Here is a 57671-nt window from a genome sequence, read left to right as displayed (position 1 = left end):
TACCTGCGATACGGCCCGAAACCTCTGCTCAATAAGGCTTTGCCTTGGTGCGCATATCGGTACGCACCTTTTCCCCTGCGTACCTCCCAGACCACGCGTAGCCCGTAGGCCCTGAGAAACAGGGCGGCACGCGCTCATTGGGGTGCGCACCTGCTGCGCGCCTTCCGCTTACTCAAACAACGAAAGGGGACCGGCTATGGCCGAACGTGAACCCGAAAACACATCGCAGGATTGGGCGCAGGAAACAGCGCTGGCATTCCTCGAGCGTACGACGAACGCGTGGTTGGCGCAGGGGCTCCCCCGGAGCGTCATCGCGAGATCGATGGTCGCTTGCGGGGCGGCGCTGATCGAGCTGGAAGACGGGCCCGGCTCCGCCGCTGAAACCCTGCAGTTCGTCGCCTCCGAGATGACCCAGGCGCGGGGCAACTGACCCCATTTGCCTCGGGAGCCGCTAAGCGGCATAATCAAGCAAGTTGGAATTCATGGGTACGCCGGGCGCTGCCGGTGAATTCCAAAGCATGAGGGTACGCCAGGCGCTGCCCTGAGACGCCGTTTCGCGATGCTCGCTATCGCCGGTCTGTCTCCCCTCGCACGCCAAAAGCGCGCGGACCTTCTTCAATTTCCGAATCCAAGGAGGGCTTATGCGCCCGGAAATTTCCACGCGCGGCTTGGCTGCGCTTTCTGCCCATCTCCACTCGCGCCCGGCTGCCGTTTGCATCCCGCCTCGTGCCGCTCCTGACCCGGTGAAAATGTCGGTCGAGCTTTTGGAAGCCTTCGAGGCGTTCAAGGGAACCGTCGATAAGCGGTTCGGCAACTTTCAAGCTTCCCTTGACGGCATGACCGAAAGAGCGGCAGCGTTCCATTTGGGTGGCGGCATCATGCCGGATACTGGCGCGCTCGGCCCCGCGCCTGACCCGGCATATACACAGTCGTTCATCGCCTATGCGCGATCCGGCATGGATCAGATGCAGTTGCAGGTGGCGAACCGCGAAGGCGAACGCCAGCGTATCAACGCTGCCATGTCGGCCGGTGTGAACGAGGCTGGCGGGTATCTCGCACCTTCGGAATGGGACCGGCAGGTGCGGAAGGCGCAGCGCGCGGCCAGCCCGTTCCGTCAGATCGCGAACGTGGTGGAAACCTCCGTCCGCGCCTACTCAACGATCTGGAATTCGGGCGCGTGGGGCTCGGGCTGGGTCGGGGAAACCGCCCCCCGCCCCGAAACGGCCACGGCGGCGCTCAAGCCCATTACCTTCCCGCATGGCGAAATCTATGCGTTCCCGATGGTGTCGCAGCAACTGGTGGACGACGCCGACTTCAAACTCGAAGAGTGGTTCACGACCGAACTGGGTTCCGAATTCGAGCGTCAGGAAGGTATCGCCTTCATTGCCGGCGACGGCTTGAACAAACCGCGTGGGTTCCTGACGTACGTTGTAGGCGGTGTCTCCGAAAACGAGCATCCGGGCGGCCCGATCGCCACGACGCCGAGCGGCAACGCCAGTGCCGTCACGCCCGATGCCTTGATCAAGATGGTCTATGCTCTGCGCTCCCCTTACCGGCAGGGCGCGACCTGGCTCATGAACTCCAACAGCGCATCGGCCATCTCGCAGTTCAAGGATGCGGGCGGCAACTACCTGTGGCGTCCGAGCATCATCGAAGGCCAGCCCCCTACGTTGCTGGGTTATCCGGTGACGATCGATGAAAACATGCCGAGTATCGCAGCGAACACACTGCCGATCGCCTTTGGCAACTTCCGGCTGGGCTATGTCATCAACGATCGGACGGGTATCCGCATCCTCCGCGATCCATTCACGGTCAAGCCGTACGTCGGCTTCTATACGACGAAGCGCGTCGGCGGCGGCGTGATGGACCCGAACGCGATCCTCGTCATGAAGGTGTCTGCCTCCTGATTTGAAGCCGCCCCGGTGGTCTCCCATCGGGGCGGCAGAAGGCGAGGCAGCCGGATCGGACTTCCGAGGAATCAGGCTCAGTGCCTAAACCCAAACGCCGCCTGTCCGGTGAAACGGGGTCCACCCCATGAACCGACGCGTTGCCACTTGATTATCTGATCCGCACTAGAGCCGGATCACTGCGTTCCTTCGAGAATGAATTCAACGCCACCAGAGGTTGCTAATTTACGATTGGAAATGCAAAAAGACAGTCTAAAGGCTTGCACTTGGTTTTGCCACTATGATGCAGCCAGCATGAGGGCAACGTGTCGAACATCGAAGCTGACGATCCCATACCTGATTCAATCTCGGGCACAGGTGAAAACCAAAAGTCGCCTGAAAGAGGTAGCTATACGGCTAGCCTGCTAAGTCAGGGAAGTCATCGTTTCTATACGCTGTCAATGCCAAGTGATGTCTTGGCAGAGTGCTGTATGGTGGAACCGCGTTATGCTGACCCCGACGAGGGATTCCAGCGAGCCTTGGACGAAAGACGAGCGCGCGATATAGCCGCATACATAGATAGTGGAACCGGAACAATACCTAGCTCGATTGTGCTTTCAGCACAGCCAGAGGCCGACCTACAATACAACCGCCCAAACCGTACGCTGAACTTTATAGTGGGGAGTAGGGCTTTTTTGATTCTTGATGGTCAGCATCGAGTTTACGGTTTTAAGCTCGCCACGTCGAAGCTTCGAGTACCTGTCGTAATCTATAACGGGCTTTCTCGAACTGAAGAAGCTCGTCTTTTTATGGATATCAATACGAAGCAACGGCCTGTTCCAAATGAGTTAATTCTAGACATCAAGCGCATGGCAGAAACTGAGTCAGACTCGGAAGCGCTGATGCGTGACGTTTTTGACCTCTTCAACGTCGAGCCTGATAGCCCGCTTTTCGGGCTGATGAGCCCTTACGAAAGAAAAAAAGGTAAGATATCTCGCGTTACGTTCAACGGAGCACTTAAGCCTATTCTAGAAACTTTCTCAGGCGCAAGTGCTGGGTATGTTTATCAAGTTATGTCGGCTTATTTGCATTCTTGCCTTGGTGGAATGAGGCAAAATGGCGTGGCGGACCTTATTGTGAACCCCGTTATGTTTAAAGCTCTCGTCATCCTGTTTCCTGCCGTCGCGGAACGAGTTGCCGATAGGCATGGTGCGGAGTTTTCTATTGATAATTTCAGTGAAATACTGCGGCCGATGTTCGAGCGTGTGCGAAAGGCTGACTTGGCAAACCCTGGTAAAAGCCCAACGTCACTAGTAGATATATTCAAAAAGGCTATGCGGTCGGGTTTTACGATTGGCATGGGCTCATAGGGCCATGTCTCTTATCGCAGACGCATTGCAACCCAATATTGCGCGTGGACTATTCGCACTAAGCGGTCGTCCGTCTGTTCGGCATATGTCTGACACGATCCTTATCGGCCCAAAGTCTGGCTATGATTTGGACATTGATGACGCTTCGGAAGAAGTTAGTATCGATTTCCGCGAAGGAGCCTTTATAGCGGAAGCATTTGGTGGTGACGCATCTCGACTTGCGTCAGCTTCTTTTACTACAATGTCAGGTTTGGTTGGAGCAATCGAAGACGCTAATTCACTGCCTTGGGCTTTGATTAGATTATACTATGCATCATTCTATAGTGGGCATGGTTTGATACGCCTTATGGGGCATAGCTGCACGTATTTCGAAAATAAGCATGTTCAACATATTAAATCATTGCTGAATGCTCGTGGAACTATGGTGAACTTTGCTTTGTCGGGTGGCCTCTACAGCTGCAAAATGAATACTAAGCAAACCGGCTTCACCATGATTCAGGCGCGAGGCCGTGTCGGAGGCGCCCATGAAGCTTTTTGGGAACTATTCGATGGAATACTCTCAGAATTTTCCGAAACGCTCGTCCTTAGTAATTTGGACAAAAATGATGCGCGGGATGTGCTTCGAAAGGTTGAGGCTGCGCGAAGGATTTTCAGGAAAGGTGGCGGAGCAAGTTGGTTGAGCTCCGTGAGGAACGAGATACAATATAGGCACGGAAAAGGCGTTTGGAGCCCACTGAATCTAAATCGCTCTAGGCGTGAAGCCCTTTCGAGACTCGCCGGTCAGTGGACTCGTGATCCGATGGATATAGAAATCGATACGCCTCCAGTTGATGAGCTGCCGAACTTTGTCTTGGCATGTGTGTTTACAATAGCGCTTTGCCGTTGTGCTCTGCAAAGACTAAAGGATCGCTCTCCTAGGGCAGCATCGTCGTTTGCACAAATCCCCCTTAGAATTTATGAGGGAGCGTAAAATAAAAGAACGTCTTTAATTTTGGTAATTCGACACTATCAAACCTTGTCTTAAATATTTTGTATTGTGTATATTTGGTTAGGATAATTCCAAACCACTCGCGTATCGTGCTGCACACCTGCGACAACCATTACCCGGCGTAAAGCGTAAGGCGAAATAGGAGGAGCAGTGCCAACTCCTCCTACCTGTTCGAGCATTAACCAACAGGCCGGCTTTGCGGTTTGTTGTCCTGCATGATTATCATAACCCTTGGGAAAACACAGCTACGCCGGTTCGTTTCGAAGCAATGTCACGGCATCGACCAAAGCGCGCTTGATTTTGATTGCGTTGATCGCAGAGACGGAGAAAAGTTTATCATGATGGACGGGCATTTGCCCTAAATCTTTACCGCGTCGTGTTTCAACATAAATAAAGTCATCGGGGCCTAGAAAGTATTTCTGGTTGTAGGGGGTCACGCTTTCGAAGTTTCGCCCAAAGCTAACAGCCGCTGTTCGTGGGCCATAAGCATTTTCATGGACTCTGATAAGTACCGTGCCGTGAAGTCGACTCACCACGTCTTCGACTACACGCTTCAATTCGGGTATGAAACCCGTAGACCATTGTCTTAGCAAGCCATCAATGCGATCCTTTTCAGCTTGGTCCCGTTCAGCCGCTTCCCGCTTCTTCCGATCATGCTCGTCCCTTTGTTGCATAAGAGATGAGGCGATGTTCGTGAGCTGTTCATCGAGATCACCGTTCATTTCGCAAATCCTACTGTATGAATTATAAGGCCGCGCAGCAGCTCTAGATTCGCTTGCTGTATACGTTTGACCTATTTCCGAGGTGCGTCGTTGGCTCGGATCTAACAACCCTTGCCCCTGAAGCGTAGCGCTGTCGCAATATTGGGGTCCAGGCGAAGCGTGACTTTCTCTTTATGGTTCTCGACAGGCGCCGACCCGTTGCCGCGGATCAGCACGCCGTTCTCGTGTAGATCGGCCCGGTCGAACCACTCGTCGGTCAATTCCGGGGCGTCATCGGGATCACGGTATTCGTTCGGCAAGCCCATTTCCGTGGAGTCCAAGCCTAGGGGCAATGTACGGTCTTCCTCTGCTGTCCCGTAAGGGAATATTAAGTTTAATCCTTTATTAAAGAGTGTGGCAACGAGGTGAGCGGGGGCGCAGACAGGAAGCCCTGAAAAGGGTAGGTCAGGTGTTCCCCGTCGAGCGGCTATGAACGGTTTGGATGAAACTTCTGGGTGCATTGCAAAGGTACGGCGATAAAGGTGCAGACGCCCGGCGGCTTGCGGCGACTTCGCTTGCTCCCCATTTGGGAGTGAAGTTTTCGGTATCCGAAATCTCGAATCGCGTGTTGGAACATATCGAAAAATGGCCCCCCGATCTGCGCAACGGGGAGGTGAATTTCGATTGGCGAGAAATCAAGCGTGCGCATCGCGAACCTAACCGCCTCGAAATTGCCATTTGGTGCGGCGAAAGGCTCTGCGGAGTCGCGCTGTGTCTTTTGAAATCCAATTACGTCGAAGTGCGTTTCGTGGAGGGTGATCCAAACAAGGATTGTCCATTGCGCGGCTATCGCGTTTTGATCGTGTTGGAATGTGCAGCGAATTATGCGCAAGGCTTGGGCCGTCGCGAAATTCGTATCCAACCGATCAATGACACGCTGGCGGAACTCTATATCGGTGTGTATGGTTTTGTTGAAGAACGACCGAAAAATCGTTCAGCATATTTTAGGAAGGAGGTTTGATGATGAGTGCAGTTCGTAAATTGGAACGTCTCATGCATCGCGTCCTGCCTTCTCCTGCACCAGAGCTGAAGGAACCGCAGCTCGCATGTGGGCCGGAGCGTCCGATGACTGGTTTTTTTGCTGGTCTCGGTCCGGAACAGAAGCGCCGCGCGCTCGAATATCGTGGTCCTGAAAATCACGGTGATCTTGAGTTCGCGAACTGACTGTTCGTTCAGTTGGAAACGAGAAAGCCCCGCTTCGGCGGGGTTTTTTTATGCTGTAAATTTCAAACCAAACCATTTTCACAGACGCGCCAAAGCGCCCCCGAAGGGAGGGGAGGTTGAACCGGCCGGGGATGTGAGGCATTCATGTCCGTGGAGCGTCGAAACTCCCGACAGGGGACCCGCCAAGGTCTGGCCTGTCAGCCACAGAGCGCAGAAGTGAACTCGCCAAAGTTCAACCTGCGAGACGAACGTGCCGGCCGCCAAGCCGGGCGCGAACGGCTAAGTTATGCCGGGAGTCCGGCCGCTATACAAGACCCTTTCGGGGGGAAGGCGGTCGGGCACGTTCTCTGTGACGTGTTTCGACACTCCCGGCGCCAGCCCGTTGTTGGCGTAGGTTTTTTCCACGGCGGAAAAAACCCCGGCCGTCGAAAGCCGGTTCTTACAGAGACCGAATCCCATGACGAAATCCCATCTCGCGCTGGTGCATGACGCCAGCGCGCCCATCACACCCGATCAACTGGACGATCGGACGGGTGAGCCGCGTGTCCGCGACCTCTTGCTCGGAGAAATGCTCGGCTTCTCGGAGGCGCGCGCAATCCGAAAGATCATCGGCCGTAACCTTCCCGAATTGGCCTCTCATGGAGAGGTTCGGGACGCTGTGTCCCAAACCTCCGAGGACGGTGGTCGACCCGGCAAGGAATACTGGCTGAACGAAGGCCAGGCGCTCGTCATCTGCGCTCTTTCGCGCACGCCGGCCGCCGCCGCCGTCCGAAAGCAGATGATCGACGTGTTCCTCGCCTACCGGCGCGGTCTGTTGCCGGTCGAGGACGAGGCGCGCCAGACGCTGGCGCATCTTGCCGCCGAAGTCGCGGAACTGCGCCAGCGCGTGGCGCTGATTGGCGCGGCTCCGCACATCCGCTCCATCTACAAGAGCGGTTATCTGCCGAGCACGGTGCAACTGATGGTCAGCGACATCAGCACGGAGTTCGGCGCAGAGGGGCGGATCTTCGACGCGCGCCTCAGCACGCAGCTGGGTCTTGTTCATGAAGGTGCCGTGCGCGCCCTCGTCCAGTCGCATCGGTCCTTGCTGTCCGGTCTCGGCCGGCTCCGTGGGGTGGACATTCCCGGTGCCAAATTGCAACTCGGCCGGCCGGCGCGGTCATACTGGCTCACAGAGCTTCAAGCCTTGGCCGTTTGCAACTGCATCTCCGGTAATGTCGCCAATCACGCGCGGACGCGTATCATTCGCGTCTTCGCGGAATTCCGCCGCCAACAGGAAGAGCGCGCGGCAGCGGGCGGCTTCATCAAGACCCAAAATCAGGCCGAGCTTATCAGCCAGATGGATGAACGGCTGGCCGCGCTGGAAGGGGAGGCGCAACGCAGTTCGCGGAAGGAGGTGAAACGGCAGATCGCGGTTCTAGAAGCCGAACACCGGGCCAAGACGCCTTCGGCCGGGCTTCTCTACGGGACGAAGCCGATCGCGAGCTACCTGAGCATGAAGCCGAGCCAGACGAGCCACAGGATCGCCACGGGGGAAATCCCGACGTTCCGGATCGGCGATACGGTGTGCGCTCGCATAGCCGACCTCGATCAATGGATCGAGGAAATGGCGGTGGGCGGGCGCTCCATCCCTGCCGGCGTTCGTGGGGGGAGGGCATAAGGATGACCCAACCCGAAATCCGTCAGACCTACTGCGAGCCCTCCGTCAGCCCGACCCCGGCAACGATGGTCGGCCTCGCATCGGGGCTCACCGAAGCGCGGGCCATGCTGGCCGCGCAGATGTGGGAAATCGACTTCCTGCGAGACGAGACGCACGCGATCCGGCAGAGGCTCAACCGCGCTTATGTGCTCGCCCTTGCGGCCGGCGCACTGACGGGCGCGGTGACGGCCGGCCTCCTGTCCCTCTGTCTTGGCGGGGTGGCGTCGTGAAGGCCGTTCCCTTCTCTCGCATCTCCGACCTCGAAGACGGCGTGACGTTCTTCCATCTGCGGTCGGAAATCCTGCTCATGGTTGTTCGGCATCTCTTCGAATCTAACTTGAAGCTCCGCACCGGCGTTTCCGAAAACGAAATCGCCGCGCTGTTGGAAGCCGCGCTCAATGCGACCGAAGCGGCTCGTCGGCATCGAGACGCCTTTTACGATGCGATTGTAGCAGAACACCAACTGGACGTAGGGCCGAAGCCCCCCGAGGCCGCGCGGCCGAGCTTCCGCGAAGTCGAAGACGCCGTGGTGAAATGCGGAACCCAAATCGAAATTGCCGCCTCCGTTGCCGAAGCCCATCTCACGGACGCGGGTGAGGTCGCGCTCGATGAGGTGAACAAGAGGGCGCTTCTCGAAACGGTTCTCCAGGCTCGGGATGCGGTCTGGAAAATGCAGGAAGAATTCGAAGGGGCGCTTCGAGCGGATAACGAAGCGCGGCGGAGGGCGGCGGCATGAAAGCCATATCCCGACGCCAGACACTTCGCTTCCTCACGGCCGGCGCGGTCATAGCGTCTCTGCCCGCACTCGCTCCTGTCGGCGCGCTCGATCCTCTGGCCGCGCCCGAATGGTGGCCCGCCGACTTGGCGCACCGTTGGGCCACCTACAGCGAAGAGACGCGGCATCGCTGCCGAACGATCAAATACTACGCCAGGATGATGGAACTGTTCGAGCGTGCATCGCCCGAAGAGCTTCGCCAGATGCTGGCTTACATGGAGGCTTACCTAGCCGAGCACGGAGGCGCAGCATGACCTCTCGTCTCGTCACGGTGAACTTCCGCGGAACGGACCTCTACAGCTTCGAAAACGACGATGGCGTGTTCGTGGCCGTGAAACCCATCGTGGATGCGATGGGCGTGGATTGGAATGCGCAGCGCCAGCGCATCCGCCGCGATCCCATCCTGTCCGAAGGGGCGTGTATCATACCCGCCCCTTTGGCGAAGGGAGGCATTCAAGAAACAACCTGCCTCAAGCTCGAGCTCGTCAACGGTTGGCTGTTCACGATCGACGCCAGCCGCATCAAGGACGAGGGGGTGCGGGAGCGCGTCATCCTCTACCAGCGCGAATGCTACCAGGTGCTCACCCGCCACTTCCATCGGCCGGCCGGCGCGCCTCCGGTGGAAATTCCTTCGGGCGACCAGCCGCACGAACCTGACGGGCCACGCGTCCGCCTCGTTTCGGAAGCGCGGCAGGTGTTCGGGACGCGCGCGGCTGGCGAGCTTTGGTTCAAGCTGGGCCTGCCCATCACACCATCGATGACGGAAGCTCGAAAGCAACTCGATCTTCTCGACTACTCGCGCATCCGCACCAACGAGGGGGAGGGCTCGCGATGACGCTCATCTTCATCGACACGGGGCGGTCGAGCCGGCGTCAGATCGTTGCGGCTATCCACGCCATGATTGACCGGCTGGATTCACTCGACGGCGACTGCGATCTAGAACCGGATGGCGACTGCGAACCCAGCCTCGGCTGGTCGAGCACCTATGCCATCGGCCGGCATGACGGCGACCCGCGCGCCGACGAACGCGAAGAGGCGCAACGCGAAGAAGTCTCGCACTTCTGAAACCCGACGATCGGCCGGCCTCGTGCCGGCCGGTCTCCCTTTCACGAAATTGGAGAGAGAGAATGGCGAGCGTTTCGAAGCGCGAATGGGACCATAACGGCGAGACGAAAACCGCCTGGGTGGTTCGCTATACCGACAACACCGGCAAACGCCGACTGAAGACCTTTGACAAGAAGAAGGACGCCGACCGCTTCAGGACGCAGGTCGAGACAGAAGTGGGAAACGGCGTCCATATCGCGGCCAGTGACACCGTGACGCTATCTGAGGCGTTGGACAACTGGCTGAAGAAGTGTGACGCCCGCGCTCATGTCGGGGATCGGATGCGTCACAACACGGCACGCAATTTCCGTTGTCTGGCGGACGTCCATCTTCGGCCGGCGTTTGGAACGACTCTCCTGACCGACCTGACCGCGCGGCGGGTCCAGAAGTTCCTTGACGACCTCGCCTATGATCCTGCCAAGCCGCGTTCCCATGCGCTTTTGAAGCACCTCGCGGCGATCCTCCGCATGTGCCTGAAACATGCCGTGACGATGGGGCATGTTGGCCGGAACATCATGGTCGAGGCGGATATTCGTATTCCCGGCACCCGGCCCAAACGAAAGGAAATCCCGACCAAGGACGAGCTTCGCGAGCTTCTGGCGCGATCCGGCGATGTGCTCGGCATGGGTGGGGTGGCGCGCTACCTTCGGCCGCTGGTCTACACAGCCGTTTTCACGGGCCTTCGCCAAGGCGAGCTTCGGGCCTTGCGATGGGACGACGTTGATTTTGCCGCGGGGATCATTCGGGTCAGACGATCGGCGGATCAATTCGGCAGGATCGGGGAAACCAAAAGCCATGCCGGCATTCGCGACGTTCCGATCGCGCCCGCCCTTGCGCCGGAACTCAAGCGGTGGAAGTTGGCGAGTGCCGCAAAGAGCGAAGAGGGTCTGGTGTTTGTCGGCAATCGGGGGCGGATGGTCCAGCCGGCCTGCATTCAGCAAAGCTGGGGCCGATTACAGCGCCGCGTTCTTGCGGACGCGAAAGAGAAGGGTGCGGAGACCCGCTATTTCGCGCGGGGGAAATATCACTTCCATCAGCTGCGGCACGTCGCGGCGTCCCTCTTCATCGAGACCGGGTTGCCGCCAAAGCGTATTCAGACGATCATGGGTCATTCCACCATATCGATGACCTTCGATCGGTATGGACACCTCTTCGATGACCCTGCGATTGTCGAGGAAGCCATGCGTAAGATCGGCCAGGATTTGGTCTCGACGGCGATATAAGGCCCCCAGAGCCGCGACAAGGACGCGACAAGGCGCTCTAAGCGACTGATTTAAAGCCTCTTTTTTCATATCTCCAAAAAGAACTCGAAATCGACGATAGCTGCCGGCATCATGCTGACGGCGCTCCTTCGCAACTGGCGCCCGTCGAATGAACTTCTGATCCTCGCGCCGACGATCGAGGTCGCACAGAACTCGTTCAAGCCCGCGGCCGACATGGTGCGAGCAAACCCAGAACTGACCAAGCTGTGCCATGTGCAGGATCACCTGCGCATGATCACGCACCGGCGGACCAAGGCGAACCTGAAGGTGGTCGCCGCCGACAACAACACGGTGTCGGGCAAGAAGGGCGCCTTCGTGCTGATCGACGAGCTATGGCTCTTCGGAAAGCGCCCGCATGCCGACGCGATGCTGCGCGAGGCGACCGGCGGTCTCGTGTCGAGGCCGGAGGGCTTCATCATCTCGCTCTCGACACAGAGCGACGCCCCGCCGGCCGGTGTGTTCAAGGCGAAGCTGGACTATTTCCGGGACGTCCGGGACGGGAAGATCGACGACCCTCGAAGCCTCGGGGTCATCTACGAGTTCCCGAAGGCGATGCTGGACCGGGACGAGCACCTCGACCCAAAGAACTTCTACATCACCAACCCGAACATGGGCCGGTCGGTGCGCGAAGACTGGCTCGAGGACGAACTGCGCAAGGAACTGGCGAAGACACCGGAAACCCGGAACACCTTCCTCGCCAAGCACCTGAACAAAGAGATCGGCATGAACCTGCGGTCGGACCGCTGGCCCGGCGCCGATTTCTGGGATGCCCGCGAAGACGAGGCCTTGGCCTTGGCGACGATCATGGACCGCTGCGAGGCGATTGTGGTCGGCATCGACGGTGGCGGCCTGGACGATCTGTTCGGGCTTGCGGTGATCGGCCGCGAGATCGGAACGCAGAACTGGCTCTGCTGGGCACACGCCTGGTGCCACGAGGGCGTGCTGGAGCGGCGCAAGAGCATCGCTTCGCAACTCCGGGACTTTGAAAGGCTCAAGGAACTGACCATCGTCAGCGACAAGCTCGACGACGTGTCGGAGATCATCGAGATTGTCGAGACCATCAAGACGCGCCGGCTTCTGGCGGCCGTGGCGGTCGATCCGGCCGGCCTTGGCGAACTGGCCGACGCGCTCTCGACGATCGGAGTGACAGCCGACGAGGGGCTGCTGATCGGCGCGCCCCAGGGCTACGGCATGATGAACGCGATCAAGACGGCCGAGCGCAAGCTCGCCAGCGGAACGCTGCTCCACGCCAAGAGCAGCCTGATGTCGTGGTGCGTGTCGAACCTGAAGATCGAGCCGACGGCCACCGCGATCCGCGCGACGAAACAGAATGCGGGCGATGCCAAGATCGACCCGGTGATGGCCTTCTTCGATGCCATCGTCGTCATGAGCAAGAATCCGCAGGTGGCGGCATCGTCTCCCTATGAGAGGCGTGGAATTCGGATGGTGTGATGGGCTTCTTTCAACGCTTATTCGGTGGGGCGGCGCCCGAGCCGGCGCGCTCCTCGCCGAGAGCGGAAGGGAGCGGCGTCGTCTTCCAGGACATCAATGACCCCGCATTCCTTGAATTCTTGCGGGGTGGGGCGGGGCTCTACGGTGACGGCCCGATCAGCTTGGCCCAGGCCCTCCGAAACCCGGCCGTCTTCCGATGCGTGACGCTGATCTCGTCGGCCATCGGCATGCTGCCGCTGCATCTGATCGACGACGCGACCAAGGAAACGGCCGGCGATCATCCGCTGGATCGGCTCCTGCACCGCCAACCGAACAGCTGGCAGTCGGCCTTCGACTTTCGGAGCCTCATGCAGCTGCGGGCCTTGGCGAAGGGGGACGCCTATGCCTTTGTGGTTCGCGCCCGTGATATCGCAGCCGGCCGAGAGAAAATCGTCCGTCTGGTACCGCTTGATCCCGACCGGATGACGCCGAAGTTCAACGAAGCGACCTGGGAGGTCTCATACGAGTACCAACCGAAGGCCGGTGGGGTTCGGGTGTTTTCGGCCCGCGACGTCTTCCATCTGCGTGGCCAATCGCTCGACGGGGTGCGGGGCATTTCCCTTGTGCAGCAGGCGGCAGATTCGATACGGCTCGCCCTCGACGCCGAATTGGCGATGCGCAACGTCTTCAAGAATGGCAGCTTCATCGGCGGCACGTTGGAGACGCCGAACGAACTGTCGTCAGAGGCCTATGACCGGCTGACCACATCCTGGCAGGCTCGCCATACTGGCGTCGCGACAGCCGGCTCGACGCCGCTCCTCGAAGGTGGCACGAAATACAATGCGGCCGGCCCTTCGGTGAAGGATTCGGAGGCGAACGCACTCCGGGGACGGCAGGTCGAGGAAATCGCCCGCGTCTTCGGCGTTCCTCGCCCGCTCCTGATGGTGGACGAGACGAGCTGGGGCTCGGGCATCGACGTACTCGGCCAGTTCTTCGTCCGTTTCGCGCTCAATCCCTGGTTCGAGGCTTGGCAGCAGGCGATCGAGCGGACGCTTCTCGAAGAAGACGAGAAGGATCTCTTCTCGGCCAAGTTCAACTATGGCGCCCTGATCCGCGGTTCGATGAAGGATCAGGGCGAGTTCTTCGCCAAAGCGCTTGGCGCCGGTGGCCATCAGGCCTTCATGACGCCGAACGAGGTGCGCGACCTCCTAGATATGCCGCGCCATGCCGACGGCGACGATCTTTCCAATCCGATGATGGGCCACAATGGCGGCCCGCAGTTCGACCCTTAAAGGAACCCGACATGCGCAAGCGCATCATGCCCCGCGTCATGGCACAGGCCCGACCGGGCGCGATGCCTTTGCCGATCCGCCAGGACGTTCACGCTTTCACCAAGCCGGAGGTGTTCGACCGCTGGGGGCAGAACGCGGCCGGCATCCGCGCCGTTGCCTACGACGACAATGTCATCACCATGTTCGACAGCATCGGTGAGGACTACTGGTCGGGCGGCGGGGTCACGGCCAAGAAGGTGACCTCGCAGCTGCGCGGGATCGGGGACCGTCCCGTCGAGGTCCATATCAATTCGCCGGGCGGCGACATGTTCGAAAGCATCGCGATCTTCAACGTGCTGCGCGAGCATCCCCAGCCGATCACCGTCAAGGTGATGGGCATGGCGGCGTCCGCCGCGTCCGTCATCGCCATGGCCGGCGACACGATCGAGATCGGCGCGTCGTCCTTTTTCATGATCCACAATTGCTGGGTCTACGCGATGGGCAACCGACACGACATGCGCGAGACCAGCGAATGGCTGGAGCCGTTCGATCAAGCGATGGTGGACCTCTACGCTGCCCGGACCGGCCAGAACGCCGAGGACATCGCGAAGTGGATGGATGCCGAGACCTACATGTCCGGCACGCAGGCGATCGAGCGCGGCTTTGCCAACGCTCTCCTTGCGGCCGATGCGATGAAGGTCGACGAGGACGCGAAGTCAAAGGACAAGGACGTCAACGACCTTCGCGCTCTGGAACTGCAGCTCGTGGCGGCCGGCGCGACCCGCGCCCAGGCCCGCGAGCGTATCAACAAGATCAAGGGCACGCCGGGCGCTGCCGTTGAAGCCACGCCCGGCGCTGGCGAAGAGGTGCCGGATTGGTCCGGCCGCCTCGCCTCTTTCGTGTCCAAGAACAGCTAACCCCAGGAGAACCCGATGCGTCGGATGTTCACGTTCGCGGCGATCCTCGTCGCGGCGCTCTTTTCCATGTCTCATGCCTACGCCATGGGAGACCTTGCGCAGGCGGTCGCCGCCGCGCCCTCCCTCGGCCCGGCCATTATTGGCGCCGCCGGCGTCTTCGCGATGTCTCGCCCCGAGCTTCGCATTCCCCGCGCCATCACCGGTATCGGCATTCGCGCCGACACCAAAGATCCTCGCGTCATGTGCGCCGAACTTCTCTCGGCGTTCGAAGCCTTCAAGGCCGCCAACGACGAAGCCCTGAAGGGCAAGGCGGACGTGGTCCTTTCCGAGAAGGTGGACCGCATCAACACCGCCGTCAGCAACTTCCAGGCTTCGCTCGACGACCTGACGGTGAAGCTGGCCGCCGCCGCCCTCGGTGGTGGCGTCGTGGGCGACCTGCCCGCGTCCGACCCCGAATATGTGGCTGCCTTCAAGGCTCACATGCGCAAGGGTCAGGTGTCAGCGGCCATGGACAAGGGCACCGACGCGAACGGTGGCTATCTGGCGCCGATCGAATGGGATCGCACCATCACCGCCAAGCTCAAGCGCATCTCCAAGCTGCGCGAGAACGCGCGCGTCATCTCCATCTCGGTGGCCGGCTTCAAGAAGCTCTTCTCCGACCGCAATGTTGGATCGGGCTGGGTCGGCGAAACGGCGTCCCGTCCTGCCACCAGCACGCCCGGCATCGGCACCCTCGACTTCACGCCGGGCGAACTCTACGCCAACCCGGCCATCTCGCAGCAGCTGCTGGACGATGCCGCCCTCAATCTCGAGCAGTGGCTGGCGGACGAGGTCGATACCGAGTTTGCCCGCCAAGAGGGGATCGCCTTCCTGGCCGGCGACGGCGCCAACAAGCCCTATGGCGTCCTGACCTATGTCACGGGCGGGGCGAACGCTTCGCGCCATCCCTGGGGCGCCATTCAGGTCCAGAATACCGGCAAGGCGGCCGAGTTGACGACTGACGGCATGATTGACCTCATGTACGGTCTGCCGTCCGAGTTCGCCGCCAACGCCAAGCTCTACATGAACCGCCTGTCGGTCGGTCAGGCGCGCAAGTTCAAGGATGCGGGCGGCAATTACATCTGGCAGCCGTCCTATAATCTGGGCGAGCCCCAGACCCTGAACGGCGCGCCCATCGTCGAACTGCCGGACATGCCGACGGTCGCGGCGGGCAACATCTGCGCGCTCTATGGTGACATGGAAGCGACCTACATGGTGATCGATCGCGTCGGCATCGCCGTGCTCCGCGACCCCTTCACCAACAAGCCCTACGTCCACTTCTACACCGTCAAGCGCGTCGGCGGCGGGGTCTACAATCCCGAGCCCATGCGCGCGCTCAAGGTCGCCGCCTAAGGGCGTCGGTCGGGTTCCCTGCAACAGGCCGGCGCCGATGCGCCGGCCTTTTTCGTGAAAGGCCCCAACCATGGGCAGCAAGAAGACGCAGACCGCGACGGAACCCGAAACGGGTGAGGCGGCCCCGCCGGCCGGTGAAGGCACCACCACGCCTGTGACGCAGTCGGACGCGCCAGCGGGTGACAGCGAGACGGTCGATACCGGCGAAACGGCGCATATCGCATCCGCGACTTCGGACAGTTCGGTTACCGAACTCGAGGCGCATGTCGTTGACGGCCATGTCGTCCTGAATGACCAGGGCGATAATGTGCTGGAAACGCCCGCAGCGGCCGATAACGGCATCGCTCCGGCCGAGACGTTCTCGCCGTCCGGCGCCCCAGTGCAGACCGTGCCGGACGTCGATCCATCGCATCCTGCCGTCGATGCCGATCCGCGCGCCAAGACGACGGCCGAACAGAACCGCATCGACTTCAACGATCCGACGATCAGCGGCGAGGAAGCCGTGGCTCGGAGCCTCGCGGCCCAGACGAAAGGCTGATCATGCGCCCGCCCGTCCGCATCGTTGCGCCGGCCGTCTTGCCCGTCACCATCGAAGAGGTGCGCGACGCGTGCCGGATCACGGGCAGCAGCGAGGATGCGCGCCTTCTGCGCATGGCGCAGGCGGCCGTGGAGCGCCTCGACGGCTACCGCGGGCGGCTCGGGCGGGCGTTGATCCACCAGACATGGCGGCAGGATTTCGGGATCGGCGAGTGCGCGCCTTTGCGCCTTCGCTTTCCTGATGTCGTGTCGGCCACCGGCCTCTGGCTCGACCTCGACGGGACCGAAACGGCTGCCGCGATCCGCCTCGACGAGGATGTCGTCAGCCCGTTCGTCGTCGCCAACCGGAACGGCGGTCCGGCCGGCCGGCTGTTGCGCGTCACCTATGTCGCCGGCTACGGCCCGACGGCCGCCGACGTCCCGGCCGCGATCCGCGAGGCCATCCTTCTCGACATCGGACACCGCTTCCATGCCACCAGCGAGGGCGGTCAGATTCGCAGTGAAACGACGGAAGACGTCGGCAGCATCGCCTTCAACAGCCCCGAACAGACGGCGCTCGCCACGAAGCGGATGATCGATGACCTCCTGCGCGATTTCCGGCGAGGGAACGTCTGATGAGCACGGCCGATCAGATGCTGCGCGCCTACCGCCGCATGATGGCACGCAGCGGTGAGCAGGTGATGATCCGGCGCGGCGAAGGAGCGGCCGGCCGGAACATCGGCGTTCGCGCGCGCGTGACGACCTTCGACGCGCACGAGGTCGTGGGCGACATCGTGCAGACCGACACGAAGCTGATCGTCATGGCTGAGGATGTGACTCTCGACCCGCCGTTCCAGAAAGGCGACCGTGTCATGATGCACGGCAGGACGCTCGCGATCGTCGGACCGCCAAACGACAAGACGCGTCGCGTCGGCGGCGTGCTGATCGCCTACGAGTTCGCGGTTCGAGGTTGATCATGGCGAAGCTGCAGAATGTGCGCACCGCGATCGATATCGCGCGGGCGGCGACGCTCGAGGCGACGCAGCGCGCCCTGGTCGAGACCGCCAAGCGCGAGCACGCCAAGATCATGGGCGCCGATCCGCGCCCTGGTGGCTTCCGGCGCTGGGTGGACGGGCGCGAGGGCGCGGCCGAGGAGACGGTGAAGGACTTCGGCGTCATCCAATACGAATATTCGCGCCTCGACACCGTGGCGCAGTTCGCCTTGGAAACGCTTTTTGACCTTTCGCCTGTGGACTCGGGTGCCTACCGCCAGTCGCACACGCTGTTCACAAACGGCCAGGCCGTGACGAACCTGAAGGCGTGGAAGCCAGGCGATACCGTCTACATCTCGAGCTTCCTCCCCTATTCCCGCGTCATCGAGAACGGCTCGATGCGGATGAAAACCCCCGGAACTGACCAAGTCTACGCTCAGGCGAGTTGGATCGTACATCGCCGCTTCGGGAATATCGCGAATGTCGGCTGGACGTGGATCGGCGTCGTGAACGGCCAGACGGGCTACAACGACGAATTCGACCGATCAGACGCCCGCTATCCAGCTCTCATGATCGCGGAGCACTGACCATGGCGAACATTGCCGGCGCGGAGGCCGCGATCCTCGCGCGCTTCCAGGCGAACTGGAGCCGCACGCCCATCGCCCTCCCGAACGGGCCCGAGATCGACAAGGCGAGCCCGGCCGGAGACTTTCAGCCGTGGTGCTACTTCGAGACGGCCGTGTCCACGAGCAACCTGCGCGGCGTCGGCCGGCCGGGCGATCAGCTGTGGGAATATCTCGGCCTCATCACCATCCACGTCTTCGTGCCAGTGGGCGTCGGAGCAGCGCCCGCCAAGGCGCTGGCGACCGAGGCTGGCGAGATCTTCCGCGCGGCCGAGTTCTACCGGGACACGCCCGGCTGCTGCGTGCGCTCCTGGGCGCCGCGCATCGACGGCGGCGGTCCCGCCACGGACGACAAGAACTGGTGGCGCGTCACCGCGACCATCCCATTCGAGTACCTGCATCGCGGATGACGGCGGACGGCAAGCCCGCCCGCCACGATCCTTGATGCAGGGCCTCTGACCCGGCGCATGGCGCCTTCCCAACATTGGAGACGAGCCGTGGGCTATCAGACCGGCCGAAATATCCTCGTGAACGTCAAGCCGGAAGCGAGCTATGGCGTGCTGCCCGACAACACGGGCGGCAAATCCTTCCGTGCCAACAGCGGCTCCGTGGCGCTCTCGAAGGAGCCGATCCGATCGGGCGAAAACCGCCGAGACGGCCAGCAGACGCGTGGTCGCCACGGCTCGAAGAGCGTTTCGGGCAGCTACACCGCCGATCTCAGCCTCGGTTCCTTCGACGACCTTTTCGCGGCCGTGTTCCGGGGGACGTGGGACACGCCGCTGGCGCTCTCCGGCCTGTCGGTCACGGCCGATGCCACCGCCAAGACGTTCACGCGCTCGGCTGGCTCGTGGATTAGCGACGGCCTGCGCGTCGGCGACTTGGTGCGCTTCTCCGGCTTCTCGACCACGGCCAACAACGCCCGCAATTTCCGCGTCGTCGGCCTGACGGCGACGGTCGTGACAGTGGCTGAAACGCCTGTGACGGTGGGCTCGGCGCAGACCGGCGTCGGGCTGGCTCGGCCGAAGAAGCTGCTGCAGGGCGTCACGCCCCGCTCGTTCGCGGTCGAGGAAGCCGAGATCGACATCGATGGCTCGGAGCTTTTCACCGGCGTGCGCGTCGGCCAAATGCAGTTGAACCTTCAGCCGAACGGCATGGCGACCGTCATGTTCTCGCTGGTCGGGCAGGACATGCAGGTGAAGGAGGGCGCGGAATCTCCCTATTTCGCCTCGGCGACCACGACCGTCTCGCTCGGTATGACGGCGGTGGAGGCGGTGATCCGGCTCGGCGACCGCGATGTTCTGGACATCAGCCAGGCGAGCCTTTCGATCAATCTGAACGCCGCCGGCTTCCCGGTGGTCGGATCGAACGTCACGCCCGATGTCTTCACCAACCTCGCCACCGTCGAGGGCTCGCTGACCGCGCTGCGCAACGACGTCAGCCGAGTGAAGAACTTCCTGAACGAAGATCAGCTGTCGCTGCATCTCCTGTTTACGGAGAACGAGAGCGAGCCGCGCGACTTCATCGCCTTCTACGTGCCAAATCTGACCCTTTCGAGCGCCACCAAGTCGGAACTCGGCTCGGACGGACCGCGCACGCAGCAGCTGGCGCTCATGATCGGCACCGACGATCGTGGCGGGGCCTTCGACCCCGTCATGGTCAAGATGCAGACGTCCGCCGCCTGACGCGGACGCCGAGCCAGACGACGCGCCTGCGTCTGCCATCTCCAACCCCATGAATGGAGGCCATCATGGCCGATAAGAAGACGGATGCCGAGCATCCGAAGGCGGCGGCTGTCCGCAAGGCGGCCGGCGCTCTCGCCGACGCCCTCGCGGCGGCCCGCGCGGTCGGGCTCGCGGTCACCTGGCCGAGCCGGCCGGAAGACCTGCCCGCCATCCTGATCAGCGAGACCGGTTCCGTGCGCGACGACGCCGAAGCCGACGATCTCACCGGTACCAAGGTCGAGATGCGGTCCGCGACGGCCGTCTGACCTTCACCAGATGCCCGCCGCACACCGGCAACTCGTAGCGCGCGCGACAGCGGGCGGCGTGTCGGCGCCGCCCGATCCATTTCCTTCCGACAAAGGACAGAACCATGAACGCCATCGTTGACCTTTCCGCCTTCGTTCCGACCGATACGGCACTCCTCGAGATCCTCGCCCCCGGGGGCGTGAACAGCACCGGCTGGACCATCACCTTCGCGGGCCCGAGCCATCCGAAGGCCGTTGCCTACGCCGAAGAGAATTCGCGCAAGAACCTGCGCCGCCAGCGTCAGATCGAAGCCGCTCAGATCAATAACCGCAAGTTCAAGCCGGAAGAGCGCGAAGTCGATGAAGTGCGCCGCGAGAACGTCGCCTGGATCGTTGCCCGCATCCTCGACTGGACGCCGGTCAAGCTTGGTTCCGGCGGTCCGGTCGCGTTCAGCGAAGAAGCTGCGTTCCAGATGCTGCTGGACCCCAACTATGGTTGGGTGTTCGCTCAGGTCGTCGAGTTCATGACGGATGAGCGGTCTTTTACGAAGGGCTCCGCGAAGACGTCCGACGCTTCGCCGAGCGCCACTTCGAACTCGGACTGATCGACCCGGAAACAGGTGTTAGCCACCGGGAGACCATCGAGGGCCTGTTGAAGCGGGCCCGCACACCCGAAAAGCGGGAGGAATTGGAAGCCGAACTCCATTCCGACCCGCTTCCGCTGGCGGCAAAGTATCTCTGGGACATTTTCACCCGGCTCCATAACCGTCGGTCCTCCGGTGGCTTCGGCGTCAGTCCCATCACATGGCCCGACATTGACGCCTTCGTGCGGCTGACCCGCTGCGCGCTCTCCCCTTGGGAAATCGAGGTCATTGAGGACTGCGACGCGGCTTTTCTGGCCGCTGTTTCGAAACGCGATGCCGAATCTGAGACGCGGACCTCCGGCGAGGCGCCGGGGGACTGACCCCTTGCGCCTGTTGGAGCCCCTATGAGCAACGTCATCGTCACCGAACTGGTCGTTGACGCGCGCGGCGCTGAAAAGGGGACAGCTACTTGGGATCGCGCCATGAAGGTGGCGCAGGCGGCTGTTGATCGTCTCCTCGATCGCGACAACGCCCTACGCAACGCGATGGACCAGACGTCCACCACGATGACGACGGCTGCCGGCACGGTGACGGGCGCGGCCAAGGCGTGGGAAAAGCTTCGAGCGGTCGCCGATCCGACCGTGTCGATCATGAACAAGATCCAGAAGGCCACGCTGGACGCGGACGCGGCCGTCCGCCGGGGCATCACTACGCAGGCCGAGGCCGATCGCGTCCTCGAGCAATATGTCCGGACGATGCAGGCGTCGTCGGTGGCCGGCCGCGAGGCGGCGCGCGAGGCGCAGTCGCTGGCCGCCGCTCAGGAGCGCGCCGCGCAGGCCGCAGCACGCAGCGCGGCCGCACTGGACGATCTGCGGGCATCCCATGATGGCGTTTATGACGCGACGCGCCGAATGGCGCGCGAGGTGGATGAACTGGCGCGTCTGGAAAGCGCCGGCATCAAGATTGCTGGCGGCTACGCGGCCGCGCTCGACCGCATCATCCTAAAATACGACGAGACGGCTCAGGCGGCGGCCAAGGCCAAAGCCGCCCAGGCCGAGATGATCCGGCAGGCGCGCGAGGATCAGAACGCCGCCAATTCCAAGGCGTCGGCCGGCGCCAACCATGACAAGTTCAGCTCTTTCATGGGGGTCGGGTCCGGGGCCTCGTCCTCCGCGCGCGACAGCGCGCAGGTGTTCGAGGAGGAGGCTCGCGCGGCCGAGAAGCTGCGCGAGGAATTGAACCCTCTCGGCGCGGCCTACGCCAAGATGCTGCAGCAGATCGGCGCCTATGAGACCATGGCGCGTCGAGGCACGATCTCGACCGACGAAATGTCGGCCGCCGTGCGCAAGGCGATCAACGGGTTCCACCAGCTGGCCGACAGCGAGGCCGCGCGCGAAACGCAGGCCTTGGCCGCCGAGCAGGATAGGGCGGCACAGGCCGCGTCCCGCCATGCGGCGATGCTGGACAATCTACGGGCCTCGTTCGACCCCGCCTATGCCTCCGCGCGCAACATGGCGCGTGAACTCAGCGAACTCACGATGCTGGAGAATGCCGGCATCAGGGTTGCGGGCGGCTACGCGGCGGCGCGCGAGAAGATTGCACGGAAATACGATGCGGGCGCGCAGGCCGCCGATAAGGAGGCGCGTGCCGTCGCGCAGTTGCGCGAGGAACTGAACCCCCTTGCGGCAGCCCACGCCCGGCTGAATGAAAAGCTCGAGTCCTACCAGGCGATGGCACGCCGTGGAGCGATCACGAGCGACGAACTGGCGCTTGCGACCAGCAAGGCGCGCCGCGAGTTCGACCACTCGGCACGCAACCTGCGCGGCGTCGGCGATGAGGCTCGGCTGTCGAGCCATCAGGTCCAAAATCTCGGGTACCAGCTGAACGATGCCGCGACGATGCTCCTGTCGGGCTCGTCGCCGTTCCAAGTCCTCGCCACTCAGGGCGGCCAAGTCGTGCAAGCGCTTGGCGACGGGCCCGGAGGCGTAAAGGGGGCTCTGAAAGCGATCGGGGACTCGGTCCTCGCCTTTGGCGCGCGGCTCGGCCCAGTTGGCGTTGCGATCGGTGTGCTCGGCGCGGCTGGCGCAGTCGCCCTCGCCATGTGGCCCACTGTTCAGGATCGCATCGAGCGCGTGAACGCGTCGGCGGAGAAGTTCGCCAACACCCTCCGGGACATTCGGCGCGGTAGCGCCGGCTTGGCAGATTCGATCGAGCAGGGCGTCAATCGGAAGCTGATGCTGGGGCCTGAGGAACTCCAGGATCGTCTTGCGGCGGAGCAGCAGCGTCAGTCCGAGAGCATTGAACAGGCTCGCAAGGGCATTGGACGGTCCGCCTTTTACTCGGTTGGCTGGAACCCGATCACTTGGGGCAGGGATGCCTTTCAGACGGTCACCGGTGGCATCGACTCGATCAGCCTGCAGAAGCTCGTAGCCGAGTTCACCGACGGCACGAAATCTGCATCCGAACTTCGTCAGGAACTGGATCGCCTTCAGGCAACCGGTCAGGTTCCGCGCTACCTCTACGGTCCGATTGAAGAAATCACCAAGCTGACGGATGCTTCGGTTGAAGCGGAAGCCAAAGTTAAGGTGCTCCAGGACGCGCTCGCCAACTTCCGCATCGCGAAGCAGGCGGCGGACGACGCGGAGAAGGCCGGCACGGCCTACGAGAAGTTCCGTGGCCTCGGCTTCGATCTGGAGACGCTCAAGACCGAACGTCAGCGCATTAACGAGGCGTTCGAGAAGTTCAAGTCGACATCCATGGGGCCGCTCAACCCCAAGGATGTGCAGCGCTACAACGAGGCGCTCTCTCAGCTTGATGCGCAGGACGAGCGCGTCCGAAAGGGACGCGAACTCGACCTTCAACAGGTCGGCGCGCGCACCGTTGCCGAGCGCGCCCGGATTGCGGCCGAGCGCGAGCGGCTGAACCTCACCATTCCGGGGATCAATCAGGAAAAGGTAGCAGCGGACGCAGCGGCTGCCTCGCAGATGGTCTATGCCGAGGCGGCGGAATCTGCTGCCGAGGCTCTCCGATCCTCAAAGGATGCCTATGCGCAGGCCGGTCTGGACGGTTATGCCGGCCAGGTCGCGGCGATCAACGCGCAATATGCTCGCCAGATCGAACTCGCCCAAGGGTCAGAAGCGGCCGTCCGTTCGCTCACCGAAGCGCGTGATCTCGACCTCAAGACGCTGGAGGTCAGCACCCGCAAAAGCCTGTTCGATGGTCAGGAAGAGGAACTGCGCCGGCTTCAGGTCGAAGTCGGACTGATCGGCCAGAACGATGACGCTCGCCGCAAAGCTCTTGCCACGCTTCATGCGGAAAGCGAGCTGCGGCGCCAAGGGATCGACCTCAACAGCGAGTGGGGGCGCACCTATGTCAGCAATGCCCAGCAAATCTCCGACATGGACGATGCGCTCGGCAAGCAGCAGAAGACCTTCACGGACCTGAAGGAAGCGGCATCGGGGTTCTTCGATGCCGTTTCGTCGGGCGGCGGCGTCCTCGATGCGCTCGCCAGCACGTTTGGCCGGCTTGGCCAGCAGATGGCCTCGAAGGGCTTCGATCAGCTTTTCGGCAAGATCCTCGGCAACGGGGGGCAAAACGCGACCGGCCTTTCGCAGGCTCTCGGTGCGGCCACCAATATGGCCGGCGGGGCGCCGATCTATGGCAGCGACATGGCCACGGAGCGGACGTTCTCGGCGCCGGTTGGAGCCGTCACGCGTGTGCCGCTTGGTCCTGTCGAGGTCACGCTGCCGCAGTCTTCGGGCCGCGCGGTCGAGCAGGCCGGCAACGCCTTCCTCAATTTGATCCGGAAGGCCGAGGGCACGTCGGGCTCGAACGGCTACAACACCTCGCTCGCCTACGGGAAGTTCACCGGTGGCGAACGCAACCTGACGGGCATGTCGCTCAATCAGATCGACGCGCTGCAGTCCTCCATGCTCCGGCATCCGGAGAACGTTTATAATTCGTCGGCTCTGGGCGCCTATCAGATCGTCCAGAAGACGCTGCGCGGGCTGCGCGACGAACTCAAGCTCACCGGAGCGGAACTGTTCTCCCCCGAGATGCAGGACAAGCTGGCCACGACGCTCGCAGGGCGACGCGGGGCCAATGTCGCCGGGCTGCGGAACGAATGGGAAGGCTTCCGCCGCGTCGATGCGGACACGATCCTCGCGGCCTATCAATCGCGAGGCCCTGACGCCTCCACGACGCGCGCCTATGAGCGCGCGACGGAACGCGGTGTCGAGCGAGGGCTCAGCAACGCACTGCCGCCAATCGATGGCGGATATGCCGGCGTTGGTCGTGGTGGCGTGCCAGTCCCGACCCCGCGACCCAACGTGGGGGGCCTGACGGGCAGCGGCTCGATCCTGGGCATCCAGTATCCCGAATTCAGCGCGCTGGGCGGCCTGACAGCTGGTCTCGGCGGGTTCGGGGCTGGATATTCGTCCGGATCGGCGCTCGGCGGCGGCTTGCAGGGCGCTTTGGGCGGCTTCATGTCCGGCGGCCCGGTCGGCGCGGTGATCGGAGGCATTTCCGGATTGCTGGGCGGTGTCCTCGGCAAGAAGAAGCAGAAGAAGCAGGAGGAAGAGGAAGCCAAGCGGCAATGGGAGGGGATGCAGCCTCAGTACGAGGGGTATCGCCGCTATCTGTCGGGTGAGGAAAGCGGCAATCTCCGCACCGACTTCCAGAACATTCAGGCGCAGTTCAATCAGTTCAACGCTGCCTCGACCAAGGCGAAAAACGGCGATCTGGTCGAAACCGCGCGTTCCTTCTACGCCTATGTCCAAAAGCAGCTTTCCGAGTTCCGCGAGGCCTTCGAGGGCGTCGCGGCCGATCTGGAAGCGGGCGCCGGTCTGGATGGACCGTTCGCCAAGGGCAAGAGTGCCGTCCGGCAGTTGCAGAAGCAGCTGCAGGGCTATCTCGATGACGTCGCCATCGCCTACTATCAGGCGGATAACGGTCTGCAGGGCGGCGCGCCCTTCGCCGCAGCCGACGCTGCCTGGAAGGATCGGCGGGAAGCCGCGTTGGCCAAGGCGCGCCGCGCCGCGCAGGATCAGGCGCTTTCGGTGCTCAACCCGCCGAAGGAGCTTTCCGCCGTCGAATCCAACTTCCGCTCGCTTCAAGGGGCCGCGCAGCAGCTGCTGCCGACGCTTCAGAAGCTCGGGATGAACGCGACGGACGCCGCGCGGCGCATCGGCGAGGAACTGAACAAGGCCCTCGCCAAGATGGCCGCCGACTTCGTCGACGGGTTCGGCCGGAAGATCAACGATCTGACAGGAAAGGGCTATCTGAACGACGTGGCCGACCTCTTCACGGAGTTCGACACGGCGCTCTCGAACGCCTCGCTCCTCAATGTCGATCCGGCCATCGTCAATCGGTGGTTCTCGCTGTCGGCCCAGAAGATCGTCGACGGATCTGAACTGGCAGGTGATGCCTTCGCCGAGCTCGTCAGCGTCTTCCCGCGCCTCTCAGGCGTGGTGACGGAAGCCGGGCGATCGATCTCCGCGTCGGTATCCGAGATCGAAGCCGCGATCACGGGCTACGAGGATCGTCTGTTCGACGCCCAGAACGCGGGCGACGAACTGGCGGCTTTCGAGCGCCGGGCGGCGAAGGAGCGGTTGGAAGCGGTGAAGTTCGGCGCGAATGCCGTTGCCAAGCTGGAAAAAGCATTGTCGGCCGAACGCGCCGCCACGGTCCTCTCGGCGGCTCGCAGCAATCTGGATCGCAGCTACCAACACGAAACGGATCGCATCAACGATCTGCTTTCGGCCCGCCGCAACGAGGCGAGCGAACTGGAGTCGACCGTCGGCAGCCTGAAGGACTTTGCGAGCAACATCGCGCAGTTCAGGAAGTCGATGCTGGTCGATGACAGCCTCTCGACCCTCACCCCGGAAGCGCGGGTGGCGGAAGCCCGCCAGCAGTTCCTCGACCTCGCCATGAAGGCGCAGGGTGGGGATGAGGACGCGCGGTCCAAGCTCACGGGCGCCGGCCAGGAATATCTGACCGAAGCCCGGTCCTTTTATGCCAGTTCCGAACGCTACCACGACGCCTTCGACGAGGTCCGCAGGATCCTCGACCAGAGCGAAACGGCGGCGCGCGGCCAGCTTTCGACTGCCGAAAGCCAGTTGGCGGCCCTCAAGCGCCAGATCGCGCTCGACGAAGCCCAGCTGGAGCAGAACAAGAAGGACTACGAAGCCCTCCTTGGCATCAACGACGGCATCAAGTCGCTCGCGGTGGCCATGAAGGACTATGCGGCAGCGGCAGCGGCAGCCCGTCAGCAGGGGATCACGGTTCCGGGGACAAACCCGGCGACCACGGAAACCCCGCGCAATGGCGGGTGGACGTACGAAAGCGCCACCCCCTACCTCGCCAAGAACAAGGACGTCGCGGCGGCCATCGCGGCCGGCGAGACGTTCGGGCTGCCGAAGGGCTACTCGGCCGAGGTCTACGCCTCCGCGCACTACGGTCTCTTCGGCCAGGCAGAAGGCCGGGGCTGGGCGACCGGCGGCTACACGGGCGCCGGTGGCGTCCATGACGTCGCTGGCCTTGTCCATCGCGGCGAAGTGGTCTGGTCGCAGCGCGACGTCGCGTCGTGGGGCGGCCCGGCCGTGGTGGACACGATGCGTCTGACCCGCGGCATGCCGACCCTCAACATGCAGGCCGCGCCCCGCGCGGTCATGACGGCCAACGACAACTCGGCCGTCGTGGCGGGTCTCTCTCGCCTGCAAGCTTCCTTCGAAACCCGCTTTGCCACTCTCGCGAAGGCGACGGCGCAGGGTGCGATCGAGGTGAAGGGATCGGTGGAAGAGGGCAACCGTCTGACCGGGCGTCAGTCGGCTAGAGAGAAGCGAAAGGCGATGGCGGCATGATTTACCTGGTGGAGTTCGAAGCCTTCGACCCCCACCCGGAGGTCAATGCCGTCGTCGTCGAGCGCCTCGCGACCGACGGCTACACGACCGGACCGAACGACAACCCGCCCCATCGGCATTACGAGGGACGGGTCATCAACCCCGGCAACTTCGAGCAGTCGATCTTCGACGACGGAACGACCTCGGGCGAAGCGCGCGTCGGCTACGGCTTCATCGAGGTGGCGATCGGCGACGACGGCGCGGGGGAAAACCTCGACCGTCTCGCCCGCTACGCCGTCGATGGCCGGCGGGTGACGATCTGGGCGTTGGAGGACGTGGACGCGCGCTTCACTTCGCGCGCCTTGGTGCTGACCGGCATCATGGAGCAGATCGAAGTGTCTTGGACCGTCGCCACGATCCGCATTCGCGACCGCCTCGATGACCTGCGCGTCCCGATCCAGACCGAGACCTACAAGGGCACGACGACAGACGGAACGAAGACGGACGCCGAAGGAACGCCCGAGGACCTGAAGGACAAGCCCAAGCCGCTGGCCTGGGGTGTCAACCGAAACGTTCCCGGCATCGTCTCCAATCGCTTCAAGCTGGTGTTCGACTTCGCTTCGAACGGCTGCGAGTTCGACGAGGTCCGGGATGACGGTGTGCCGCTGACGAAGGGGGCGAGCTATTCGACCTTCGCCGCGCTGATGGCCGCTACCATTCCGGAGCGCGCCTATGGGCGGTGCCCATCCACGGGGCAGATCAGGATAGGCGATAATCCGAAAGGCGCGATCACGGCCGATATCACCGAGGGCGCACCGGGCGGGCGTTCGGTCGGCAAGGTCGCGCGCCGGATGCTCGACGCTTCGGGCTTCGACGCCGGGGCCGACTACAACGCTGATGAACTCGACGCCCTCCACGCGCTGAACGGCGCGGACGTCGGCATCTGGATCGGGGCCAACACGCGAAACGTCCTGCCGGCCGTCACGGCCGTTCTGGCCTCTATGGGCGCTTGGATATGCCCCGACGCAACGGGCGTGTTCCGGTTCGGCCAAGTGGACGTTGCGGCCGGCGCAAGCGGGCCCGTGCTCGACCTCAGCGTGATCCTCGATCGCGGACAGGGGATCGAGCGAATCGTCACCAACGACGCGCAGAACGGCGTGCCGGCCTGGAAGGTGACGGTGACCTATGCGCCGGCCTGGCTCGTCCAATCGGAAGCCGATTTGAACAAGACGGCGGCCACGACGGCTTTGAAAGCGTTCGCCACCAAGGAAACGCGCTCGGCCTCGGCCGAGAACGAAACCCTCAAGACCATTCACCTGCGCGCCTCCGAACTGACCTTCGCCTCGCTCTTCGCGACAGAAGCGGCAGCCAAGGCGGAGGCCGGCCGGCAACTTGCCCTGCGCGGCCAGCGGCGCCAGCGCTACCGCGTCCCGCTGAAGGACGAGGTGGCCATCGGCATTCGTCTCGGCAGCATCGTAACCCTTCAGCTGCCGCGCTTCGACCTCGACGCCGGTCGGCCGATGCTCGTGATCGGCAGGGAGGTCGTGTTGCCGCGTCGAAACGGCGACAAGGCGGAGGCCGGCGTCATCACTCTCGACATTTACGGATGACGCATGGACTCGCGGATCACCCTCGGAAGCGAGAACTGGCTTGATACGCTGGACGCGAGCGCGCTGTCGGGCGGCTCCTGGCAGCCGACGCTGCCGCTCTCGAACCTTCTCAGCCGGCAATACGCCAAGGTCGCGCGATCCGTGGGTCTTTCCCAGAGCGAGGCGACATTGACGATCAACTTCGGCAAGCCGCGCACGGTCAGCCTGATCTCGCCGATCAACCATGGCGGCACGCTGACCTCGCGCATGCTGGTCGAACTCAGCGAGAAGCCGGATTTCTCGACCTACCTTCATTACGACGTCTACGACCTCTGGCCGGGCCTGTTCTCGTCGCCCTGGAGCCTCGACACTTTGGAATGGGAAGACGACAGTTTCTGGCTAGGCGGCTTCACGGCCGAGGACATCGAAGGGTTCCGTACCTGTCCGGCTATCCTCCTTCCTACGCCCATCACGGCGCAATACATGCGTCTGACATTCATCGATCCCGGCAACCCGGACCGCTTCTTCAAGCTCGGCCGGCTTTTCGTCGGGCCGACCATCCGCCCACGCATCAACTATAGCTGGGGCGATACGCTGACCTTCGAGTTCGCCACGGCGATCGAGACGGCGCTCAGCGGTGACGAGTTCTTCGACCCGCGCCGGCCGATCCGCGTCCATCGCTTCGGCCTGCAGCATCTCTCGGCCGACGAGGCCTATGGACAGTTCCTCAAGATGGTCCGCCGGCAGGGCGTCCACAGGGAAGTCTTCGTCATCCCCGACCCCACGGATCTCTTCAACGGGATCACACGGAATTTCGTGGGCCGCCTTCGCGCTCCCTCGCCCTTGGAACAGGTGCAGTGGGAGGGCGACGGGCCCGGCCTCTCCATGCCCTTCGAAATCAAGGAACTCTGATGGCGCTCCCGGCTCTCATCCAAGCGGCAATCACCCGCATCCGCGCCGCCAACAATGACCAGTGGGACGCCACTAAGAACCCGTCCGGTCTCGGGCAGGGCGGGCACCGTCAGAATCTCGTGAAGGACTTCAATGCGATCGCCGATGTCGGCGAGTTCACGGCCGAGAATGCCGAGAGCACGGCCGCCGACGTCGTGAAGACTGCCGCCGATCGCGTGCAGACGGGCAAGGATGTCACCACGGCGGGGAACGCCCGTGACAAAGCGAAGTCTTGGGCGAACGCGGCCGAGGACGTGGATGTCGAGCCGGGAATGTTCTCGGGCTTCCACTTCATGCGAAAGGCGATGTCTTCAGCTACGCTGGCCTCGCGCTGGTCGAACGAGGCGGAAGATACCCCCGTCGCGGGCGGCCTGTTCTCTGCCTATCATTGGTATCGCAAAGCGCTTGCGCAGGCGGTGCTGGCCGGAGGATATGCGGCCGGGCTGAAGATGCCGGCGATCTCGGCAGCCGAAGCCGGCTACTTCGTGAAGGTCAACAGCGGCGGCACAGCCTATGAGCTAGGGCAGATCACGATCGCCACCGCCGATCAGATCAAGACAGGCAGCGGCAAGGGCGTCGTCAACGCCGAGACGCTCGGCCCGCTCCTACAGGACGTGGCGACGACGGCGATCAAAGCGTATTCGATCGGCTCGTACATGCTCCGGCTCTCGGTCACTCCCGAGCCCGGCCCGAACTGGCTGGAGTGCCTTGGGCAGATCGTGCCGCTGGCGAGCTATCCGGACCTCGCGACTGTCCTACCCGTCTACGTCAAGCAGTATGGCGAGCAGAACGTCGGCCTACAGAGCACCGTCTACATCAATGGCTCCTCTGGCAGCAACTTCGCCGTCGCCGCACAGTGGTTCGAGGGCAACAGGCTCTTCACGCTCCAGAATGGTATTTTGACGATCCTCAATCCAGACGGGACTAGCCTGACTGGACAGTTCAATAACGCCAGCCCTTCGCTGTGGTACACGAGCACCCTCACCATCCCTGGCGGCAACATCCGTCCGCTCCTTAGGGAGTCCACCAACGAGGTCTTCTACAGACGGTCAGGAGCTTCAGCGCTCAGCTCAATCGACGCCACGTCGGTCTCTACCATTCAGAATGGACAGCGAGACTCCATTCCCAACGTCCAGAACATCGCGGGCTTCGACACAATGGAGTACCTGTTCGAGCTGCCGAACGGGACACTCCTGTTCTTCAGCCGAAACTCCAACGGAAACAACATCCGATACACGCGCTGCCAGAATCTGCCCGTTGGGGTAGCTCACAACGCCTGGCAGAACTTCGACCCAGGAACCTTCGATCCGGCACAGTCGACCATCAACCCGCCCATGGAGTTCATCGCATGGCAGGCGAGGGACGGTGCGGTCTATGCGGCGACACGCGCCGCCAACTCTAACACGGCCTTCACGCTCTATCGGACACTCACGGGCACATCGTGGACCGTCGTCAGCACGTTCAGCATCGCCTCTGGGACAAGCCCCTCCGGCGGGTGGTTCTCGTCTCGCCGGCGCGAGTCGAAGATCGTGCCGTTCGGTGTCAAGGAAGAGTCGCCTGATGGGAAGACGATCGTCGTCAACTTCGGCGACTGCGGCTTCCTGATCACGATCGACAGCGGAGCGTCGTGGGTCTACAAGTCGGTCTCCGACCTCCTGAACAGGAGTGGTGACGGACTCAAGCCGATAACGGCCAGTGTGTCCTATGTCGGCTTCGCATGGGACAAGTACCGGAGCGAGTGGGCGTTCTCCTGCATCTGCTATCCGACCGACAGCACACAGACGCACATTGGTTTCTGGGCAGGCACGGACATCCTGAACCTGACGCTTCGCGGGAAAGCGATGCTCTCGGGCTACAATAACACCAACTCGACCTCACAGTATCGCTCTGCTCTGATCGTGACCGCAGGACGATACAGGCACTCCTTCCACTCTTCCTCCGCCAGCACTGGCGGCCTCGTGGACTACAGAAAGTCTCAGACGGGAACGATCACGACCGGCCCGGCTGGCATCAGCGGCAATATCGTCATGCCCATGTTCCGGTTCGAGGGAACCCCCTTCGACGGAACGATCTGGCAGTCGTACACAAGTACAGGACTGACGATCTGGACGGCGGGCGACGACTCCGAGGAACTCATCGCCAGCAGCGGAAACGCCGCATTCCCGAGCAGCGTCCTACAGACGGAGTTCGATGTGAGCGCCGATGGAGCATTGGTCAGCAATGTCGTCAGGACGAGTAATCCGACAGAGTACGCGTTCTGCGGATCGTTCTACGACTACAATCCTGCGCTGGAGAGGCGACTGCCGAGGGTTGACTACACCACGAACCAGAATGGTCTGCCGGCTCTCCAAGAATACTACAAGCGGTCTGCCACGAAGCCCCGCGTTTACATTAAGGTGAAGTGACATGCCGCAGGCTCACCTGACCAAGAACGGCTTCTACGATCGCACCGTTGCAGCCGACCTCATCGTGGGCGAGGGCACGTTCACCCCGTTGCCGGATTACGATCCAGCGACAGAGGTTCCGCGCTTCATGGGTGTTGGCTGGCAGGCTGTCCCGCTTGCGGTGCGGGATGATTGCGTCCCGCCCACGCCGCCTCCGGCTCCCGTGCCGGCCACCGTGACCATGCGGCAGGCACGGATCGCTCTTTCCCGCTCCGGCCTCCTTTCGAAAGCCGAAGCCGCCATCGCGCAGATGGCGGGGCAGGCGGGTGAAGAGGCCCGGATCGAATGGGAATATGCGGCCGAGCTGAAGCGCAATCATCCGCTGATCGCCGCGCTGGGGCAGGCCCTCGGGCTCTCGGCCGAGGCGATCGATGATCTCTTCCGCGAGGCTGCGACCATCTGAAAACAAATCGACCGCGCCACCCTGACACATGAGCCGGGTGGCGCGGTCGGTACATCGCCGGGGAGGAACGGCGCGTCTCGTGGCTGCAAACAGCCGTGAGGGCATTTCAGTTCCCTATCCTTGCCTGAACCTGACTTCACTCAAGGCCGCCCTGTGCGGCCTTTTTCGTGTCCTGACATAGGAGGCCCGTCATGGCCCGTACACCTGCGCGCATCAACGCCACGAAACGCTCTCTGGCCGGCGCGATCGGTGCCGGCGTCCTCGTGCCGGGTGGAGGGAAGCGCAACCGCTACATGCTTGCGTCGAACCGCTTCGGTCTGCCAACCGACTATGCCATCAACGACAGCGGTTACGCCTCCGGTGACACGTCTGGCCGCTCGGGCGGCAACGGGACGTCCTTCGCCAAGTACCAGTATCGTTCATGGGCCTTCTCCACCACGTTCGAGGCCCGAAATGGCCGCTTCCTCTGGGCCAACGTGGTCAACACGATCTTCGGCGTTCGGCCGAACAACTTCCCGGTGACGATCCAGAGGGTGGACGCGCGCCGATGGTCAGACGGCGCAGTCGTCGCTCAGGTCAAATGGGGCGGCTCGACGTCGAAAGTTCTCGCGCCTGCGGAACGCGTCTGGAACGATCCCATGGCGACACTCCCGGCCAACGGTCTCTATTTCCTGGACGTCAATTGGGTCGCCGCCGAGCATGGTGCTTATCCGGCGTTGCCGCCGATGTATCAGGCGGGTGAGGTCGGCGCGGAAAGCCTGACGAACGACTTCTCGGTGACGGGCCGACCGACCGGCTCCGGTACGGCGTCCGCGATCGGTGGGTCGTTCGGCCCTGTTATGTTTGTTGCCGAGGGTTGGGAGGGGCAGGTCTGCCCGATCCTGTTTGCAGACAGCATCACGGATCAAACGACGGTCTCGGCCAAGCTTGCAGCCGGTCGCGGGGATGCGGGGTATCTCCAGCAGGCCCTCGGCGACGTCGCCAGCGGTCCCATGAACTGGATGACTACGGCCCGCTATTCGTCCAACTTCTTCGCGACAATGCGCGACGGCGTTAGCTCCGACGCGACCCCGACCGACGCCAAGGGCGTCATCGACTGGATCGCGGACGCTTGCGCTTTGCTCCAGCCCGAGCCCATGTTCGACGTCGCGATCTCGGCTCACGGGCGAAACAACCTCGCGACCAACCAGACCTTCGCGGGCATGCAAACCCTGGTCGAAGAGTTCGCCGCCAAGCTGCAATCCCGCTACCCCGGCATGCCGCTCGTGCAGCTTGCGACGCCGCCATCGGTCACCGTTCCGGCGAATAGCTTCATCACCCCTGGCGTCACGCAGACCCCGTCCGGTTCTGGAAATTCTGCCGGTGGGACCATCCAGCGCTGGCGGGACTGGATCGTCGGCAATGGCGGCGGCAAGATCGAAAGCACCACCCGCGACGCTCCGACCTTTATCGGCATCGATCCCTGGCAGGACAGCCGCGATCCCTCCGACTTCGGCAAATGGGTCGTGGACTCGTGGCAGGCGACGCTTTTGGAAGCGGTGTCGGCCAACAGCACGAATGTCATCCACCTCTCCGAAAAGCCGGACATCGGCGACACCTTGGCCTTCGAGGCCGGTACTTCGAACTTCGAAACGGGCGCTCGCATTTTCACCGTTGCATCCGTCGTGGCCCGACAGGGCGGTGGATGGACGGTGACGGGTGTCGGCGGCGCACGAAACTCGCAAGCCGATGCGACGGCGGCGAATGTTAACGGCAGGCTCGCCAAGGCTCACGACGTCGGCGCGGTCGTCAACCGTGTCGCATCCGCGGACATTCCGGGGGCAGCTATTGTCCACCCCGCGCACAAATACCAGCAACTGGCGAAGATGCGGATCGTACCTTTCAAAGATGCCATCGCGGTCGCTGCTCGCACCTTTTTGCCGGCTGGCAGTTTTGGCCTCGGCCCGGCCTCGGCGTCGTTCGTGGCCAACTCCACCGCTGGCTTGCCGATCGCCGCGATCACCGGCTTGAACAATGGTGAGGCGATCGCCACCATCGCCCCGAACGATGGGAGGCTGACCTTGGACGCTTCGCGCCGCACCTTGCTGGTCGGTCTGACAGCTTCGGCCGTCGGCACGATCGCTGCGAGGCTGACGACAACCAGCGGACGCAAGCTCTCGATGTCGATCGCCGTTGCTGCCAGCGCCCCGGTCACCTTGAACAACCTGTTCCAGACGGCGCAGGCCAACTCCTATTCCGTGTATGCGGACGAGGCTGAGAACACACCGCTGTTCCGCGTCGCACGACGCGCCATCGGCTCGACCCTCACGCTCACGGTTTCAGGCAACAAGCTGAAGCTCGTGGACGACGGGACGGACGCCTTTGTCGTGAAGGGCTCCGGCTCGCTCACGCTTGGCGAATCCATCCCGATCACCATCACGGAGACGCACCCCAACGCGACCAATAGCGGGCTGCAAAGTTCGTCGCAGGTCGGCGTGAACGCGAAGGGCAACTGGCCGGGCTTGCTCGCGGCTGGCTACAAGAACGTCGCGATGGCGGGGCAGGTGAACAACGCCTCGCGCGGGGCCTTCGGCACTCGCACCCGCACCTATGCGCGCAAGCCGATGAAGATCGGCCGTTGCTCGCAGAAGTCGCTGTACGTCGGGTTCTCGACCGTTCGCATTGAAGCCCTGACGAGTTCGGAAGAGCTGGCGGGGCCGGGCACGCCCATCGCGGCAGCCTCGGTCGAAATCCCGGGCGCGCCCACGCCGGTCGTTCGCCTTCTCTTCGGAGGCTCGCAGACCTTCACCATTCCGGGTGGCTGCGATCTCTACTTCGCGGACGAACTGACGCCTTCCATGTTCGGCCTGACGGAGTTCGAGGACTCGACGGAGATCATCACGAACACCATCGCGGACATTCCCGATGGCGCGGTCGTCTATGTCTGCGGTCAGACCCTCGGCACGTCGTACATCTACGATCCGACCGTGGACACCCGCGCGCCGGCTGACCTCGTGATGATCCCGGGCGGGATCAATCAGCCTTCGGGCGGCGCGACGTTGCCCGGCCCCGCTCCGGTGATGGTCGTCGGCGTTCCGGTTGACGGAAAGACGCAGGTGCCGAGCCTCTTCATCGTGGGCGACAGCATCACCGACCGCCTGTCGGACGGTGGCGGCGTGGGCGACAACGGCGGCGGCTATGCCAAGCGCGCCGCCTTCGCAGCCGGTATCCCGTTCTTCTCTCACTCGCTGGGCGGCCGTCAGGTCGGGCATTGGGTGGCGAACAACTACTTCAGCCGCGCCTATGCTCGCTTCCACACCATGACCTATTCGGGCCTCGGCACGAATGACATTGGCGGCGGGCAGACCGATACGCGCATCTGGGCCAACCTTCAGCGGCTCTATGCGCAGATGCGCTCGTTCGGGCACACGAAGGTGACGCAGGGCACGCTTGCGCCTCGCGTTTCGACCGGCACGCGGAATGGTTCGATGGAGAACATCCTGACGAACTATCGATGCACCGACCTCGCCAACCAGTTCCCCTGGTACACATCGGGCGTCGGCGGCATCGGCTACGAGCTGGGCGGCTACAAGGACCAGACCAACACGCGCATTCGCAACGGGATCGGCGCGAGCGGCGGCCCTGACGCGCTTCTCGACATCGCCGCGCTCTGTTCCGACGCGGACTCTGGTCCGTCTAAGTACAAGCTGCGCTCGTTCACATCGTCGCTGACCTCGGCCTCGGCCGTGGGGGCGACGACGCTGGTCATGGCCGACAAGCCCGATGTGGACGAGACGTTCGTGATCGAGCCCGGCACGGCCAATGTCGAGCCGGTCCCGGCGCAGAACTTCCCCTATAAGGTGGTCAGCGTGACGGGCTCGGGCCCCTACACGGTGACGATCACGGGCGGGACGTTGACTTTGGCGCATCCGGTCGGGTCGGTGATCCGGGCGACAAACTGCAACGACGAGACGCATCCGACGACGCCGATCCACAAGGAGGCGGCGGCGATCCTGCGCGATCAGCTTCTGGCCCTCTATCCGGCCTATGCCTTCGCGAATTCGGAAGCCTCGGCTTATGTCGCGCGCATGACCTCGCCGCCGAGCGACAGGCGGCGCGCGCTGGTGGACAAGCTGTTTGGTGATCTCAAGACGGCAGGCGTCCTGTCAGTCCTGGACGAGCTGCATATCGTTGCGGCTCACTCGCAGCAGGCGGCGAACGAAAACCTTGTCTCGACAGCCTACACGCTGACCTCGACCAACGCCTCAACCTTCCCGACCTGGACCAAGGATCGGGGCTACAAGGGCGACGGTTCGACCAAGTTCGCGTCGGTCAACTTCAACCCTTCCACCGCGACGGGCGCGAAGCATCAGCAGGACAGCGCCCATATCGGCGTCTTCACGCTGGTGGACGGCACCACGGGCGAGGACTACGGCTCGGCCAACGGCCGGACCAACGTCCATTCCCGCGCGTCGGGGCATGGTGGCCGCGTCAGCCAGACCACGGGCGGCCTCGGCGGCTCGGGTTCGACGGCTTCGCCGCACCATGTCGTCGCCAACCGCACGGGGGCGGGCGCGTCCGAGCTTCTGGTCGACGGCGCTCAGGCCGCTACGCTGACCACGGCCTCGGCCTCGCTCGCGACGGGCCTCGACCTCCTGCGCAACAACAGCTCCTATGGCGACGCGCAGGTGGCCGTGATCCACACGGGCGGCGCGCTCACGTCGACCGCGCAGAAGACCGGGCTTTACAACGCCCTGAAGTCCTACCTGCAGGGCGTCGGCGCGATCGCCGCCTGACCCAACTAGCCCGGCCATAGCGCCGGGCCCTCAACGGAGCGCGGGTGCACCGCGCTACCATCGACGCCGCTACTTAGCCGACTTCCCGCCGGCCAGAACGCCGCCCTTCAGGCTGGGGGCTGCAGCGATCGTCTTCTCGACCGCCTTCTTGGGCTTGCGGCCCTCTTTGGAGCCTTTGCGCTTCTCACCCATGTGCCGATCCTTTCGAGGTTGCCCGGCAGCCTCGCACGCTTCGGCGACTCCACCACCATCAATTCGTCAGCTTGTTTTCACGAGCCCACTTTACGCCCCGGAGACACCATGACCCTCGTCGCCAACTGGCGGGCGGTGATCAGGCGCGCCTGGTCGCTGCGCTTCATCGCGGCCGCCTTCCTCTTTTCCCTTCTCGAAGTCGCGCTGCCGGCCTTCGACGGCGCGCTGCCGATCCAGCCGCGCATCTTCGCGCTCATCTGCGCCTTCGCCTCGGCCGGCGCCTTCGTCGCCCGCATCGTCGCGCAGAACTCGCTGCCGGAGGATGACGATGCCCGTCCATAAGATCGTCGCCACCAAGCGCGGAAAAGCCGCTCTCGCGGGCGCGGCCGCGCTCGCCATCACCGGCGGCTGGTCCGCTTGGACTGCACGCACGCCGGCCGAAACGCCGGCCACGATCCGCGCCGCGATCGACAAGGGGCTGACCCCGCCGGCCGTCGCGCTGGCCGTCGATCGGCTGATCAAGCCGTGGGAAGGGCTTGCCCTGAAATCCCATTGGGACCGCTACGCCAAGATCTGGGACATCTGCTACGGCGAAACCCGGATCAACGGCCAGCCGGTCAAATCCGGCATGAGCTTCACGCCGGCCGAGTGCGAGGCGATGCTCCGGCGCCGCGTCGTGCGCGACTATTACCTGCCGCTCGTCGATGGCGTTCCGGGGTTCCTGGCCGCGCCGGTCAGCGTGCAGGCCTCGATGACGTCGGGAGCCTATAACTTCGGCGCGCCGGCCATGATCCGATCCACGGCCGCCCGGCATCTGACAGCGCGGCGCTACCGGCCGGCCTGCGAAGCGCAGACGGCATTCAACAAGGCGGGCGGCGAGATCGTCAACGGCTTGGTGAAGCGTCGCGAGATGGGTGACGCGCAGCGCCTCGGCGAGGCCGAGCTCTGCGTGTCGGGGATCGAATGATGGGCGCGCGCGGTGTGTTGCGCTTCGGCGCGGGCGGGCAACTCTTCCTCCAATGCCCCGGGTGCAACCAGCGGCACGGAATCCGGGTGGGCGAGGGGCCCGGTCCACGATGGTCCTGGAACGGCGACTATGGCAAGCCAACCTTCCAGCCGTCGGTCCTCGTGCAGGGCGTGCAGCCTTTGACCGACGATGAGCATAAGCGGGTGATGGCCGGCGAAACGATCGATCCGCCGCCCCTCGTCTGCCACTCCTTCGTCAGGGACGGACATATCCAGTTCCTGGATGACTGCACCCACGCGCTGGCCGGACAGACCGTCCCGCTCCTCCCGATCGGGGATGAAGAATGATGGGCCCGCTCGACAGGTTCAACCTCGCCGCGGCCGTCGTCGCCGGCCTCGCGATCGGTTGCTGCATGGTCGGCGCTTACGGCGTCTTCTTCGCCTTGCCGGCCGCGCGCGAGGACGGGCGCAAGGTCGAAAGCCTCGCCAACGCCGAACGCCTGATCGAGGCGACCCAGGCGGCTGAAGCCGACCGAGCCGCCCGGCAGACCAAAATCAATGCGATCGAGGCGGACTATGCCCGGCGCACGGCCGAGCAGGAGGCGCGCCTCGTCTCTCTCGAGCAAGCCCTTCAGGAGAAACCCGATGAAGCTCCTCCGGCCGGCGGCGCTGCTTGCCGCGTCTTTGTGCCTCGCCGCGTGTCGAACGAACTCGACCGTATCGGTCGCACCTCTGCCGCTCCCTCCGCCCCGCGTCCCGCCCAGCCTGACGCAGCCGTGCCGGCCCGTCGCTGACGTGCCGCCGCGCGATCTGACGATGCCCGAGGCCGTCCGGCTTTGGGGGAGGGACCGTCAGGCGCTCGGCGAATGCGGGGCGCGCCACGACGCGCTGGCCGGCGCGGTCCGCGCGGCCGGCTCCTGATCGCGCTCGCCCGAGCCCGTCGACTCAGCCCCAACAGAAGGACGGGCAGCACATGGAATGGCTTTTCAGCGCCGACGCGCGGTTGGCGCTTGGTGGCGCGCTCGGCGGCGCCGTCGGCTGGATGACCCGGCGCGGCAGCTTCACCGACGGCGTCATCCAGGTCGCGGTCGGCGGCATCTGCGCCGTCTATCTCGCGCCGATCGCGATCCCGACCCTCACGGCCCAGCTGGGGCCGATCACCGGCACGACCGAGGAACTGGCGCGCCTGTCGGCCTTCGTCGTCGGCATCGGCGGCGTTTCGGTGAGCGGCTTCATCATCGACCTCTTCCACTTCTGGCGCGTTCGTCGCGGCCGCATCGCAAAGGACACGAGCGATGAATGAGCATCTGCAGGCTTTGCGGCGCGCGGCGAAAAGGGCCGTCCTGACGATCGGCTGCGGCGTGGTGGCGCTCGTCGCCTACTTCTCCGCCCAAGGGCTTCGCTATGAGGCCGGCCGGCTCGAGGTGAGCTATGCCCCTGTTCTCGCGCCGGTCACCATCTGCGACGGGCGGGTCAATCCTGACACCGGGGAGTGCTCCGGCTCGGTCGTCGTGTTCGAGGCGTTCACGCAGACGAGCGCCGTCTGTGACGGCCGAGATGCGCTGGTCTCAGGCGTCATGAGCAAGGTGCGCTCCGACGCGCGCTACATCGACGGACGGCAGCAGATCTATTTCGGCGATCCGGCCGGCCGGTTCCGGCGCGCCATGTTCGAATTCGAAGACCAGCAGGACGGGACGCCGACCAACCGCCCGCCGGGCGTTCAGGACTGGGGCCCGTGGCGCCTGCGCGGCGGATGCGTCACCGAATTCAAGACCTGGTTCACGTCGGTGGAGCATCGGCCCTGGCACGGCTTCTGGCCGCTGCCGACCGTGACCGGGCCGTTTCCGCTACCGCGCGCATTGTTCCTGCGGGCAGATCAAGAGTGAAGTCAAGCCCAACCGCGCACGGTTTGCGATCGGTATCGATGATGTTGTAGCTTCGCAACATGGTTAAAATTCTGATCGCCTAACTCGCGTATAGGTAGCATTCCTGAGCGGCTTCCAGCACAACTTAAGGAGGTTTTGGCCGGCTCGAATTTGGGGCTGGCGTGGAGGAAAAATGATTTCCGTTTCGAAATATAATTTCGCCAAGCTGATCGACTTCGGGGATGGTGTTTACTCCATTTCAGCCAATATTGATGATGCGGGAAGAGTATTTGGTAGTTTCTCAGGACCAATAGAGCAAACATATTCAGGATTCAGGTATTACCCTGTACATGGATTCTATATTGATGGAGAAAATTCTGGCGTAGTATACAATGAAATAAACACTTATGTAACTGGCTTTGATGTCATGGGGGCTGTTACTGGTACGTATGCGAACCCCTTGGATGGGTATGACTATCGCGGTCATTGGGGTCCAATTGAAATTGGTAATTTCCGTATCGACGGTAATGGATATTCAAGATTTTCTGGCCCAATCGTAGAAGACGCAATCAATACCAATATTCCCAACATCGCGGTGCCTCAAGCGAAAGACGTGCATCTATTCGATGTCAACGCAAAAGGTCAGGTCGTCGGGGAGTTCACAGACATCAATGGTCAATCCCACTTGTTTGTCGCTACGCCAAAAGAGGCAAATTCAGATCTTCTAAAGCTTCGAGTGTCTGGAGATTCATACCAAGGCGACGCTCAGTTCGTTGTGAAGGTCGATGGGAAGCAGGTTGGTGGCGTTCAGACAGCCCACGCCTCGCATAAGGCCGGCCAATGGGACGATCTTGAGCTGCGGGGCGATTTTCAAAGCGCCCGTCAGGTCGTGGTGGAATTCATCAACGACAAGGGTGCCGGCGCCGGCAAAGATCGAAACCTCTATGTTGATCATGTGAGCATTGAGGGGAACGTCGTAGACGGAGGGGATGCAAAGATTATCGCCGGAGCGGGGCAGTCTGGCCGGGAAACCGCCCTCTGGAGCAATGGCAAGGCCGCTTTCGATTTCGATAATGCGTCTTCCCCGACGGGAATGAGATTGCGAATTTCTGAAGACGCGCATGACGGCCACGCTCAATTCATCATCCGGGTTGACGGAGAGCAGATTGGCGATGTTCGGACTGTGAACGCCTCACACAAGCAGGGTGTGTGGCAGAACGTAGATGTTTCCGGGTATTTCGCGGACGCGCGCAGCGTGAGCGTGGAGTTTGTCAACGACGTCAATGCCGGCCCAGGTAAGGATCGAAATCTCTATATTGATAGCATCATTGTGGACGGAGAATTCCTTGACAGCGCAGACGCTGTCGTGCCGGTCGGGATCGGACAGGCTCACAATGAAGTTTTCCTCTGGGGGAATGGCGCAGCCACCTTCCTGCTTGATGCATAGCGGTAGCTGAAGCGAGGGAGTTCGCCCCGCTGACCCAACGAGGGATGAGTTTCCGCTGCTATGGGATCAGTTGATACCTCGTTCACTCCGTGGAGGTGCCAGCCGTAGCAAGGGCTATGGCCGGCACCTGCCGGCACCGGGCCGTTTCCGCTACCGAGCGCGAAGATCGATCAGGACGGCTCGTCCGAAGGCCGATAGATCGCGATCTTCTTGACCCATTCGAACTTCTTCTCAAGGGTTGGGCCGTCGCCGTAGCCGGGGCGGTTGAATTTGTGGCCCATCAATCTGGCATCGATGATGTCCGGCGCGTCTGCTGCGGTGAGGCGATCCTTGAAGGAGTGGCGAAGGGAGTAGAGCGTCTGCCTTTCCCTCTCCCTCAAATCATGGTCTCGGAAAAAGTTGCCGACGAGGGCGGACAGAGAATCTGTGTTGTCCTTATATTCGCCGGCCGTCGCCAGCAGGAGCTTGGCCCCTTCCAGCGAGGGTCCGACCAAAGGCAACTCCCGTTTGGAAAACGGGGTCTTCAGCTTCCTTCCCGTGTAGCTGGTGATTCGGATGTGCGGTATCTCAGCCTTCAGGCGAATGTCGGCAGGCCTCAGACCCGTCAATTCGCTGGGCCGCGCGCCCGTGTTGATCATGGTCAGGATAACGCCACGCGTCGCTGGGTTCAGGCGCTCGAGCAGGCCCGGGGCCAAGATGCGGTCGCGAATCCAACTGGTCGCGAAGGGGGCGCGTCCGTCTTCTTCGTCTTCTTCATCCGCGACAAAGCGAAGGCCCTGGAAGCGCCGCGGCAAATCGAGATCAAGCCGATCCGAAAGGAGGGCGATCATCTTGCCGATATGCGTGATGTCCTTGTTGGCCGTTTCCGCCTTCAGCACTCGCATGACGGTTTCGCCATCCGGTCCTTCTTCAGGCTTGCCAGTGCTGATCCATTCGAACCAGCGATCACGAAAGCGGATTGCGTCGGCGCGGGTGACAGCCGCGATTGGCTTGTCTCCGATGACGGCGATGAGATGGCCCACCGCCCGCGTCAGAGGCAGGCGCCACTTATGCACCTGCTTTTCGGACTTGCCCAAAAGCTTGTCCTTAGTTGCCTTCTCATATTCTTCGACGAGGTTTGAAATGAGGATCGGCGGCTCCTCGGCTGTGCCCATCACCGCCGCGAACAGTTGCTGATGATCGGCTGACGAGGCCTTCGTTTGGGGTTTGCCTTCCAGGTTGGCCGCCGCGCGCTCCAGCCGCGCGAATCGCTCCTCTCGCGACGTCTCCATCAACTCTCTGGCCGGGATATAGGCGAAACCCTCGAGGCGCGCTCTCGCTACAGTTGCGCGAAAGCGTTCTTGCGAATCAGTGCCGGCGCTATGCACCAGCGAGCGCCAGTGCGCTTCGGCGATCTTATTGAGACGATCGCGTGCCGTCACCGCTTCGGCAAAATCCGACGTCTCGCAGCTAAGGCGCACTTTCGATCGGGGATCGAGGTGCTTGTAGCGATCCGGTACGCGGCGCTCATAGTACCAAATGCCCTCGCGGAGGGTCAGCCATTTGATCTTGGGCTTGGTCGCCATTGCGTCCGAATGTCCCCCGGTTTGTGCCCCGGTTCGTCCCCCGATCGGCTAAGTGAGCCGGCCCAAAAACGCCCGAAATCTGGGGAATGTCATGTCATGCAGGGGATTGGAGCGCAAGTTCTTGTTACGTTCATGGCGGAGAGGATGGGATTCGAACCCACGATACCATCTCTGGTATACTCCCTTAGCAGGGGAGCGCCTTCGACCACTCGGCCACCTCTCCGGTAAGCCCGCAGTAAAGGATGGAGGGCGCGGGATCAAGAGGGTGCGGTGGAAAAGCGCGGGTGCCTCCTGTGTCGGTTCAGCGTCCGGCAAGCTGCGACTCGACTGGCCGCCTTTTCGACCGTCGATGGGCGTAGGGCTTGAGGAAGGGCCGATAGATCCGTCCAACTGGGGAAGCCGGGTGGACTTCTCGCATGCTGGCCGGTTCCGCCCAAGCGGAAGGTCGCGGCCAAGCGGTGCGCTCGCAGCCGTCGGATGATACTTCACCAGCTCATGGTTCCAAAACAGCGCGGCGACGCATCCGGCTTCGAACTGAATCGCGATCCTTGGCGCCAATGAACTGCAGTCGTATCGGGTGAAACTGTCGAAATTTTTAGGCTTATTTACGCGGCTTCCGCAGGGCTTAATAAGAGTTAAGTAGCGAGATGGAGTTCGGACCGCTCCGATCTTCTCAAAACGGCCGCGAAGCGTGGATAAGCTCATGTTGATGCGCGTAAGCGTTGCAATGCTGCACCGCAATGTGCACAATCTGACTGAATATGCGCAATGCGGCGTTTTGCTGGTGCGCAGCTTATTGACCTAACGGAAGCTTTCTCCACAGGTCCGCGATCGCGCTCTCTCGTCGCAAGGCGCCGGCGAGAGCGTCACGATTGTGGTGCTTGGAGAAAACTTTCGATGAAGCCGTGGCTTCGATGCGCTGCTCTTTTCCGTTTCGCGTCATGTCGGATGCCGACATCCCGGAACCTGAGAGTGGCGAGCCTGCATCGTCATCGGACTTGGTCGCTCGGGAACTGGGGAGTGAAAGCGTGAAGGTAGCGATCGTCCACTACTGGCTCGTGACAATGCGAGGCGGCGAAAAGGTTCTCGAAGAACTCTGCAAGCTCTACCCGCAAGCCGACATCTTTACCCTTGTGGTCGACGAGGCCAGTCTGTCGCCCATCCTGCGCAAGCATAAGATCACGACCTCCTTTCTTCAGAGCATTCCCGGCAGTCGCAAGCACTACCAGAAGCTCCTGCCGTTGATGCCGTTCGCGATCGAGCAGCTGGACGTGACGGATTATGACCTCGTGATCTCCAGCGAATCGGGGCCGGCCAAGGCCATCGTCACGCGGCCCGATGCCCTACACATCTGCTACTGCCATTCCCCGATGCGCTACATCTGGGATCACTATCACGTCTATCGCCGGGAACTGGGCGCCGTTTCGCGGTTCGTCTTTTCGCTCGTCGCCCCCTTTCTGCGCATATGGGACGTGACGACGGCGGCGCGTGTGGACGCGTTCGTGTCGAACTCGGTTCATGTGTCGCGCCGTATCGCGCGCGTCTACAATCGCATGTCGACGGTGATCTATCCGCCCGTGGCCATCGAGGATTTCGAGCCGGCGGAAACGGTGGACGATTACTATCTCTGCGCCGGCCAGCTCGTCACCTACAAGCGACCGGACCTTGCGGTTCAGGCCTTCACGCGGATGAACAAGCGGCTGGTCGTGATCGGTGACGGGCCGCATCTCGACGCCTTGAAGAAGATCGCGGGTCCGACGGTGACCTTCCTCGGGCGCTGCGACTTCGCGACGCTTCGCCATCATCTCAGCCATTGCCGCGCGCTGGTCTTCCCGGGTGAGGAGGATTTCGGCATCCTGCCCGTGGAGGCCATGGCGAGCGGGCGTCCCGTCATCGCCTATGGCGCGGGCGGCGCGGTGGAAAGCATCGGCGACGAGGGTGCGGGTGTCTTCTTTCGAGACCAGACTGTGGACGGCTTGATCGAAGCGGTCGAGCGCTTTGAAGCGCGGGCGGGTGAATTCGATTCGAAGGCCATCCGCGCGCGGTCGGAAAATTTCTCGGCGGCTCGTTTTCGCCGTGAAATGCAGACATTCGTCGAGACCGAATGGGCGCGCAAGCAATCTGCGTTCGAGCGCCCATCCTGGAATCGCGAGCCGGCCGACTTGAAGGAGCGCGATCTCCTGCTTCCCGCGAAAACCGATCAGGCGTAATCAAGACCAGCAGGGCATGGTGGAGACTGTAGTATGGAAATGAAGTTTCCGCCCCTCAGTGGCGCCGGCGTGCGCGAAGGCCGCGCGGGCAATCTGCGCGACGAGTTGTATCGCCTATTCGGTTTCGTTCGGCGGCAGATCCTGCTCGTTGCGATCGGCGCGGGCGTGGCGGCGGTTCTGGCAGCGATTATTCTCCTCAACACCGTACCGACCTATCGCTCGCAGATCCGGCTTCTGTTCTCCGAGCCGCCGAACTTCATGCAGGCCGATCGCGATCGACGCGCGCTGGGTGAGGCGGACGAATATATCGCGACGCAGATCGCGCTGATCGAATCGCGCAGCATTGCCGAGCGTGTCGTCAAAGAGCTCAACCTAGGCGCCCGCGTCGATGAGATGCACCAGAGTCACGGCCTTCTGTCCTCGCTGAGTTCGCTCTTCTCGAGCAGCGAGCCGAAGACCGAAACGCCCCAGGAAGCCGAAAGCGCGGATGAGCGCGCTATCGCTTATTTGCAATCCAACCTCGCCGTCTTCCGCATCGCGCGAAGCTATGTGATCGAGATCGGCTTCGATTCCTCGGACCCGACGCTGGCCCGCGAAGTGGCGGATGCCTACGGCAAGGCCTTTCTGGCCGATCAGGTCGAGGGGCGCCTCGACGGCCTGAGCCGCATCAGCAAATGGTTGGAAGTCCGCATCGAGGAAATCGGTCGTGGTTCGCGCGAAGCCGCCGAAGCCGTCACGCGCTTCCGCGCCGCAAACGGGCTGGTCGCGGCCGATGGGCGTCTGGTGACCGATCAGCAGCTCGAAGGCCTGAACCAGCAACTGATCAACGCGCGTGCCAGCGTGTCGGCGGCGCAGGCTCAGGTGGAGATCTATTCCGCTGCGATCAAGGACGGAAACGTTCAGACCCTGATCGGTCTGCGCCAGCGCGGCAGCAGCAACAATGCCAATTCGTCCAGCGATATCGCCAGCGACTACCTTCTCGCCGCCGAGCGAGAGCGCGCGGTGATCGCACGCTGGGGCGCGGACAATCCGCAAGCCAAGGCTATCACGGCCGAGAAAGAGCGTCTGGCCGACCAAATCCGTGCCGAGGCTCGGCGCACGCTCGACGCCTACCAGGCCGAGCTCGCTCGCAGCCAATCCGAGCTCGCGGCGATCAACAAGAATGTCGATGCGGCAACCGCCAAGAGTGAGGGCGTCAGTTCCACGATGGTCCAGCTGCGCACGCTGGAGCAGAGGGCGCAGTCCTACCAGTCGCTCTACCAGAACTATCTCGATCGCTATCAGGAACTGATCCAGCAGCGCTCTCTGCCGATCGACACAGCGCGCATCATCACCACCGCGGTCCAGCCGGACTCGCCGCTTTTCCCGAAATACAAGATCGTCATGGCGCTTTCGCTCGTGCTGGGTGGGGCCCTTGGCGCGGCCGTCGGCGTCGGGCGCGAGTTCTTCGACCGCTCGCTGCGCGGGCGCGCGGACGTGGAAGCGCATGGCGTGCCCTTCCTCGGCTTTATTCCGGCGCTCAGCCAGAAGGCCGGGCTTCTTGGCGGCGTGTCTCCTGACAAGGCCGATCGTATTCTCGACCGAACGCTTCAGCGACTTCTGGTGGCGACGGACGCGATGCGCCTGGAGCCTATGGTCATCGCGATCACGCCGCTCGAAAACGACAAGGCCCAGAACCAGTCCTTCATCGCCAAAGCCTATGCCGACGAATTGGCCAAACTCGGCCATGAAGTGTTGTTGATCGCGCGCAATCCCGAACGTGCTTCGACAGCGGCGGCGGGCGCGCTGGCGCGGCACAGCGCGCGCTCTCTTGTCGCCGAGCCCGGCAGCCACCAGAACCCCACGGTCATTCCGGCAGGCAATCTGCCGGTTCTCAGCCAGTCGGCCAATCGCACGGGCGTTCAAACGCTAGGCTCCAGCGTGTCCGGCCTGTCCGGCCGCTTCGATCGCGTCGTGATCGAAAGCACCTCGTTGGAGCAGGCGCTGCATGTTTCGGCGCTGCTGCCTTCGGTCGATCGCTTCATCGTGCTGGCCCGGTGGGGCAGCATTCCGCGCCAGTCGCTGACGGAAGCCATTCGCTCGGTGCATGGGCTGCGTGCCAAATGCTCCGGCGTCGTGCTCGACGAGGCGGATCTCAGCAAGGTCGTTTGACCGGCCGACCACTGTTTGAAACGGTTCGAGCCCTTCGCCCCGAATGCCGGGTCGGAGGGCTCTTTCGTGTCTAACCGATGGCGTGTCGCCGTTGAGCGCTGTCGCAATGTCCAAACGAAAGAAGCGGCCGATGCGCTGGGCATCGGCCGCTTCTTTGTCGGGCAAAGACTATGGTTTGATCGTCAGCGGAAAAACGCCGCGCGGACCTGCTCGGAGAACATGTCCCGCTCGCCCGCGATGAAGTCGCGATAGGGCTGCTGCGCTTTCAAATGGGTCTCGAAATCACCGAAGACCTGCGCGACGAGAGCGCCGAACTTGGCTTCCAACGACGGATCGATGGCGAGCTTGTAGCGGTCTTCCAGCGGCATGTCCTCTGCGAAGGCCGCCGAGCCGCGCTGGCCTGCGATCACCACGGTTCCAAGCGAGGCGGCCTCGCGCGGGAGGCGGTCCTTCCCGGGATGCTCGCCGAAATCGATGTAGATTTTGGCGCGGGCGAAGGCGTCCTCCACCTCGGCCTTCGTCATGTTGATGATAGGCTTGAAGGTGAGGCCGGGATGAGCGCGTTGCAGCCGCTCTGTGATCGGCAGGCCCTTCTTGGGATTGTAGAGAATAATGTCTTCGCGGGCCGGCGCGTCGGCCTTGGCCGGCGCGACCGAGAGATAGTCCGACAGAATGCCGCCTGTCACCCCCCAGCGCTCGAGGCGAGCCCGCGCGTAGTGGGACTGGAAGAGATGCTTGGTGCCCGACAAGGACTGCGCCTTCACCAGCGAGCGCTTGTAGGTGTTGGCGGCCAGACGCTGCGGGCCGCTGCGCTGCGACAGAAAGAAGTCGAAGCTCAGCCACCAGATGAACCGCTCGGCCTTGGAGAAGAGCGGGATCTGCCGGACCATGGTTTCCGGCGCCACAAGGCAATCGTTCTTGCCGAGCGTGAGCTTCTTCATCGGCGGTGTATCGTAGATCCGATAGCGCTCGGGAACCGGCGCTTCCGGGTCCGGCACGTAATGAATATACGCGTCACCGCCCTGCCGCCGGATTTCGTGCACAAGCTGATGCAGAAGCTCCGGTCCGCCCGTCTGGACGTTCGACGGCGCGAGAACCGCGATCTTTCCATAGGCGCAACGAGTCATGCAAAGGCTCCGAAAGGGCAGGGTATCGAAAAGGCGGGAATCATTTTTGCGGCGAAGGCGGCGTTGCCACCGTCGCCGTATGGTGGTCCTTGGGCGTGATCGCATCGACCGGCAGTCGGCACACGCCAAGGAAGAAGTCTTTCACCAGAACCTTGCCGCCCAATCCCGCGCCCGCCTCATAGGCCCTGGCGGATCGGAGGCGGCGGAAGACCGCGAGGCGTTCGCCAAGACGCGGCGCGCGATAGACCTCTCTGCGATCGCGGTAGAGATCGGCGAGACCCTGCCAATAAGCGGCTGCCGCCCGCGCATGGGCTCTGGTCCCGGCATCCGACGCGTTCGCCTCCACCTCGCGCAGGAGGCTCGCGCGATGCGCGGCGATGCCTTGGTGCATGTCCATGATCTCGGCGGAGGCGACGAGCTTGCCGCGCAGGCGCAGAAGCAGCCCCTTGCGCAAGCCGCCATAAGCGTTCTTCCCATGCTGGCGATAGCGCACCAGCCGGTCGGGCAGGATCACGGTTTTGCCGAAACTGTCGCCGAGGAAGTGAATCCAGCGATCATGCGACAAAGGCGAGCCGACCGCGTGATTGTCGAGGCCGCGCCGGTCGGAGGGGATGAGGTCGAGGAGATCGCGCCGGAAGACCTGCGTCAGCCCGAAAAACACGTCCCAAGGCTCCAGAGACAAAGGCGGGCGAATCTCGAAGCCCGTAATCCCCTGGTCGAACGTGCCGATTTCCTGCGACTCGCCATCAATCAGCGAGGCGGCATGAACGCACATCACCGCCTGTTCGCGTTCAAGATGCGCCAAACAGGTCGCGAGCTTCTCCGGCGCCCATTCGTCGTCCTGATCGCAGAAGGCGACGTAATCGCCCGTCGCGAGCTTGGCATTGGTGAGGAAGTTCTCGCCATAGCCAAGCCGCATCGCGTTTCTCTGGATGCGAACCGGAAAGGGTGCGGAGGCCGCGAAGGCGGCGACGATCTCGAGGGTCGCGTCGCTCGATCCGTCGTCGCCGACGATCAGTTCGGAAGGCAGATGCGTCTGGGCGCGGAGGCTTTCCAGCTGGGCCGATATGTACCGGGCGCCATTGTAGGTCGCCATCACCACCGAAACCGTTGCCATCAATGCCTCCGAGCCCTGCCGCTCAACCGACGCTCGCCGGGGCGAGCTGCTTTTCGAACAAGGCGAGAGCCCGGCCACAGGCCTGATCCATGTTGTAGTAGGCGTAATCACCCAGACGCCCGGCAAACCACACCTTGCCCGACAGGTCGCGCGCCATCTGCTGGTAGGGCTGAAGCGCTTGCGACGTGCCTTCCGTCGGAATGGGATAATAGGGCTCGTTCGTGCCCGGCACATAGGCCTCGGGATATTCCTCGACCAGAACCGAGCCTTCGCCCTTCTGCCCGGTCAAATGCTTGAACTCGGTGATGCGCGTGAAGCCGAATTCGTTGGGGTAGTTCACGGTGCCGACCGGCTGAACCATGCTCTCCGTCGTTTCGACGAGGCGGAAGCGCAGGCTGCGATAGGGCAGGGCCCCATGCTCGTAGCGGAAATACTCGTCGATCGGACCGGTGAAGACGACCTTGGCGTCTGGATAAAGCTCGCGAACGGCCTCGTATTCGGTGTTCAGCGACACTTCGATATTGGGATGATCCAGCATCCGCTTGAACATGGCGGTATAGCCATCCACCGGCATGGCCTGGAAGCGATCCTGAAAATAGCGATCGTCGCGGCTGACATGCACCGGAACGCGCGCGCTCACGGATGGCGCGAGATCCTCGGGCTTCATGCCCCATTGCTTGAACGTGTAATTCTCGAAAACGCGCGAATACACGTAGTCGGCAAGGAAGGTGAGTTCGGGATTGCCATCCTGGCGCATCTTCAGGATGGGAACCTTGGTGCCGTAGCCATAGGCACCGATCAGCGCGTCGCTCAGGCGCTCGGCCATCTTGGCCGGAAAAAGGTCGGTCAGCGTGTTCAGGTTGAACGGAATCGGCGTGTAGCGCCCATCCACATGCGCCAGCACGTGATGGAAATAGGGCCGCCATTCCGTGAAGCGCGACAGATAGGTCCAGATCGCCTCGCTGTTCGTATGGAAGATGTGCGGGCCGTATTTGTGGACCAGAACGCCGTAGGCACCGGGATAATCATAGGCGTTGCCGGCGATGTGATCGCGCCTGTCGATCACCAGAACCTTCTGGTCCAGAACCCCGGCGATGCGCTCCGCTAGAACGGCACCTGTGAAGCCCGCGCCGACAATGACCCATTTGGGCTGACTGGTGGAGTGCATGAATCCGCTCTTCTCGCTGCGATGGTGCAAAGCAACATCGTCGTTACTCTTAGTCAAGGATGGAATATTGAATATCCCAATAAAACGGCATCGGAGACAGTTTTAAGCAATTGATATTTCGGACTGCTCGGTCGAATGGTCGCTTCGATCCGACTCTATTACGGCGGGCGATGTCTCGTAGCGCGAGCGCCCGGCCGCCAGCATGACACCCATCGTCATTCCGGTGAGCGAACCGAAATCCGGGCTGGTGCCGATCAGGATGCCGATGGCGAAGCCGGGCAGGAGCGCCCAGCGACCGGCCGTCAGAAGGGCGGCGGCTTGCCCGTCCCGCTTCGGCCGGCGGCGCACGTAGCAGGCCAGCACGAATCCACCATAAAGCACGACGCCGAGAAGGCCCGTGTTGCTGGCCAGCGCGACCCAGAAGTTCGACGCTCGCGAGCTGCCGACCCCGATTCCGAGACCCCAGGACGAGACGAAGGCCTCCCACGCCGTGCGCGTCCACATGTTGCGCTCTTCGAAGGAACTCGACGTGGTCTTGGAGACGAGAAGATCGTCCAGAATAAAGGCGATTCGATCGATCAGGGCGGGCTGGAGCAGGAACAAGGCCGCAATCGCCGCCAGCGCGAGCAGACCGATCAGCGCTTCCACCCGGATCGCGTTCATCGTGTCTGGGTCGAAGCGCATGACACGCCAGATCCATTCCAGCCCGACCGAGGCCAGGAAGACACCCAGTCCGACGTAAGCCGCCGAGGACGAGGACATGATCGCGAAGACCGCGAGCCCGCCGCAGGCGGGCAGCGAGAGAAGGCGCATCGGATCGGAGGCCGGAAAGGCGCGGCGTGCGAAATACAGCAGCGCCAGAAGCACGACGCAGGTGCTGCCGAAGGCAGACGCTTCCGGCATCAGGCCGACGACCCGCCGCGCGCCCAGAACCTCGGCGTCCACCAGAAGCGCATAAGTGGCGGTCCGGAACGCGTCGAGAATGGCATCCAGCGGAACGAAATTGCTGGCGTAGTCGAGAAGGCCGGTTCCAACCGTCACGAGGCAGCCGGCTAGGATCGCGCGCGGCACGACGGCGCGCACGCGCGCGCTTCGCAAGCCCACCGAGGCGGTCAGCGTCGTCATGACCGAAATCGCGAGATAGGCGAGCTGCGAAATGTTCTGGGTGCTGGGAGCCAGCGGCGCCATCGGCCCTTCGATCGCGCGCACGGGCACGACGAGAATCTGCCCCGCGAACAGACGCGGCATGAGCAGAGTGCTGACGATGCAGACGAGGAGAAAGGTGAAGAGCAGCGCCTGCGGCCGTGCGTGCAGCACTCCGCTCAGGAGGTTCGCCGCCTGACCCGGCGCGAGGAGGATGCGCAGCGACAGGAGCGCCGCCACGATCGGCAGGGGGGTGAAAGTCAAGCCGCCCGTCAGGGCCGGCGGCACCGCCGCCAACGATCCGAACGGGACGGCGCAAAAGAACAGGACGATAAGGGCCGGCACGCCCCGAACCAAGGCCAGCAGCGCCAAGAGCCAGAAAAGAGCGAGAACGAGAGCCGACATGGGCGCCGCGCCGGATCAGGCCGATGCGGCCGCGAGGCCCGTATGCCAATGCCCCCGGAAATAGCCCGTCTTGAGGACGTAGATCACCATGGACAGGGATACGAAGCCTTCCACGATCAAAAGGGTCATCGCTGCGCCTTCGGGGCCGAAGGTCTTGATCAGCGGTGCGATGATCACGAGGCTCAGAATGCCGCCGCTCACGAGAATCGTGTTGAAGGCCTTGGTGCGCTTGTTGGGCAAAAGGATCTGAAGGCCGAGAAAGGTCGAGAAGGACATGACCACAGGCAGGAAGGCCAGCCAGCGCAGGACTTCGGCCGCCGCCGCGAACTGCTGCCCACCGATCAGCACCACGAATTGCGGCGCCAGAACCCAAAGCGCGCCTGTGATTCCCGTCGAGATCACCACGAGGCCGATGCCGGAAATTTTCAGAAGCGGCGCGGCCGAGCGCGGATCGGACGCCACGAGACGGCTGATGCGCGGGAAAAGAGCGGTCGAAACGGGCTGAAGCACCGATTGTGCGGCTTGCCGGATGCGGTCGGCGAGGGCGAACTGCCCGACCGCCACGGGGCCTGCCAGGAAGCCCAGAATCACGGGCGTCAGATTCACATAGATGCCGATCGCCGTGGTCGACAGAAAGATCGCCGAGCCCTCTTTGATCTCTTCGAAGATGTCTCGCGCACTGGGCCGGCTCCAGATCAGAATGCCGTCGCGATGCAACAGCCAGACGCTGACGAAGCCCGCCACCAGAGAAACCGTGCCCTGGATGGCGATGATCAAGGGTGCGTCATCCGGCGCATGAACGAGAAGGATGATCAGCACGAGCGTCAGGATTCGACCGCCGATCTGGATCGCCGAAAAGGCCTTCATCCGTTCCAGCCCCTGCAGCAGCCAGTTGGGGAACAGGGCCGTGCCGGCGATGACCACAAGACCCCAGGCGTAGAAGGGGGCGGCATCGGCAAAGAAGGGAACGGTCTCGATCAACACGAGAAGCAGGGCGCCCATGACGCCGGCCAGAATCACCTGACCCGCGATGGTCGCGATCGCGACGCGCGAGACTTCATGAGGGTCGTCGCCGATCGCCGCGATCTTGCGTGTCGCGCTCCAGGAGAAACCCCAGGACACGACGAGGCAGAAGAAGCTGAGAACCATCTGCGTCAGCGCGACATGGCCCCAGTCCGCCACGCCCAGAACGCGCGTCGTATAGGCCGCGATCGCCAGGGGCAGCACATAGGCGGAGATCTGGAGAAAGCCGAGCGCGGTGATATTGCCGATCAGGCCCGCGCGCGCATGACCGCCCGCAGGCGGAACCGCCTCCGCCGCCGAGTTGGACGGTTTGCGACGCAGGAAGTCCAGGCCGGGCATACGAAATCTCCTCACCATTCGGTGGGCTCAGTGAAATCGGTCGAACGGCGGCTTGCTGCACTGCACGAAAAACCGGCAATGAAAGTCACTATGCATTGACTTTCCGTCAGCGTCCAGCAAGAAAATCGGTTCAGGCCTTGCCGCAGTGCAAAAAAATCCAATTAAGATTCATATCAATTCAGATCGTTGCTTGTTGTCCTTAATGACTGGTGGCGTTTGTATGGCGAGAATATGGTGATCGGCGGTTCGAGGCAGTGTCTTTGTATGCGACGGCTGGCAGTCGCCGCGCTTTCGAACGGTTAGTTCATGAGTATGATGGACAGGAACGCGAGTTTGGTAGTCGGATCGAAGTTGCCCGTGTATATCGGGATCGCCACCTCGGGTCGTGCGCCGATCCTGAACGAGGTGCTCCGCGATCTGGCGCGTCAGGAGACTCTGCCCGCGCGCGTTCTCGTCTGTCCAGCCCGCGAGGAGGACTTGGACTTTCCGCCAAATGAGACACTGCCTTTCGAGGTGGAGCGGGTTCATTCTACGCCCGGCGCTTGCGTCCAGCGCAACGCCATCATGGATCGGCTGTCGATGGAGCGGGACGGCGTGCTCCTGTTCATGGACGATGATTTCTTCCTGCGCGCCGACTACATTTCCGAATTGTCCAAGCTCTTTCAATCGCAGCTTGACGTGGTCATGGCGACGGGTACGGTTCTGGCCGATGGCGCACCGGGGCCCGGTTTGAGCGTGGAGGAATCCCTCGCCATTCTCGCGGCTGATCGTGACGATGTGCCCGAACGGATCGAGCCTGTTTATAATGGTTATGGTTGCAACATGGCCGTGCGCTTGGAGACTGCCGAGCGACACAGCCTCCGTTTCGATGCCGAAATGCCGCTTTACGCATGGCTGGAAGATGTCGATTTCAGCCGGCGGCTGGCGGCGCATGGGCGTCTCGTCTCGTCGACGCGCCTGCGCGGCGTTCACATGGGCGTCAAGCGCGGACGCGGTTCGGGCGTCAGGCTGGGATATTCCCAGATCGCCAATCCCTGGTATCTCATGCGCAAGCGCACCATGCGACCCGATCTCGCCGCCCGTCAGGCTCTGCGCAATATCGCGGCGAATGTCGCCAAGATGGGTAGGCCCGAGCCTTGGGTCGATCGCAAGGGCCGCGTAAAGGGCAACCTTCTGGCGGTGGCCGATCTCCTGCGCGGGCGCATTCATCCCCGGAACATTCTTTCGCTCTGATCGCACGGCAAGACCCCGCGCGTGGCGCGCCGATCTTGGTTCGGCGCACTCGCCCAGCATAAGGACAGACGATGCGACCCCACCGCCTACAGCGTCTGGCGACGCGCTTTCTTCTGGTTGTCGGCACGCTGGCCGCCGTCCTCGGCACGCCGGCCCGTGCGGAAGAGCAGAAGCTCGATCTCAGCCAATACGACATCACCTTCGCGGATGAGTTCGATACGATCGACGTGTCGGCTTGGGGACCGAACACACGCTGGATCGCGCATACGCCTTGGCATGGTGATTTCGGAGACGCGCAATTCGTCGATCCGCGCCCGGGTTTTCCCTTTACCACCGAAAACGGTATCCTGACGATCACGGCGGCGCGCAACGCCAACGGAAAATGGGAAAGCGGTCTTCTGTCGGGCCATGACCTGAAGGGGCATGGTTTCGCGCAGACCTATGGCTATTTCGAAATGCGCGCCAAGCTGCCGGCGGGCGAGGGCGTCTGGCCGGCCTTCTGGCTGATGGGAACAGAGCGCTCGAAATACGCCGTGGAAGTGGATGTGATGGAGTTCTATGGCCACGAGCCGACGAAGTTCCAGAGCTATTACCATCTCTGGCAGATGGATGGAAAATCGCCCGAGAAGCATATCGGTCACATGCAGCAGACCGGAATCGACCTGACGAAGGATTTCCATACGTTCGGCGTGATGATCGAGAAGGACAAGACGACCTATTATCTCGACGGCGTCGCCTACTGGTCGTTCGACACGCCGCCGGAATTCGCCCAGCCCTTGTTCCCGCTGGTCAATCTCGCCTTGGGGAGCGGCTTCTCGATCGAAAATACGCCCGATCCCTCGCGTCTCCTCGTGGACTATGTCCGCATCTACGCAAAGAAGCCGAACTGATGCGCGTTCTCCATCTCGCCAATCATTGCCGAATGGGACATGGGAATGTCCATCTCGCCGTCGATCTCGCCTGTGTGCAGGCCGAAAAAGGCGATACGGTCTTTTACGGATCGGAAGGCGGCGAGTTGGAACCCACGTTGGCCGCATCCGGCGTGACGCATGTCACGGTGGTGCAGCGCACACGTCGTCCGCAGCAGTTGCTGGGTTCGGTGGCGCAGTTGCGCCGCCTCATCCGGCGGGAGCGGATCGACATCGTGCACGCGCATATGATGTCGGGCGCCGTGCTCGGCTATCTCGCGACGCGCGCCAGCCGGGCGCGGCTGGTCACCACAGTCCACAATTCCTTCGATTCCCACGCTCGAATCATGCGGCTCGGCGACCGCGTCGTTGCGGTCAGCCAGGCCGAGCGGGCCGCCTTGCTTTCGGTCGGGTTCAAGGAGCGGCAGCTCGCCACGATCGTCAACGCGACGCTCGGCGGCGCCAGGATGCGCATGTTCGGCTCGAAGGACGTCTGGAGCCGTTCGGTGCCGGTGATCAGCACGGTCTGTGGCCTGCATCGCCGCAAGGGAGTCGACACGATCATCGACGCCTTTGCTTCGCTTGCGGGTCGCCATCCTTGTGAATTGCATATCGTCGGTGACGGCCCAGACCGGCAGGCTCTCGAGAGCCGAGCCGCCGCGACAGGCTTTGGCGAGCGAATCGTCTTTCACGGTTCGCTGGAAGACCCAGGCCGCATCCTGCGCGGCGCTGACATCTTCGTTCTCGCCTCCCATGCCGAGCCGATGGGGCTCGTCAATATCGAGGCCCGGCAAGCCGGCTGCGCCATCGTCGCATCGGATGTGGGGGGTATCCCGGAGATTCTGGACGGTGGCCGCGCCGGCATGCTCGTCCCGCCGCGCGACACCGCTGCCTTCGCGCAAGCCATCGAGCGTCTGCTGACCGACCCCGATCATCTGCGCGACATGAAGCAACGCTCACAAGACGGCATCGAACGCTTCGGCGTCGGTCATCTGTGGCAGGAGCATGATCGTCTTTATACGGGATTGATAAGCGAGCCGGCATAGCCGGCCTCGTCTTGAGAAGCAGGCACGGCAAAAATCCAGCGAGTCGGAATTCGCGACGGTGTTT

The 57671-nt window shown here is 62.7% G+C and carries 54 protein-coding genes and 1 tRNA gene; 45 read left to right on the top strand and 10 right to left on the bottom strand.

The window, feature by feature from the left end:
- Nucleotides 1-196: 196 nt before the first annotated feature.
- From AUL36_RS18580 to AUL36_RS23930, 4 genes are all read left to right on the top strand, one after another.
- On the top strand, nt 197-430 hold the full coding sequence (locus AUL36_RS18580) for a hypothetical protein (protein WP_062223113.1): 234 nt from the start codon (nt 197-199) through the stop codon (nt 428-430).
- Nucleotides 431-641: 211 nt separating this feature from the next.
- The gene (locus AUL36_RS18575; protein WP_082655930.1) at nt 642-1907 is read left to right on the top strand and encodes a phage major capsid protein; all 1266 of its coding nucleotides are present in this window, start codon (nt 642-644) and stop codon (nt 1905-1907) included.
- 305 nt (nt 1908-2212) lie between these two features.
- On the top strand, nt 2213-3256 hold the full coding sequence (locus tag AUL36_RS23400; RefSeq protein ID WP_082655929.1) for a DGQHR domain-containing protein: 1044 nt from the start codon (nt 2213-2215) through the stop codon (nt 3254-3256).
- Nucleotides 3257-3260: 4 nt separating this feature from the next.
- The gene (locus AUL36_RS23930) at nt 3261-4226 is read left to right on the top strand and encodes a hypothetical protein (protein WP_156418464.1); all 966 of its coding nucleotides are present in this window, start codon (nt 3261-3263) and stop codon (nt 4224-4226) included.
- Nucleotides 4227-4489: 263 nt separating this feature from the next.
- Here the strand turns inward: AUL36_RS23930 and AUL36_RS23925 are convergent, their stop codons facing one another.
- Both AUL36_RS23925 and AUL36_RS24295 read right to left on the bottom strand, forming a co-directional pair.
- The gene (locus tag AUL36_RS23925) at nt 4490-4966 is read right to left on the bottom strand and encodes a hypothetical protein (RefSeq protein WP_156418463.1); all 477 of its coding nucleotides are present in this window, start codon (nt 4964-4966) and stop codon (nt 4490-4492) included.
- Between the two features lie 101 nt (nt 4967-5067).
- The gene (locus AUL36_RS24295) at nt 5068-5265 is read right to left on the bottom strand and encodes a BrnA antitoxin family protein (protein WP_192843861.1); all 198 of its coding nucleotides are present in this window, start codon (nt 5263-5265) and stop codon (nt 5068-5070) included.
- Between the two features lie 182 nt (nt 5266-5447).
- Between AUL36_RS24295 and AUL36_RS23915 the strand changes: the two genes are divergently transcribed.
- From AUL36_RS23915 to AUL36_RS18440, 28 genes are all read left to right on the top strand, one after another.
- Nucleotides 5448-5966 carry a hypothetical protein gene (locus AUL36_RS23915; protein ID WP_156418461.1) on the top strand — a complete coding sequence of 173 codons (519 nt, stop codon included), beginning with the start codon at nt 5448-5450 and terminating at the stop codon, nt 5964-5966.
- Nucleotides 5966-6169 carry a hypothetical protein gene (locus tag AUL36_RS23910; protein WP_156418460.1) on the top strand — a complete coding sequence of 68 codons (204 nt, stop codon included), beginning with the start codon at nt 5966-5968 and terminating at the stop codon, nt 6167-6169. Before AUL36_RS23915 ends, AUL36_RS23910 begins: the two co-directional genes overlap by 1 nt.
- 457 nt (nt 6170-6626) lie before the next feature.
- A complete protein-coding gene (locus AUL36_RS18565) occupies nt 6627-7829 on the top strand; it encodes a hypothetical protein (protein WP_062223104.1) in 1203 nt (400 codons plus the stop codon).
- 2 nt (nt 7830-7831) lie between these two features.
- Nucleotides 7832-8098 carry a hypothetical protein gene (locus AUL36_RS18560; protein WP_062223103.1) on the top strand — a complete coding sequence of 89 codons (267 nt, stop codon included), beginning with the start codon at nt 7832-7834 and terminating at the stop codon, nt 8096-8098.
- Nucleotides 8095-8604 carry a hypothetical protein gene (locus tag AUL36_RS18555; protein ID WP_062223101.1) on the top strand — a complete coding sequence of 170 codons (510 nt, stop codon included), beginning with the start codon at nt 8095-8097 and terminating at the stop codon, nt 8602-8604. The genes AUL36_RS18560 and AUL36_RS18555 overlap by 4 nt, the downstream gene beginning before the upstream one ends.
- Nucleotides 8601-8897 carry a hypothetical protein gene (locus tag AUL36_RS18550; RefSeq protein ID WP_062223099.1) on the top strand — a complete coding sequence of 99 codons (297 nt, stop codon included), beginning with the start codon at nt 8601-8603 and terminating at the stop codon, nt 8895-8897. The genes AUL36_RS18555 and AUL36_RS18550 overlap by 4 nt, the downstream gene beginning before the upstream one ends.
- Nucleotides 8894-9478, top strand: a complete 585-nt coding sequence (locus AUL36_RS18545; RefSeq protein WP_058635692.1) for a phage antirepressor N-terminal domain-containing protein — start codon at nt 8894-8896, stop codon at nt 9476-9478. The genes AUL36_RS18550 and AUL36_RS18545 overlap by 4 nt, the downstream gene beginning before the upstream one ends.
- Nucleotides 9475-9708: a hypothetical protein gene (locus tag AUL36_RS18540; protein WP_062223097.1), complete on the top strand. Its 234-nt coding sequence runs from the start codon at nt 9475-9477 to the stop codon at nt 9706-9708. The genes AUL36_RS18545 and AUL36_RS18540 overlap by 4 nt, the downstream gene beginning before the upstream one ends.
- A gap of 62 nt (nt 9709-9770) precedes the next feature.
- Entirely contained in the window at nt 9771-10970 is a 1200-nt protein-coding gene (locus AUL36_RS18535) for a tyrosine-type recombinase/integrase (RefSeq protein WP_062223096.1), read from the top strand.
- 69 nt (nt 10971-11039) lie between these two features.
- The gene (locus AUL36_RS18530) at nt 11040-12461 is read left to right on the top strand and encodes a terminase large subunit (RefSeq protein ID WP_156418459.1); all 1422 of its coding nucleotides are present in this window, start codon (nt 11040-11042) and stop codon (nt 12459-12461) included.
- Between the two features lie 161 nt (nt 12462-12622).
- Nucleotides 12623-13732 (top strand): phage portal protein, encoded by a 1110-nt coding sequence (locus tag AUL36_RS18525; RefSeq protein ID WP_244497166.1) that lies wholly within the window; start codon nt 12623-12625, stop codon nt 13730-13732.
- An 11-nt stretch (nt 13733-13743) separates the two neighbouring features.
- Entirely contained in the window at nt 13744-14628 is an 885-nt protein-coding gene (locus AUL36_RS18520) for a head maturation protease, ClpP-related (protein ID WP_244497165.1), read from the top strand.
- A gap of 15 nt (nt 14629-14643) precedes the next feature.
- Nucleotides 14644-16020, top strand: a complete 1377-nt coding sequence (locus AUL36_RS18515; protein ID WP_244493584.1) for a phage major capsid protein — start codon at nt 14644-14646, stop codon at nt 16018-16020.
- Nucleotides 16021-16090: 70 nt separating this feature from the next.
- Nucleotides 16091-16558: a hypothetical protein gene (locus tag AUL36_RS24290; protein ID WP_192843860.1), complete on the top strand. Its 468-nt coding sequence runs from the start codon at nt 16091-16093 to the stop codon at nt 16556-16558.
- Between the two features lie 2 nt (nt 16559-16560).
- A complete protein-coding gene (locus AUL36_RS18505; RefSeq protein WP_062223090.1) occupies nt 16561-17172 on the top strand; it encodes a hypothetical protein in 612 nt (203 codons plus the stop codon).
- Nucleotides 17172-17510 carry a hypothetical protein gene (locus AUL36_RS18500; RefSeq protein ID WP_062223088.1) on the top strand — a complete coding sequence of 113 codons (339 nt, stop codon included), beginning with the start codon at nt 17172-17174 and terminating at the stop codon, nt 17508-17510. The genes AUL36_RS18505 and AUL36_RS18500 overlap by 1 nt, the downstream gene beginning before the upstream one ends.
- A 2-nt stretch (nt 17511-17512) precedes the next feature.
- Nucleotides 17513-18115, top strand: coding sequence for a hypothetical protein (locus AUL36_RS18495; protein WP_062223086.1), 603 nt, complete (start codon nt 17513-17515; stop codon nt 18113-18115).
- Between the two features lie 2 nt (nt 18116-18117).
- On the top strand, nt 18118-18561 hold the full coding sequence (locus AUL36_RS18490) for a phage tail terminator-like protein (protein WP_062223084.1): 444 nt from the start codon (nt 18118-18120) through the stop codon (nt 18559-18561).
- An 87-nt stretch (nt 18562-18648) separates the two neighbouring features.
- Nucleotides 18649-19833 (top strand): phage tail tube protein, encoded by a 1185-nt coding sequence (locus AUL36_RS18485; RefSeq protein WP_062223082.1) that lies wholly within the window; start codon nt 18649-18651, stop codon nt 19831-19833.
- Nucleotides 19834-19898: 65 nt separating this feature from the next.
- The gene (locus tag AUL36_RS18480; protein WP_156418458.1) at nt 19899-20138 is read left to right on the top strand and encodes a hypothetical protein; all 240 of its coding nucleotides are present in this window, start codon (nt 19899-19901) and stop codon (nt 20136-20138) included.
- Nucleotides 20139-20242: 104 nt separating this feature from the next.
- Nucleotides 20243-20722, top strand: coding sequence for a hypothetical protein (locus tag AUL36_RS18475; RefSeq protein ID WP_062223079.1), 480 nt, complete (start codon nt 20243-20245; stop codon nt 20720-20722).
- A gap of 47 nt (nt 20723-20769) precedes the next feature.
- Nucleotides 20770-21081, top strand: coding sequence for a phage tail assembly chaperone (locus AUL36_RS18470; RefSeq protein WP_156418457.1), 312 nt, complete (start codon nt 20770-20772; stop codon nt 21079-21081).
- Between the two features lie 24 nt (nt 21082-21105).
- Nucleotides 21106-27561 carry a phage tail length tape measure family protein gene (locus tag AUL36_RS18465; protein WP_062223075.1) on the top strand — a complete coding sequence of 2152 codons (6456 nt, stop codon included), beginning with the start codon at nt 21106-21108 and terminating at the stop codon, nt 27559-27561.
- Nucleotides 27558-29150, top strand: coding sequence for a hypothetical protein (locus AUL36_RS18460; RefSeq protein ID WP_062223073.1), 1593 nt, complete (start codon nt 27558-27560; stop codon nt 29148-29150). The genes AUL36_RS18465 and AUL36_RS18460 overlap by 4 nt, the downstream gene beginning before the upstream one ends.
- A 3-nt stretch (nt 29151-29153) precedes the next feature.
- On the top strand, nt 29154-30041 hold the full coding sequence (locus AUL36_RS18455) for a hypothetical protein (protein ID WP_062223071.1): 888 nt from the start codon (nt 29154-29156) through the stop codon (nt 30039-30041).
- A complete protein-coding gene (locus tag AUL36_RS18450; RefSeq protein ID WP_062223070.1) occupies nt 30041-32485 on the top strand; it encodes a hypothetical protein in 2445 nt (814 codons plus the stop codon). Before AUL36_RS18455 ends, AUL36_RS18450 begins: the two co-directional genes overlap by 1 nt.
- A 1-nt stretch (nt 32486) precedes the next feature.
- A complete protein-coding gene (locus tag AUL36_RS18445; RefSeq protein ID WP_062223068.1) occupies nt 32487-32927 on the top strand; it encodes a hypothetical protein in 441 nt (146 codons plus the stop codon).
- 191 nt (nt 32928-33118) lie between these two features.
- Complete coding sequence (locus AUL36_RS18440) at nt 33119-37702, top strand: hypothetical protein (RefSeq protein WP_062223066.1); 4584 nt, start codon at nt 33119-33121, stop codon at nt 37700-37702.
- 69 nt (nt 37703-37771) lie between these two features.
- On the opposite strand, the gene AUL36_RS24885 is transcribed toward AUL36_RS18440, so the two are convergent.
- Nucleotides 37772-37894: a hypothetical protein gene (locus AUL36_RS24885; RefSeq protein WP_280137300.1), complete on the bottom strand. Its 123-nt coding sequence runs from the start codon at nt 37892-37894 to the stop codon at nt 37772-37774.
- Between the two features lie 108 nt (nt 37895-38002).
- On the opposite strand from AUL36_RS24885, the gene AUL36_RS18435 reads away from it, so the two are divergent.
- The 8 genes from AUL36_RS18435 to AUL36_RS23395 all read left to right on the top strand — a co-directional run bounded on the left by AUL36_RS18435 (nt 38003) and on the right by AUL36_RS23395 (nt 42172).
- On the top strand, nt 38003-38236 hold the full coding sequence (locus tag AUL36_RS18435) for a DUF7940 domain-containing protein (RefSeq protein ID WP_062223065.1): 234 nt from the start codon (nt 38003-38005) through the stop codon (nt 38234-38236).
- Nucleotides 38223-38861: a lysozyme gene (locus AUL36_RS18430; protein ID WP_062223064.1), complete on the top strand. Its 639-nt coding sequence runs from the start codon at nt 38223-38225 to the stop codon at nt 38859-38861. The genes AUL36_RS18435 and AUL36_RS18430 overlap by 14 nt, the downstream gene beginning before the upstream one ends.
- Complete coding sequence (locus AUL36_RS18425; protein ID WP_244497164.1) at nt 38858-39208, top strand: DUF6527 family protein; 351 nt, start codon at nt 38858-38860, stop codon at nt 39206-39208. The genes AUL36_RS18430 and AUL36_RS18425 overlap by 4 nt, the downstream gene beginning before the upstream one ends.
- On the top strand, nt 39205-39654 hold the full coding sequence (locus AUL36_RS18420; protein WP_156418456.1) for a hypothetical protein: 450 nt from the start codon (nt 39205-39207) through the stop codon (nt 39652-39654). Before AUL36_RS18425 ends, AUL36_RS18420 begins: the two co-directional genes overlap by 4 nt.
- Nucleotides 39545-39781, top strand: coding sequence for an Rz1-like lysis system protein LysC (lysC, locus tag AUL36_RS25065; protein WP_441294145.1), 237 nt, complete (start codon nt 39545-39547; stop codon nt 39779-39781). The genes AUL36_RS18420 and lysC overlap by 110 nt, the downstream gene beginning before the upstream one ends.
- Before the next feature lie 52 nt (nt 39782-39833).
- The gene (locus AUL36_RS18415) at nt 39834-40163 is read left to right on the top strand and encodes a hypothetical protein (protein ID WP_062223061.1); all 330 of its coding nucleotides are present in this window, start codon (nt 39834-39836) and stop codon (nt 40161-40163) included.
- Complete coding sequence (locus AUL36_RS18410) at nt 40156-40746, top strand: hypothetical protein (RefSeq protein ID WP_062223060.1); 591 nt, start codon at nt 40156-40158, stop codon at nt 40744-40746. The genes AUL36_RS18415 and AUL36_RS18410 overlap by 8 nt, the downstream gene beginning before the upstream one ends.
- 172 nt (nt 40747-40918) lie before the next feature.
- On the top strand, nt 40919-42172 hold the full coding sequence (locus AUL36_RS23395; RefSeq protein ID WP_082655928.1) for a carbohydrate-binding domain-containing protein: 1254 nt from the start codon (nt 40919-40921) through the stop codon (nt 42170-42172).
- Between the two features lie 170 nt (nt 42173-42342).
- Here AUL36_RS23395 and AUL36_RS18395 read toward each other — a convergent pair whose 3' ends face one another.
- Nucleotides 42343-43737 carry a tyrosine-type recombinase/integrase gene (locus AUL36_RS18395; RefSeq protein ID WP_062223053.1) on the bottom strand — a complete coding sequence of 465 codons (1395 nt, stop codon included), beginning with the start codon at nt 43735-43737 and terminating at the stop codon, nt 42343-42345.
- Between the two features lie 133 nt (nt 43738-43870).
- A tRNA-Ser gene (locus tag AUL36_RS18390) sits at nt 43871-43960 on the bottom strand.
- 805 nt (nt 43961-44765) lie between these two features.
- Between AUL36_RS18390 and AUL36_RS18385 the strand changes: the two genes are divergently transcribed.
- A complete protein-coding gene (locus AUL36_RS18385) occupies nt 44766-45947 on the top strand; it encodes a glycosyltransferase (RefSeq protein ID WP_082655931.1) in 1182 nt (393 codons plus the stop codon).
- A gap of 33 nt (nt 45948-45980) precedes the next feature.
- Complete coding sequence (locus AUL36_RS18380; RefSeq protein WP_062223051.1) at nt 45981-48098, top strand: GumC family protein; 2118 nt, start codon at nt 45981-45983, stop codon at nt 48096-48098.
- Between the two features lie 182 nt (nt 48099-48280).
- Here AUL36_RS18380 and AUL36_RS18375 read toward each other — a convergent pair whose 3' ends face one another.
- From AUL36_RS18375 to AUL36_RS18355, 5 genes are all read right to left on the bottom strand, one after another.
- On the bottom strand, nt 48281-49225 hold the full coding sequence (locus AUL36_RS18375) for a hypothetical protein (protein WP_062223049.1): 945 nt from the start codon (nt 49223-49225) through the stop codon (nt 48281-48283).
- Nucleotides 49226-49265: 40 nt separating this feature from the next.
- Complete coding sequence (locus tag AUL36_RS18370) at nt 49266-50342, bottom strand: glycosyltransferase (RefSeq protein WP_062223046.1); 1077 nt, start codon at nt 50340-50342, stop codon at nt 49266-49268.
- Nucleotides 50343-50364: 22 nt separating this feature from the next.
- Nucleotides 50365-51510 (bottom strand): UDP-galactopyranose mutase, encoded by a 1146-nt coding sequence (glf, locus tag AUL36_RS18365; RefSeq protein ID WP_062223044.1) that lies wholly within the window; start codon nt 51508-51510, stop codon nt 50365-50367.
- Between the two features lie 102 nt (nt 51511-51612).
- Nucleotides 51613-53058 carry a hypothetical protein gene (locus AUL36_RS18360; protein WP_062223042.1) on the bottom strand — a complete coding sequence of 482 codons (1446 nt, stop codon included), beginning with the start codon at nt 53056-53058 and terminating at the stop codon, nt 51613-51615.
- A gap of 15 nt (nt 53059-53073) precedes the next feature.
- The gene (locus AUL36_RS18355; RefSeq protein ID WP_058633855.1) at nt 53074-54420 is read right to left on the bottom strand and encodes a flippase; all 1347 of its coding nucleotides are present in this window, start codon (nt 54418-54420) and stop codon (nt 53074-53076) included.
- 357 nt (nt 54421-54777) lie between these two features.
- On the opposite strand from AUL36_RS18355, the gene AUL36_RS18350 reads away from it, so the two are divergent.
- The 3 genes from AUL36_RS18350 to AUL36_RS18340 all read left to right on the top strand — a co-directional run bounded on the left by AUL36_RS18350 (nt 54778) and on the right by AUL36_RS18340 (nt 57607).
- Nucleotides 54778-55653: a glycosyltransferase family 2 protein gene (locus AUL36_RS18350; protein WP_244497167.1), complete on the top strand. Its 876-nt coding sequence runs from the start codon at nt 54778-54780 to the stop codon at nt 55651-55653.
- Nucleotides 55654-55724: 71 nt separating this feature from the next.
- Nucleotides 55725-56543, top strand: a complete 819-nt coding sequence (locus AUL36_RS18345; protein ID WP_062223040.1) for a glycoside hydrolase family 16 protein — start codon at nt 55725-55727, stop codon at nt 56541-56543.
- A complete protein-coding gene (locus AUL36_RS18340; RefSeq protein ID WP_062223039.1) occupies nt 56543-57607 on the top strand; it encodes a glycosyltransferase family 4 protein in 1065 nt (354 codons plus the stop codon). The genes AUL36_RS18345 and AUL36_RS18340 overlap by 1 nt, the downstream gene beginning before the upstream one ends.
- Nucleotides 57608-57671: the final 64 nt, after the last annotated feature.

Source organism: Aureimonas sp. D3 (assembly GCF_001463805.1).
Lineage (GTDB): Bacteria > Pseudomonadota > Alphaproteobacteria > Rhizobiales > Rhizobiaceae > Aureimonas > Aureimonas ureilytica_A.
This window is presented reverse-complemented; position numbering and strand designations above follow the sequence as displayed.

Excerpts from the sequence above, each read along its gene's own strand:
- AUL36_RS18460 (WP_062223073.1), top strand. The coding sequence starts at position 27,558 with ATGATTTACCTGGTGGAGTTCGAAGCCTTCGACCCCCACCCGGAGGTC.
- AUL36_RS18415 (WP_062223061.1), top strand. The coding sequence starts at position 39,834 with ATGGAATGGCTTTTCAGCGCCGACGCGCGGTTGGCGCTTGGTGGCGCG.
- AUL36_RS18540 (WP_062223097.1), top strand. The coding sequence starts at position 9,475 with ATGACGCTCATCTTCATCGACACGGGGCGGTCGAGCCGGCGTCAGATC.
- AUL36_RS18505 (WP_062223090.1), top strand. The coding sequence starts at position 16,561 with ATGCGCCCGCCCGTCCGCATCGTTGCGCCGGCCGTCTTGCCCGTCACC.
- AUL36_RS18360 (WP_062223042.1), bottom strand. The coding sequence starts at position 53,058 with ATGTCGGCTCTCGTTCTCGCTCTTTTCTGGCTCTTGGCGCTGCTGGCC.
- AUL36_RS18465 (WP_062223075.1), top strand. The coding sequence starts at position 21,106 with ATGAGCAACGTCATCGTCACCGAACTGGTCGTTGACGCGCGCGGCGCT.
- AUL36_RS18480 (WP_156418458.1), top strand. The coding sequence starts at position 19,899 with ATGGCCGATAAGAAGACGGATGCCGAGCATCCGAAGGCGGCGGCTGTC.
- AUL36_RS23915 (WP_156418461.1), top strand. The coding sequence starts at position 5,448 with ATGAAACTTCTGGGTGCATTGCAAAGGTACGGCGATAAAGGTGCAGAC.
- AUL36_RS18345 (WP_062223040.1), top strand. The coding sequence starts at position 55,725 with ATGCGACCCCACCGCCTACAGCGTCTGGCGACGCGCTTTCTTCTGGTT.
- glf (WP_062223044.1), bottom strand. The coding sequence starts at position 51,510 with ATGCACTCCACCAGTCAGCCCAAATGGGTCATTGTCGGCGCGGGCTTC.
- AUL36_RS24290 (WP_192843860.1), top strand. The coding sequence starts at position 16,091 with ATGGGCAGCAAGAAGACGCAGACCGCGACGGAACCCGAAACGGGTGAG.
- AUL36_RS18520 (WP_244497165.1), top strand. The coding sequence starts at position 13,744 with ATGCGCAAGCGCATCATGCCCCGCGTCATGGCACAGGCCCGACCGGGC.
- AUL36_RS18355 (WP_058633855.1), bottom strand. The coding sequence starts at position 54,420 with ATGCCCGGCCTGGACTTCCTGCGTCGCAAACCGTCCAACTCGGCGGCG.
- AUL36_RS23930 (WP_156418464.1), top strand. The coding sequence starts at position 3,261 with ATGTCTCTTATCGCAGACGCATTGCAACCCAATATTGCGCGTGGACTA.
- AUL36_RS18545 (WP_058635692.1), top strand. The coding sequence starts at position 8,894 with ATGACCTCTCGTCTCGTCACGGTGAACTTCCGCGGAACGGACCTCTAC.
- AUL36_RS18580 (WP_062223113.1), top strand. The coding sequence starts at position 197 with ATGGCCGAACGTGAACCCGAAAACACATCGCAGGATTGGGCGCAGGAA.
- AUL36_RS18340 (WP_062223039.1), top strand. The coding sequence starts at position 56,543 with ATGCGCGTTCTCCATCTCGCCAATCATTGCCGAATGGGACATGGGAAT.
- AUL36_RS18380 (WP_062223051.1), top strand. The coding sequence starts at position 45,981 with ATGGAAATGAAGTTTCCGCCCCTCAGTGGCGCCGGCGTGCGCGAAGGC.
- AUL36_RS18425 (WP_244497164.1), top strand. The coding sequence starts at position 38,858 with ATGATGGGCGCGCGCGGTGTGTTGCGCTTCGGCGCGGGCGGGCAACTC.
- AUL36_RS23910 (WP_156418460.1), top strand. The coding sequence starts at position 5,966 with ATGATGAGTGCAGTTCGTAAATTGGAACGTCTCATGCATCGCGTCCTG.
- AUL36_RS18515 (WP_244493584.1), top strand. The coding sequence starts at position 14,644 with ATGCGTCGGATGTTCACGTTCGCGGCGATCCTCGTCGCGGCGCTCTTT.
- AUL36_RS18475 (WP_062223079.1), top strand. The coding sequence starts at position 20,243 with ATGAACGCCATCGTTGACCTTTCCGCCTTCGTTCCGACCGATACGGCA.
- AUL36_RS18560 (WP_062223103.1), top strand. The coding sequence starts at position 7,832 with ATGACCCAACCCGAAATCCGTCAGACCTACTGCGAGCCCTCCGTCAGC.
- AUL36_RS23925 (WP_156418463.1), bottom strand. The coding sequence starts at position 4,966 with ATGAACGGTGATCTCGATGAACAGCTCACGAACATCGCCTCATCTCTT.
- AUL36_RS18450 (WP_062223070.1), top strand. The coding sequence starts at position 30,041 with ATGGCGCTCCCGGCTCTCATCCAAGCGGCAATCACCCGCATCCGCGCC.
- AUL36_RS18420 (WP_156418456.1), top strand. The coding sequence starts at position 39,205 with ATGATGGGCCCGCTCGACAGGTTCAACCTCGCCGCGGCCGTCGTCGCC.
- AUL36_RS23395 (WP_082655928.1), top strand. The coding sequence starts at position 40,919 with ATGATTTCCGTTTCGAAATATAATTTCGCCAAGCTGATCGACTTCGGG.
- AUL36_RS18500 (WP_062223088.1), top strand. The coding sequence starts at position 17,172 with ATGAGCACGGCCGATCAGATGCTGCGCGCCTACCGCCGCATGATGGCA.
- AUL36_RS18565 (WP_062223104.1), top strand. The coding sequence starts at position 6,627 with ATGACGAAATCCCATCTCGCGCTGGTGCATGACGCCAGCGCGCCCATC.
- AUL36_RS18455 (WP_062223071.1), top strand. The coding sequence starts at position 29,154 with ATGGACTCGCGGATCACCCTCGGAAGCGAGAACTGGCTTGATACGCTG.
- AUL36_RS18370 (WP_062223046.1), bottom strand. The coding sequence starts at position 50,342 with ATGGCAACGGTTTCGGTGGTGATGGCGACCTACAATGGCGCCCGGTAC.
- AUL36_RS18410 (WP_062223060.1), top strand. The coding sequence starts at position 40,156 with ATGAATGAGCATCTGCAGGCTTTGCGGCGCGCGGCGAAAAGGGCCGTC.
- AUL36_RS18375 (WP_062223049.1), bottom strand. The coding sequence starts at position 49,225 with ATGACTCGTTGCGCCTATGGAAAGATCGCGGTTCTCGCGCCGTCGAAC.
- AUL36_RS18575 (WP_082655930.1), top strand. The coding sequence starts at position 642 with ATGCGCCCGGAAATTTCCACGCGCGGCTTGGCTGCGCTTTCTGCCCAT.
- AUL36_RS18535 (WP_062223096.1), top strand. The coding sequence starts at position 9,771 with ATGGCGAGCGTTTCGAAGCGCGAATGGGACCATAACGGCGAGACGAAA.
- AUL36_RS18440 (WP_062223066.1), top strand. The coding sequence starts at position 33,119 with ATGGCCCGTACACCTGCGCGCATCAACGCCACGAAACGCTCTCTGGCC.
- AUL36_RS18395 (WP_062223053.1), bottom strand. The coding sequence starts at position 43,737 with ATGGCGACCAAGCCCAAGATCAAATGGCTGACCCTCCGCGAGGGCATT.
- AUL36_RS18490 (WP_062223084.1), top strand. The coding sequence starts at position 18,118 with ATGGCGAACATTGCCGGCGCGGAGGCCGCGATCCTCGCGCGCTTCCAG.
- AUL36_RS18435 (WP_062223065.1), top strand. The coding sequence starts at position 38,003 with ATGACCCTCGTCGCCAACTGGCGGGCGGTGATCAGGCGCGCCTGGTCG.
- AUL36_RS18445 (WP_062223068.1), top strand. The coding sequence starts at position 32,487 with ATGCCGCAGGCTCACCTGACCAAGAACGGCTTCTACGATCGCACCGTT.
- AUL36_RS18550 (WP_062223099.1), top strand. The coding sequence starts at position 8,601 with ATGAAAGCCATATCCCGACGCCAGACACTTCGCTTCCTCACGGCCGGC.
- AUL36_RS18495 (WP_062223086.1), top strand. The coding sequence starts at position 17,513 with ATGGCGAAGCTGCAGAATGTGCGCACCGCGATCGATATCGCGCGGGCG.
- AUL36_RS18430 (WP_062223064.1), top strand. The coding sequence starts at position 38,223 with ATGCCCGTCCATAAGATCGTCGCCACCAAGCGCGGAAAAGCCGCTCTC.
- AUL36_RS24885 (WP_280137300.1), bottom strand. The coding sequence starts at position 37,894 with ATGGGTGAGAAGCGCAAAGGCTCCAAAGAGGGCCGCAAGCCCAAGAAG.